The 56,570-nt window shown below is 73.1% G+C and carries 51 protein-coding genes and 2 pseudogenes (1 of these 53 running past the window's edge); 16 read left to right on the top strand and 37 right to left on the bottom strand.

The genetic code is table 11. The features are described 5' to 3' along the window. The 4 genes and pseudogenes from GEV43_RS19215 to guaB form a co-directional block, all read right to left on the bottom strand. On the bottom strand, positions 1–263 hold the beginning of the coding sequence (locus tag GEV43_RS19215) for a phospholipase D-like domain-containing protein (RefSeq protein ID WP_160821878.1). 1,084 nt of this gene lie to the left of the window's left edge; the window shows 263 of its 1,347 coding nt (coding positions 1–263); it begins with the start codon at positions 261–263; its stop codon lies off the left edge, out of view. A 206-nt stretch (positions 264–469) separates the two neighbouring features. Continuing rightward, positions 470–2,209, bottom strand: coding sequence for a glycerol-3-phosphate dehydrogenase/oxidase (locus GEV43_RS19210; RefSeq protein WP_160821877.1), 1,740 nt, complete (start codon positions 2,207–2,209; stop codon positions 470–472). A 175-nt stretch (positions 2,210–2,384) separates the two neighbouring features. Further along, positions 2,385–3,494, bottom strand: coding sequence for a GuaB3 family IMP dehydrogenase-related protein (locus tag GEV43_RS19205; RefSeq protein ID WP_160824626.1), 1,110 nt, complete (start codon positions 3,492–3,494; stop codon positions 2,385–2,387). Between the two features lie 439 nt (positions 3,495–3,933). Continuing rightward, a pseudogene (gene guaB / locus GEV43_RS19200) lies at positions 3,934–5,429 on the bottom strand (IMP dehydrogenase). A gap of 241 nt (positions 5,430–5,670) precedes the next feature. Here guaB and GEV43_RS19195 point away from each other — a divergent pair. Beyond that, positions 5,671–6,060, top strand: coding sequence for a DUF5319 domain-containing protein (locus GEV43_RS19195; protein ID WP_160821876.1), 390 nt, complete (start codon positions 5,671–5,673; stop codon positions 6,058–6,060). A 26-nt stretch (positions 6,061–6,086) separates the two neighbouring features. Here the strand turns inward: GEV43_RS19195 and GEV43_RS19190 are convergent, their stop codons facing one another. From GEV43_RS19190 to groES, 4 genes are all read right to left on the bottom strand, one after another. Further along, on the bottom strand, positions 6,087–6,758 hold the full coding sequence (locus GEV43_RS19190) for a hypothetical protein (protein ID WP_160821875.1): 672 nt from the start codon (positions 6,756–6,758) through the stop codon (positions 6,087–6,089). A gap of 146 nt (positions 6,759–6,904) precedes the next feature. Then, the gene (locus GEV43_RS19185) at positions 6,905–7,597 is read right to left on the bottom strand and encodes a sigma-70 family RNA polymerase sigma factor (protein WP_375539050.1); all 693 of its coding nucleotides are present in this window, start codon (positions 7,595–7,597) and stop codon (positions 6,905–6,907) included. A gap of 847 nt (positions 7,598–8,444) precedes the next feature. Beyond that, positions 8,445–10,073, bottom strand: coding sequence for a chaperonin GroEL (gene groL / locus GEV43_RS19180; RefSeq protein WP_160821874.1), 1,629 nt, complete (start codon positions 10,071–10,073; stop codon positions 8,445–8,447). A gap of 83 nt (positions 10,074–10,156) precedes the next feature. Continuing rightward, the gene (gene groES / locus GEV43_RS19175) at positions 10,157–10,468 is read right to left on the bottom strand and encodes a co-chaperone GroES (RefSeq protein WP_309240020.1); all 312 of its coding nucleotides are present in this window, start codon (positions 10,466–10,468) and stop codon (positions 10,157–10,159) included. 262 nt (positions 10,469–10,730) lie between these two features. Here groES and GEV43_RS19170 point away from each other — a divergent pair, with 262 nt between their 5' ends. The 3 genes from GEV43_RS19170 to GEV43_RS19160 all read left to right on the top strand — a co-directional run bounded on the left by GEV43_RS19170 (position 10,731) and on the right by GEV43_RS19160 (position 16,435). Next, positions 10,731–11,954, top strand: coding sequence for an SAM-dependent methyltransferase (locus GEV43_RS19170; RefSeq protein ID WP_160821872.1), 1,224 nt, complete (start codon positions 10,731–10,733; stop codon positions 11,952–11,954). Between the two features lie 882 nt (positions 11,955–12,836). Further along, the gene (locus tag GEV43_RS19165; RefSeq protein WP_160821871.1) at positions 12,837–14,486 is read left to right on the top strand and encodes a hypothetical protein; all 1,650 of its coding nucleotides are present in this window, start codon (positions 12,837–12,839) and stop codon (positions 14,484–14,486) included. A gap of 1,067 nt (positions 14,487–15,553) precedes the next feature. After that, the gene (locus GEV43_RS19160; RefSeq protein ID WP_309239712.1) at positions 15,554–16,435 is read left to right on the top strand and encodes an aminoglycoside phosphotransferase family protein; all 882 of its coding nucleotides are present in this window, start codon (positions 15,554–15,556) and stop codon (positions 16,433–16,435) included. 78 nt (positions 16,436–16,513) lie between these two features. On the opposite strand, the gene tsaD is transcribed toward GEV43_RS19160, so the two are convergent. The 8 genes from tsaD to GEV43_RS19120 all read right to left on the bottom strand — a co-directional run bounded on the left by tsaD (position 16,514) and on the right by GEV43_RS19120 (position 24,838). Next, complete coding sequence (tsaD, locus tag GEV43_RS19155; protein ID WP_160821869.1) at positions 16,514–17,551, bottom strand: tRNA (adenosine(37)-N6)-threonylcarbamoyltransferase complex transferase subunit TsaD; 1,038 nt, start codon at positions 17,549–17,551, stop codon at positions 16,514–16,516. After that, positions 17,548–18,042: a ribosomal protein S18-alanine N-acetyltransferase gene (rimI, locus tag GEV43_RS19150; protein ID WP_160821868.1), complete on the bottom strand. Its 495-nt coding sequence runs from the start codon at positions 18,040–18,042 to the stop codon at positions 17,548–17,550. The genes tsaD and rimI overlap by 4 nt, the downstream gene beginning before the upstream one ends. Further along, complete coding sequence (gene tsaB / locus GEV43_RS19145; protein WP_160821867.1) at positions 18,039–18,725, bottom strand: tRNA (adenosine(37)-N6)-threonylcarbamoyltransferase complex dimerization subunit type 1 TsaB; 687 nt, start codon at positions 18,723–18,725, stop codon at positions 18,039–18,041. The genes rimI and tsaB overlap by 4 nt, the downstream gene beginning before the upstream one ends. 414 nt (positions 18,726–19,139) lie before the next feature. Beyond that, positions 19,140–20,312: a hypothetical protein gene (locus tag GEV43_RS19140; protein WP_160821866.1), complete on the bottom strand. Its 1,173-nt coding sequence runs from the start codon at positions 20,310–20,312 to the stop codon at positions 19,140–19,142. Positions 20,313–20,443: 131 nt separating this feature from the next. Next, positions 20,444–20,875, bottom strand: coding sequence for a tRNA (adenosine(37)-N6)-threonylcarbamoyltransferase complex ATPase subunit type 1 TsaE (gene tsaE, locus GEV43_RS19135; RefSeq protein ID WP_160824624.1), 432 nt, complete (start codon positions 20,873–20,875; stop codon positions 20,444–20,446). A gap of 65 nt (positions 20,876–20,940) precedes the next feature. Then, positions 20,941–22,038, bottom strand: a complete 1,098-nt coding sequence (locus tag GEV43_RS19130) for an alpha/beta fold hydrolase (protein WP_160821865.1) — start codon at positions 22,036–22,038, stop codon at positions 20,941–20,943. Next, positions 22,028–23,179, bottom strand: coding sequence for an alanine racemase (gene alr / locus GEV43_RS19125; RefSeq protein WP_160821864.1), 1,152 nt, complete (start codon positions 23,177–23,179; stop codon positions 22,028–22,030). The genes GEV43_RS19130 and alr overlap by 11 nt, the downstream gene beginning before the upstream one ends. 183 nt (positions 23,180–23,362) lie before the next feature. Next, positions 23,363–24,838, bottom strand: coding sequence for an NAD(P)H-hydrate dehydratase (locus GEV43_RS19120; RefSeq protein WP_160821863.1), 1,476 nt, complete (start codon positions 24,836–24,838; stop codon positions 23,363–23,365). 237 nt (positions 24,839–25,075) lie between these two features. On the opposite strand from GEV43_RS19120, the gene GEV43_RS19115 reads away from it, so the two are divergent. The 3 genes from GEV43_RS19115 to GEV43_RS56165 all read left to right on the top strand — a co-directional run bounded on the left by GEV43_RS19115 (position 25,076) and on the right by GEV43_RS56165 (position 26,798). Further along, positions 25,076–25,939, top strand: coding sequence for a helix-turn-helix transcriptional regulator (locus GEV43_RS19115; protein WP_160821862.1), 864 nt, complete (start codon positions 25,076–25,078; stop codon positions 25,937–25,939). Between the two features lie 40 nt (positions 25,940–25,979). Further along, the gene (locus GEV43_RS19110) at positions 25,980–26,195 is read left to right on the top strand and encodes a DUF397 domain-containing protein (protein WP_309239711.1); all 216 of its coding nucleotides are present in this window, start codon (positions 25,980–25,982) and stop codon (positions 26,193–26,195) included. 396 nt (positions 26,196–26,591) lie between these two features. Continuing rightward, entirely contained in the window at positions 26,592–26,798 is a 207-nt protein-coding gene (locus GEV43_RS56165) for a DUF397 domain-containing protein (protein WP_160821860.1), read from the top strand. A gap of 14 nt (positions 26,799–26,812) precedes the next feature. Here GEV43_RS56165 and glmS read toward each other — a convergent pair whose 3' ends face one another. Beyond that, positions 26,813–28,657, bottom strand: a complete 1,845-nt coding sequence (gene glmS, locus GEV43_RS19100; protein WP_160821859.1) for a glutamine--fructose-6-phosphate transaminase (isomerizing) — start codon at positions 28,655–28,657, stop codon at positions 26,813–26,815. Between the two features lie 168 nt (positions 28,658–28,825). Here glmS and coaA point away from each other — a divergent pair, with 168 nt between their 5' ends. The 3 genes from coaA to GEV43_RS19085 all read left to right on the top strand — a co-directional run bounded on the left by coaA (position 28,826) and on the right by GEV43_RS19085 (position 31,677). Then, on the top strand, positions 28,826–29,767 hold the full coding sequence (gene coaA / locus GEV43_RS19095) for a type I pantothenate kinase (RefSeq protein WP_164717203.1): 942 nt from the start codon (positions 28,826–28,828) through the stop codon (positions 29,765–29,767). A 222-nt stretch (positions 29,768–29,989) separates the two neighbouring features. Next, the gene (locus tag GEV43_RS19090; protein WP_160821858.1) at positions 29,990–30,202 is read left to right on the top strand and encodes a hypothetical protein; all 213 of its coding nucleotides are present in this window, start codon (positions 29,990–29,992) and stop codon (positions 30,200–30,202) included. After that, positions 30,199–31,677, top strand: coding sequence for an RNA polymerase sigma factor (locus tag GEV43_RS19085; protein ID WP_160821857.1), 1,479 nt, complete (start codon positions 30,199–30,201; stop codon positions 31,675–31,677). The genes GEV43_RS19090 and GEV43_RS19085 overlap by 4 nt, the downstream gene beginning before the upstream one ends. 48 nt (positions 31,678–31,725) lie before the next feature. On the opposite strand, the gene GEV43_RS19080 is transcribed toward GEV43_RS19085, so the two are convergent. The 8 genes from GEV43_RS19080 to GEV43_RS19045 form a co-directional block, all read right to left on the bottom strand. After that, on the bottom strand, positions 31,726–32,481 hold the full coding sequence (locus tag GEV43_RS19080) for a DUF4328 domain-containing protein (RefSeq protein ID WP_160821856.1): 756 nt from the start codon (positions 32,479–32,481) through the stop codon (positions 31,726–31,728). Further along, entirely contained in the window at positions 32,478–33,431 is a 954-nt protein-coding gene (locus GEV43_RS19075; protein WP_160821855.1) for a hypothetical protein, read from the bottom strand. Before GEV43_RS19075 ends, GEV43_RS19080 begins: the two co-directional genes overlap by 4 nt. Then, on the bottom strand, positions 33,424–35,178 hold the full coding sequence (locus GEV43_RS19070) for a M48 family metallopeptidase (protein WP_160821854.1): 1,755 nt from the start codon (positions 35,176–35,178) through the stop codon (positions 33,424–33,426). Before GEV43_RS19070 ends, GEV43_RS19075 begins: the two co-directional genes overlap by 8 nt. A gap of 470 nt (positions 35,179–35,648) precedes the next feature. Then, on the bottom strand, positions 35,649–36,368 hold the full coding sequence (locus GEV43_RS19065; protein WP_160821853.1) for an ABC transporter permease: 720 nt from the start codon (positions 36,366–36,368) through the stop codon (positions 35,649–35,651). Further along, a complete protein-coding gene (locus GEV43_RS19060; protein ID WP_160821852.1) occupies positions 36,369–37,280 on the bottom strand; it encodes an ABC transporter ATP-binding protein in 912 nt (303 codons plus the stop codon). Next, the gene (locus GEV43_RS19055) at positions 37,277–38,155 is read right to left on the bottom strand and encodes an ABC transporter permease (RefSeq protein WP_160821851.1); all 879 of its coding nucleotides are present in this window, start codon (positions 38,153–38,155) and stop codon (positions 37,277–37,279) included. Before GEV43_RS19055 ends, GEV43_RS19060 begins: the two co-directional genes overlap by 4 nt. Further along, positions 38,152–39,219: an ABC transporter ATP-binding protein gene (locus GEV43_RS19050; RefSeq protein WP_175250088.1), complete on the bottom strand. Its 1,068-nt coding sequence runs from the start codon at positions 39,217–39,219 to the stop codon at positions 38,152–38,154. The genes GEV43_RS19055 and GEV43_RS19050 overlap by 4 nt, the downstream gene beginning before the upstream one ends. A 41-nt stretch (positions 39,220–39,260) precedes the next feature. Next, a complete protein-coding gene (locus GEV43_RS19045) occupies positions 39,261–40,217 on the bottom strand; it encodes a DUF389 domain-containing protein (RefSeq protein ID WP_160821850.1) in 957 nt (318 codons plus the stop codon). 267 nt (positions 40,218–40,484) lie between these two features. Here GEV43_RS19045 and GEV43_RS19040 point away from each other — a divergent pair, with 267 nt between their 5' ends. Both GEV43_RS19040 and GEV43_RS19035 read left to right on the top strand, forming a co-directional pair. Next, complete coding sequence (locus tag GEV43_RS19040) at positions 40,485–41,153, top strand: HNH endonuclease family protein (RefSeq protein ID WP_309239710.1); 669 nt, start codon at positions 40,485–40,487, stop codon at positions 41,151–41,153. A gap of 100 nt (positions 41,154–41,253) precedes the next feature. Beyond that, on the top strand, positions 41,254–41,604 hold the full coding sequence (locus tag GEV43_RS19035) for a hypothetical protein (RefSeq protein ID WP_175250087.1): 351 nt from the start codon (positions 41,254–41,256) through the stop codon (positions 41,602–41,604). Positions 41,605–41,731: 127 nt separating this feature from the next. Here the strand turns inward: GEV43_RS19035 and glmM are convergent, their stop codons facing one another. The 3 genes from glmM to rplM form a co-directional block, all read right to left on the bottom strand. Beyond that, the gene (glmM, locus tag GEV43_RS19030) at positions 41,732–43,075 is read right to left on the bottom strand and encodes a phosphoglucosamine mutase (RefSeq protein WP_160821848.1); all 1,344 of its coding nucleotides are present in this window, start codon (positions 43,073–43,075) and stop codon (positions 41,732–41,734) included. 255 nt (positions 43,076–43,330) lie between these two features. Beyond that, positions 43,331–43,849 (bottom strand): 30S ribosomal protein S9, encoded by a 519-nt coding sequence (rpsI, locus tag GEV43_RS19025; RefSeq protein ID WP_160821847.1) that lies wholly within the window; start codon positions 43,847–43,849, stop codon positions 43,331–43,333. A gap of 135 nt (positions 43,850–43,984) precedes the next feature. After that, positions 43,985–44,437 (bottom strand): 50S ribosomal protein L13, encoded by a 453-nt coding sequence (gene rplM / locus GEV43_RS19020; protein ID WP_160821846.1) that lies wholly within the window; start codon positions 44,435–44,437, stop codon positions 43,985–43,987. Positions 44,438–44,987: 550 nt separating this feature from the next. On the opposite strand from rplM, the gene GEV43_RS19015 reads away from it, so the two are divergent. The 3 genes from GEV43_RS19015 (at position 44,988) to GEV43_RS19005 (ending at position 49,464) form a co-directional block, all read left to right on the top strand. After that, positions 44,988–45,809, top strand: a complete 822-nt coding sequence (locus tag GEV43_RS19015) for a CAP domain-containing protein (protein ID WP_160821845.1) — start codon at positions 44,988–44,990, stop codon at positions 45,807–45,809. A 119-nt stretch (positions 45,810–45,928) separates the two neighbouring features. Continuing rightward, a complete protein-coding gene (locus tag GEV43_RS19010; RefSeq protein ID WP_160821844.1) occupies positions 45,929–47,266 on the top strand; it encodes a hypothetical protein in 1,338 nt (445 codons plus the stop codon). Positions 47,267–47,928: 662 nt separating this feature from the next. Further along, complete coding sequence (locus tag GEV43_RS19005) at positions 47,929–49,464, top strand: hypothetical protein (protein WP_160821843.1); 1,536 nt, start codon at positions 47,929–47,931, stop codon at positions 49,462–49,464. 327 nt (positions 49,465–49,791) lie between these two features. Here GEV43_RS19005 and truA read toward each other — a convergent pair. From truA to infA, 8 genes and pseudogenes are all read right to left on the bottom strand, one after another. Then, positions 49,792–50,616 (bottom strand): annotated as a pseudogene (gene truA, locus GEV43_RS19000) (tRNA pseudouridine(38-40) synthase TruA); the annotation flags it as partial. Between the two features lie 217 nt (positions 50,617–50,833). Continuing rightward, positions 50,834–51,355: a 50S ribosomal protein L17 gene (gene rplQ / locus GEV43_RS18995; protein ID WP_160821841.1), complete on the bottom strand. Its 522-nt coding sequence runs from the start codon at positions 51,353–51,355 to the stop codon at positions 50,834–50,836. A 240-nt stretch (positions 51,356–51,595) separates the two neighbouring features. Next, positions 51,596–52,609, bottom strand: a complete 1,014-nt coding sequence (locus GEV43_RS18990; RefSeq protein ID WP_131758573.1) for a DNA-directed RNA polymerase subunit alpha — start codon at positions 52,607–52,609, stop codon at positions 51,596–51,598. 176 nt (positions 52,610–52,785) lie between these two features. Beyond that, positions 52,786–53,412 carry a 30S ribosomal protein S4 gene (gene rpsD, locus GEV43_RS18985; protein WP_160821840.1) on the bottom strand — a complete coding sequence of 209 codons (627 nt, stop codon included), beginning with the start codon at positions 53,410–53,412 and terminating at the stop codon, positions 52,786–52,788. Positions 53,413–53,432: 20 nt separating this feature from the next. Then, entirely contained in the window at positions 53,433–53,834 is a 402-nt protein-coding gene (gene rpsK / locus GEV43_RS18980) for a 30S ribosomal protein S11 (protein ID WP_021596710.1), read from the bottom strand. A 56-nt stretch (positions 53,835–53,890) separates the two neighbouring features. Further along, positions 53,891–54,271, bottom strand: coding sequence for a 30S ribosomal protein S13 (gene rpsM, locus GEV43_RS18975; protein WP_160821839.1), 381 nt, complete (start codon positions 54,269–54,271; stop codon positions 53,891–53,893). Positions 54,272–54,617: 346 nt separating this feature from the next. After that, entirely contained in the window at positions 54,618–54,731 is a 114-nt protein-coding gene (rpmJ, locus tag GEV43_RS18970) for a 50S ribosomal protein L36 (protein WP_021596712.1), read from the bottom strand. A gap of 66 nt (positions 54,732–54,797) precedes the next feature. After that, positions 54,798–55,019: a translation initiation factor IF-1 gene (gene infA / locus GEV43_RS18965; protein WP_018657567.1), complete on the bottom strand. Its 222-nt coding sequence runs from the start codon at positions 55,017–55,019 to the stop codon at positions 54,798–54,800. A gap of 265 nt (positions 55,020–55,284) precedes the next feature. Between infA and GEV43_RS18960 the strand changes: the two genes are divergently transcribed. After that, complete coding sequence (locus GEV43_RS18960) at positions 55,285–55,842, top strand: hypothetical protein (RefSeq protein ID WP_160821838.1); 558 nt, start codon at positions 55,285–55,287, stop codon at positions 55,840–55,842. Between the two features lie 97 nt (positions 55,843–55,939). Here the strand turns inward: GEV43_RS18960 and GEV43_RS18955 are convergent, their stop codons facing one another. After that, entirely contained in the window at positions 55,940–56,542 is a 603-nt protein-coding gene (locus tag GEV43_RS18955) for a sortase domain-bontaining protein (protein ID WP_160821837.1), read from the bottom strand. Positions 56,543–56,570: the final 28 nt, after the last annotated feature.

Raw genomic sequence — 56,570 nt, 5'->3', positions numbered from 1 at the left:
ACGTAGGTGTCGATCGCGCCCTGCTGGTACGCGTTCCCGGTCGGCAGGTTGAACCTCGGCCCCTGCGCCACGTAGTACTTCTTGCGCTTCGCGGCCTTGCCCTTGGCGCCCTTGGCGGTCTTCGCGGCCTTGGCGGGCGTCGCGGGCCTCGCCGGGGACGCCGCCGGAGTGGCCGGGACGGCCGCCGAGGCCGTTCCCACGTCCGTGACCACCAGAGCCGCCGCGATGGCGACTCCCCCGGACGCGATCGCGATCCGCCGCATGTGCCCTCCAGCCCCGCTGACCCCCATGATCAGAGCAGGGCAGGAGATTAGCACCTATTTACGTATTCGCGCCTTACACCTCAAAGCTCCCGAATTGCCACATCCGGACACCGTGCCGTCCCCGCCCCTGACGACGGCGGGGACGGGGCGGGCCTTCGGCGGTCAGAGCGGGAACGACGCGAACAGCGCTCGGGGCGTGGCCGGCGTCACGGGGTGGCGGTCGGGACGATGTCGGGGGCGCCGCGTCGGCGGGCGTCGGCCTCCTGGTCGCCGTCCTGCGCCTGGGAGGCGCGCTCGGCCTCGATCCGCTTGCGGTAGTACTCGATCTCGCGGTCGCGCTGCTTCTTGGACCAGCCGAGCACCGGCTGGAGCAGGTCCGCGGCCTCCTGCGCGACGCCGATCCCCCGGTCCCACGTCTCGATCGAGATGCGGGTACGCCGGGCCAGCACGTCGTTCAAATGCCGGGCGCCCTCGTGCGACGCCGCGTACACGATCTCGGCGCGCAGGTAGTCGTCGGCGCCGGTCAGCGGCCTGCCGAGCCCGGGGTCGTCGGCGATCAGCTTCAGCAGGTCGTCGACCAGCGTCCCGTACCGGCGCAGCAGGTGCTCGATGCGGGCCACGTGCAGGCCCGAACGCGCGGCGAGGCGGTGCCGCGCGTTCCACATCGCCTGGTAGCCCTCGCCGCCGACGAGCGCGAGGCTGTCGGTGCACGACTCGGCGACCTTGCCGTCCAGGCCGTGCGCGACGGCGTCGATGGCGTCCTTGGCCATCACCCGGTACGTCGTGTACTTCCCGCCCGCGACGAGCACCAGGCCCGGCACCGGGTGCGCCACGACGTGCTCGCGCGACAGCTTGGACGTCTCCTCGGTCTCGCCCGTCAGCAGCGGCCGGAGCCCCGCGTACACGCCCTCGACGTCGTCGTGCGTGAGCGGGGTGTTCAGCACCGAGTTGACGTGCTCCAGCACGTAGTCGATGTCGGCGCGCGACGCCGCCGGGTGCACCTTGTCGAGGTCCCAGGCGGTGTCGGTGGTGCCGATGATCCAGTGCCGTCCCCACGGGATGACGAACAGCACCGACTTCTCGGTGCGCAGCAGGATGCCGGTCGCCGAGTGGATGCGGTCCTTCGGGACGACCAGGTGGATGCCCTTGGACGCCTTGACGTGGATCTGGCCGCGCCCGCCGACGAGCTCCTGGATGTCGTCGGTCCACACGCCCGTCGCGTTCACGACCTGCTTGGCGCGGACCTCGCTGGTGGTGTTGCCCTCAAGGTCGCGGATGCGCAGGCCCGTGACCCGTTCGCCCTCGCGCAGGAAGCCCACGCACTGGGTGCGGGACGCGATGCGCGCGCCGTACTCGGCGGCCGTGCGCAGCGCCATCATCACGAACCGGGCGTCGTCCACCTGCGCGTCCCAGAGCTGGATCGCGCCGGTGAACGCGTCCTTCTTCAGCGACGGCGCCAGCCGCAGCGCGCCGCGCCGCGACAGGTGCCGGTGGTGGGGGACGCCTCGGGTGCTGCCCATCTGGAATGCCAGCGCGTCGTACAGCGCGACGCCCGCGCCGAAGTAGCCGCGCTCCCACACGTGGTGGGTGGTCGGCAGCAGGAACGGCACCGGGCGCACCAGGTGCGGGGCGATGCGCTGGAGCAGCAGCCCGCGCTCGGTCAGCGCCTCCCGGACGAGGTCGAAGTTGTACTGCTCCAGGTACCGCAGCCCGCCGTGGATCAGCTTGGACGAGCGCGACGACGTCCCGGAGGCGAAGTCGCGCGCCTCCACCACCGCCACCGACAGCCCGCGCGTCGCGGCGTCCAGGGCCGCGCCCGCGCCGACGATCCCGGCGCCGACCACCACGACGTCGAACTCCTCGCGGGACATCCGGTCCAGTGCGGCGGTCCGTTCGGCCGGTCCGAGCCGCGAGCTCCCCAAGCCGGTCACCGGTGATCCCGTCATCGCGCTTCCCCCCTGTGCTCTCGGGTCGACGACCTCTACCTACCCAACAGTAAGGACCGGTCCACACCGGAATCACCCATTCGCGCCCGTGGCACCCCGCCCACGGGCGTGGCTCTTCCCACAGGCGCGAACGGGAATGCGCGGCCGTCCCGGGGCACGCGCGGGCGCGCGGCGCTCAGCGGGCCTGCGGCGCCACCACGACCTGCACCCGCTGGAACTCCTTCAGCTCGGTGTAGCCGGAGGTCGCCATCGCCCGGCGCAGCGCGCCGATGAGGTTCATCGACCCGTCCGCCACGTGGGAGGGGCCGAACAGGATCTGCTCCATCGTGCCGATCGTGCCGAGGTCGAGCCGGGCGCCGCGCGGCACGTCGCCGTGGTGCGCCTCGCTGCCCCAGTGGTAGCCGCGGCCCGGCGCCTCGGTGGAACGGGCGAACGGCGAGCCGATCATCACCGCGTCCGACCCGCAGGCGAACGCCTTGGCGATGTCGCCGCTGTTGACCATGCCGCCGTCGGCGATCACGTGCACGTACCGTCCGCCGGACTCGTCCATGTAGTCGCGGCGCGCGGCGGCCACGTCGGCGACCGCCGTCGCCATCGGCACCGCCACGCCGAGGACGGTCCGCGTGGTGTGCCCGGACCCGCCGCCGAACCCGACCAGCACCCCCGCCGCGCCGGTGCGCATCAGGTGCAGCGCCGCGGTGTACGTCGAGCAGCCGCCGACGATCACCGGCACGTCCAGGTCGTAGATGAACTGCTTGAGGTTGAGCGGCTCGGCCCGTCCCGACACGTGCTCGGCCGAGACCGTGGTGCCGCGGATCACGAACAGGTCCACCCCGGCGTCGATCACGGCCTTGTGGAACTGCGCGGTGCGCTGCGGCGACAGCCGCGCCGCGACCGTCACGCCCGCCTCCCGGATCTCCTCGATCCGGCGGCCGATCAGCTCCTCCTTGATCGGCTCGCCGTAGATCTCCTGGAGCCGCTGGGTGGCGCGCACGTCGTCCAGCGAGGCGATCTCGGCCAGCAGCGGCTCGGGGTTCTCGTACCGCGTCCACAGCCCTTCGAGGTCGAGCACCGCGAGCCCGCCGAGCCGCCCGACCGCGATCGCGGTCGCCGGGCTGACCACGCTGTCCATCGGCGCGACCACCAGCGGCATCTCGAACCGGTAGGCGTCGATCTGCCAGGCGACGCTGACCTCCTCCGGGTCGCGCGTACGCCGCGACGGCACGATCCCGATGTCGTCGAACGCGTACGCCCGGCGGCCGCTCTTGCCCCGGCCGATCTCCACCTCAGCAGCCACTGCCCCAGTCCTCTCGCCCACCCCGCAACGGCGGTCGCCCCGCCGCAGGAGAAAATATGACTTTCGTCCAATTCTTCCCGTGATCACACGGTTGATATCCGCATCGGGAGTCTAAGGGCCCCCGCCTCCGGGCCACCCGTCCCCACACCTCCACAGCGTCCCGCCGTCCCAGACCTCGGACCACGGCGCGCGGCGGACCCTACCGAACGCGGTCCAGACCTACCCGGCAACGACCCGCACCACCACGCCAACGCGTTGGATCCACCCCGCAACAACCCCGACCCCCGCGCGAGTGCGTTAACTGGCCGGGGAGGCAAGGCCGAAGGCGAGCCTCCCCGGGCAGATCGCGAAGCGATGCAGCACTCGCAAAGGCACGGTCAGGGAGCGAGCCGCTAGGCGAGAGGACTGGGCCGGGACTTCGATGAACTCAGCGGCCCTGGTAGTTGGGGGCCTCGACGGTCATCTGGATGTCGTGCGGGTGGCTCTCGCGGAGTCCGGCGGCGCTGATGCGCATGAGCTGGCCGCGCTGCTGGAGCTCGGGGATCGTACGGGCGCCCGCGTACCACATGGACTGGTGCAGCCCGCCGACGAGCTGGTGCGCGACGTTCGCGAGGGGGCCGCGGTAGGGCACCTGGCCCTCGACGCCCTCGGGGATCAGCTTCTCCTCGGCGGACACGTCGGCCTGCGCGTACCGGTCCTTGGAGAACGATCCGCCGCGCTCGCGGTTGCGCATGGCGCCGAGCGACCCCATCCCCCGGTACGACTTGTACTGCTTGCCGTGCACGAAGATCAGCTCGCCGGGCGACTCCTCCACTCCGGCGAGCAGGCTGCCGAGCATGACGGTGTCGGCGCCCGCGACGATCGCCTTGGCGATGTCGCCGGAGTACTGGAGCCCGCCGTCGCCGATGACCGGGACCCCGGCCTCGCGGGCGGCCCGGGTGGCCTCGAAGATCGCGGTGATCTGCGGCACGCCGACGCCCGCGACGACCCGCGTGGTGCAGATCGAGCCCGGTCCGACGCCGACCTTGACGCCGTCGGCGCCCGCCTCGATCAGCGCCTTCGCGCCCGCGTACGTGGCGATGTTGCCGCCGACCACCTCGACCCGCGCGTTCGCCTTGATCTTGGCGATGGTGTCGGCGACGCCCTTGGAGTGGCCGTGCGCGGTGTCCACGATGATCACGTCGGTGCCCGCCTCGACGAGGGCCTGGGCCCGGCGGATCCCGTCCTCCCCGACGCCGACGGCCGCCGCGACGAGCAGCCGCCCGTCGGCGTCCTTGGTGGAGTCGGGGTACTGCTCGCTCTTGGTGAAGTCCTTGACCGTGATCAGGCCGCGCAGCCGGCCCTCGCCGTCGATCAGCGGCAGCTTCTCGACCTTGTGCCCCGCCAGCAGAGCGAACGCGTCGTCCTTGGAGACGTCCACCGGCGCGGTGATCAGCGGCATCGGGGTCATGACCTCGCGCACCGTACGGGACGGGTCGGTCTCGAACCGCATGTCGCGGTTGGTGACGATGCCGACCAGCACGCCGCGCACGTCGGTGACCGGGACGCCGGAGATCCGGTAGCGGGCGCACAGCTCCTCGACGTCGGCGAGGGTCGCGTCCGGCATGCAGGTCACGGGGTTGGTGACCATCCCGGCCTCGGACCGCTTGACCCGGTCGGCCTGGTCGGCCTGCTCCTCGGGGGCATGTTGCGGTGCAGCACGCCGATCCCGCCCTGGCGCGCCATCGCGACCGCCGTACGGGCCTCGGTGACGGTGTCCATGGCCGCCGACACCAGCGGCATCCGCAGCGACACGCGGCGGGTCAGCCGCGTCGAGGTGTCGGCCTCGCCCGGCTGGAGGTCGGAGTAGCCCGGCAGCAGCAGCACATCATCGAAGGTCAGGCCCTCGGGGAGGAACTTTGCGGGCTCGGCTGCGGGGTTCATCGATTGCCTTCCCAGGGGTCGTGGCGGCGTCCGGCCAGGTCACGGCGGCCTCTCCCATGGTAGGGCGTCCGCTGCGGGACGGGCGGCGCCTTCGCCGCGGCCTGGGGGTGGTCTTGGTGACATCGGCAACGCGTGCATATCCCGCCGAATTCCCCGGATCCGGGCACGGAATGTGATTGTTCGCGCACAGAGGAGACCGGGGGGTGCACCGGACGGGGGCCCTCGCAGTAGCGTGGGGTGTGTGCACGACGATGCCCCGCTCGACCCGTTCGCCGGCGATCCGGAGGATCCGGCGGCGTCGCTCGGCGACCCGGACGACGACACGGCTCCGCTCAGCGTGGCCGAGCGGGAGGACGTGCTGGCCGACCTCGCCGACCTGGAGGTGTTCCGGGCCCTGCTCGAACCCCTCGGCGTCCGCGGCCTGACGGTCGACTGCGGCGACTGCGGCAAGCTCCACTACATCGACTGGGAGCTGCTGCACGGCAACCTGCGGCACCTGCTCGACCAGGGCCTGCCCCGCGTGCACGAGCCCGCCCTGTCACCCGACCCCGTCGACTACGTGAGCTGGGAGTACGCCCGCGGCTACGTCGACGGCGTGATCGACAGCGAAGAGGGCCGCGAACCCGAGTGAGCCGGGCCGTTCGACGGCCGGACGGCTCAGCGGTGCCGGTCGTTGAAGTGCTTGTGCGCCCGCCTGCGGATGTCGTCGAGCGTGCGCTTGGTGTCGTCGTCGCCCCGTTCGGGCGGGCCGGAACGGGGCGAGAAGCCGTGCTCGGGCCCGTAGCCCGGACCGGAGCGGTCGGGCTTCCCCGCCCGCTTGCGGGGCCGCGGCTCCGACGGGAACTCGGGCGGCAGGAGGCTCTCCAGCCGGTTCTTGAGCCGTTCGATGCGCTCGGTGCGTTGGCGCGCCGGGTCGTTCGCCCGGGGCTCGTCCGCCGGAACGGACGGCTTGGGCTCGGGACGGCTCCTGGCAGGCGGCGGCTGTACGGGCTGCGGCGCGGGCGCGGTGCTCTCGCGCCGGGAGTCGGTGGACTCGGGGCCCGCCGGGCGCGCGTCCTCCCGTACGCCCGCGGCGCTCGGGGACTGCCCGGAATGGCCGGTGAGCCCGCTGCCCGCCGCCGCGACGCCCGTGCTGGCGAGGACGGCCCCCGCCACGCCGAGCGCCACGATCGTGCGCGGGCCGCGGCGGCGCGGGCCCGAACCGGGACCGGACGGCGTGCCCGTCGGGGCCTCCGCCGCGGCGGCGGGCTCGGCCGCGGCGGTGTCGTCCACATCGTCGATCAGGGCGCGCAGCAGGTGCACGGCCGGGTCGTCGCCGGGGTCAGGCACGCCCCCGGAGCGGCGTGCAGAGCTGGCAGCGCGCCGTGCCGCCAGGGCATCGAAGATCGCGTCCGTGCGGCGCACCGCACCCAGGTCCCGCGGGCCGGCGTACGGAGAAGGGCCGACCGGATCCGGGGCGCCGCGGCTCCGCTCCGTCAAGCGATCGACTCCTCTCTGGCCATCGCCCGAAGCCGGGCCAGAGCCCGGTGCTGCGCGACCCGTACGGCCCCCGCGGACATGCCCAGTACATTACCGGTCTCCTCCGCCGACAGACCCGCCACCACCCGCAGCAGCACCAGCTCCCGCTGGTGGTCGGGCAACCGCGTCAGCAGGTCGCGGGCGCGCTGCGCCTCGATGTAGCGCACCACCGTCTCCTCGGGCCCCGGCCGGTCGTCGGGGCCGTCGGGAAGGTCCTCGGTGGGCACGGCCGCGCGGACCGCGCTGCGCAGCGCGTCGGCGATCTTGTGCGCCGCGATGCCGAACACGAACGACGCGAACGGCCGTCCCATGTCGCGGTAGCGGGGCAGCGCCGACAGCACCGCGATGCAGACCTCCTGGGCCACGTCGTCGGCGATGTGGTACTGCCCGGAGATCCGGCCGAGCCGCGCCCGGCAGTACCGGACGACCATCGGACGGACCTCGGCGATGAGCACCTCGATGGCGCCCGGATCACCCTGGACGGCGAGTGTCGTCAGTTCCTTGAGGTCGCTTTCGTCGGCTTTCGCCGTGCGCAGCACCCGCACCCCGCGGCCGGTGTCGTGGGGTGGTGGAGGGGCGGACCCCCCCGAGGGTTCGGTTGCGCGCGCGGTCATGGTCCCGGCGTAGCATCCCTCGGTCACGTAGAGCATGATGCCCAGCGGGCCCCTGCCTGTCTCCACTGTGCACGACAACGGAATGGTCACAGTGCGAGGACGAGCCGCCTGATATGACACAACGCGGTCAGCCGGGCGCGGAGCGTTCCGAGAATGTCACAAGTTGCACTGCAACTACCTACAAACGACCCATCGCCCTACTCGCCCCCACAATCCGGAACTCCTTGGCGAACGGAACACCCCCCACCGAAAGCCAACCGCCCCACCCCGCCTCCCGCCCCCACCCCGGTAAACCCCTCCAGTCAAGTCCCACCCCACCCCCACCGAGCCCCCGACCGCCCCCCATCCCAGGACACGACAACCCCCACCCCCTAGGGCACAACAGACGTCCGACCTCACGACGCGGCAGGCTCCCGCTCGTCGACACGGCAGACTCCACCTGTGGACGCACGGAGGCCCCGGCCCTCCAGGGCGCGGCCAATTCCGTGCCTCAGGACGCGACAGGCCCCCGTCCCTAGAACACGACAGGTCCTCACCCTGGGACGCAGCGTTCGTACCTCGGGGCACAGCAATCTCCGCCCCTGGCTGGACGCGGCGGACTCCGCCGTCAGGGCGTGACAAGCCGGTCCGGGACGCAGCGTCCTTGCCGTTGGGTGTGGCAGACCCGCACCCGGGGCACAGCCGATGGGCCTCGGGCATGGTGGTCCGCCGCTCCTGTGGCGCGGCAGGCTTTCGGCGCGGGGGCGGCAGGGGTCTCGGCTCTGGACGTGACAAGGCCCCCGCCTTGGGCGGGGCCTTGGGGTGGTGCTGGACGGGCCGTGGGGAGGGAGCCGAGCCGCACGCCTCCCTCGGGCGGGCCGTCCGTCAGCGACGGGCGCGTCGGTCAGTGGCCGTGGCCGTGACCGTGGCCGTGGCCTCCGGCGGCGCCCTCCTCGGGCTCCTCCGGCTTCTCGACGACGAGCGCCTCGGTGGTCAGCAGCATGCCCGCGATGGAGGCGGCGTTGGTGACCGCCGAACGGGTGACCTTGACCGGGTCGATGACGCCCTGCGCGATGAGGTCGCCGTACTCGGCGGTGGCGGCGTTGTAGCCGTGCCCCTCGTCCAGCTCCTGGACCTTGGAGACCACGACGTAGCCCTCCTGGCCGGCGTTCTCGGCGATCCAGCGCAGCGGCTCGACCAGCGCGCGGCGGACCGCCTCGGCGCCGGTGGCCTCGTCGCCGGACAGGCCGAGGGCGTCGAAGCCGCGCTTGGCCACGTGCACCAGCGCGCTGCCGCCGCCCGAGACCATGCCCTCCTCGATGCCCGCGCGGCTGGACGAGATCGCGTCCTCCAGGCGGTGCTTCTTCTCCTTGAGCTCCACCTCGGTGGCGGCGCCGACGCGCAGCACGCACACGCCGCCGGCCAGCTTGGCGAGGCGCTCCTGGAGCTTCTCGCGGTCCCAGTCGGAGTCGCTGTTGTCGATCTCGACCTTGATCTCGTTGATCCGGCCGGAGATGTCGTCCTGCGAGCCCTCACCGTCGACGATGGTGGTGGCGTCCTTGGTGACCGTGATGCGGCGGGCCTTGCCGAGGTCCTCAAGGCCGATGCTGTCGAGCTTGAGGCCGATGGCCTCGCTGACGACCTGGCCGCCGGTGAGGACGGCCATGTCGCCGAGCATCGCCTTGCGGCGGTCGCCGAAGCCGGGGGCCTTGACGGCCACCGACAGGAACGTGCCGCGGATCTTGTTGGCGACCAGCAGCGCGAGGGCCTCGCCCTCGACGTCCTCGGCCACGACCAGCAGCGGCTTCTTGGTCTGGGCGACCTTCTCGGCCAGCGGCAGGAACTCCTGCACGTTGGAGATCTTGCCGTCCACGATGAGCACGTAGGCGTCCTCCAGGACGGCCTCCATGCGCTCGGGGTCGGTGACCATGTGCGGCGACAGGTAGCCCTTGTCGAACTGGAGGCCCTCGGTGAACTCCAGTTCGAGGCCCATCGTGTGGGCCTCCTCGACGGTGATGACGCCGTCCTTGCCGACCTTCTCGAACGCCTCGGCGATCAGCTCGCCGATCTGCGGGTCCTGGGCGGAGATGGTCGCGACGTGCGCGATCTCGTCCTTGTCCTGGACCTCGCGGGCGCTCTTGAGGAGCTGCTCGGAGACGTACTGGGCGGCGGCGTCGATGCCCCGCTTGAGGCTCAGCGGGGAGGCCCCGGCGGCCACGTTGCGGATGCCCTCGCGCACCAGCGCCTGGGCGAGCACCGTCGCGGTGGTGGTGCCGTCGCCGGCGATGTCGTTGGTCTTGGTCGCCACCTCCTTGGCGAGCTGGGCCCCGAGGTTCTCGTAGGGGTCCTCCAGCTCCACCTCGCGGGCGATGGTGACGCCGTCGTTGGTGATGGTCGGCGCACCGAACTTCTTGTCGATGACGACGTTGCGGCCGCGCGGGCCGATCGTCACCTTGACGGCGTCAGCGAGAGCGTTGACGCCGCGCTCAAGAGCCCGGCGAGCGTCCTCGTCGAACTCCAGGATCTTCGCCATGAGATGAACTCCTTTGTCACGCGATCCGCCCCGGCCGCCCCACGAAGCGGGCCGGACCGGGGCGGTGCATCACGTCTCGGTGATTACTTCTCGATGACCGCGAGCACGTCGCGGGCCGAGAGGACGAGGTACTCCTCGCCGTTGTACTTGACCTCGGTGCCGCCGTACTTGCTGTAGAGCACGACCTCGCCGACCTTGACGTCGACGGGGACGCGGTCGCCCTTGTCGTCGACGCGGCCCGGTCCGACGGCCAGGACGGTGCCCTCCTGGGGCTTCTCCTTGGCGGTGTCGGGAATCACCAGGCCCGACGCGGTGGTGGTCTCGGCCTCAAGCGGCTGGACGACGATGCGGTCCTCAAGCGGCTTGAGAACAACCTTGGTGGCGGTCGTCACGATCTGACCTCCCCTTCGATTGATCCTCGGCCGGCCTCGGCGGGCCGACCGGCACATGTGACAGAGAGGCGACCCTGGACCGGCCTGTCGTCGCGGGTGCCAGACCGACCTTGTCGCTGTGTTGGCACTCTCCCTCGGAGAGTGCCAGTCGTGAGACTATTCCGTGCCCGGTGGCCCGTCAACACGGACACGGGCGAGCGGACGGCCCGTTCGCGCGGACGGGCGACCGTCCGGGGCGCGCTCGCGCGGCGCTACGGTCCAGCCTATGGACATCGAGGCGTTCCGCGGCCTGCTCACCCCGTCCGGCCAGGCTCTTCTCGCGGAGGCCGGAGCGGCGGACGTGAGCGAGGACGGGCTGATCGGCACCGCCTCCCGGCTCCGCCGCGGGCATCCGGCCGACCTCGTCGCCGCCGCCCTGACGCAGGTCCGGCTGAGGGGGCGGGCGGTGGCCAAGTTCGGCGCCGACGCGTCCCGGATGTACTTCACCCAGGCCGGTCTGGAGCAGTCCACGCGCGCCTGCGTGGCCGAGCACCGCGCCCGCCGCTTCGCCTCCTGCCTGCGGCCGGGTGAACGGGTCCTCGACCTCGGGTGCGGGATCGGCGCGGACCTCCTCGCGCGAGCGCGCGCGGGCATCGGCGGCGAGGGCGTCGAGCTGGACCCCCTGACGGCCGAGGTCGCGCGGGCCAATGTCGTGTCGTTCGGGCTGGACGGCATCGTCACCGTCAGGGAAGGCGACGCCAGGGAGGAGGACCCGTCGGGCTACGCGGCGGTGTTCGCCGACCCTGGCCGCCGTACGGCGCGGGGCCGCGTCTTCGATCCCCGGTCGTACGAGCCGCCGCTGGACACCGTGCTCGGCCTGGCCGGACGCGTGCCGTCCGGGTGCGTGAAGGTCGCGCCCGGCATCCCGCACGATGCGGTGCCGGACGGCGCGGAGGCCGAGTGGATCTCGGTCGGCGGCGAGGTGAAGGAGGCCGCGCTGTGGCTCGGCGGCCTGGCGGGCGACGTTCGCCGCCGCGCGACCCTGATCTCCCCGAACGTTCACACGCTCGTCCCCGACGAGGGGCTCGGCGGCCCGGAGGTCCGGGGGTGGGGCCGCTACCTGTACGAGCCGGACGGCGCGGTGATCCGGGCGGGACTCGTCGCCGAGGTCGCCGCGCTCGTCGGGGGCGGGCTCGCGGACCGGCACATCGCGTACGTGACGTCCGACGCGCTGCGGCCGACGCCGTTCGCCTCGGCCTACGAGATCGACGACGTGATGCCGTTCTCGGTGAAGCGCCTGCGGGCCGAGCTGCGCCGCCGCGAGGCCGGGGTGCTGACGATCAAGAAGCGCGGCTCGGCGGTGGACGTCGACCGGCTCCGCCGCGACCTCGGCTTCGGCGGCCGGCGCCCGAAGGGCGGGACCGCGGTCACCCTCGTCCTGACCCGCGTGGGCGAGGCCCCGGTGGCCCTCCTGACCCGCCCCGTCCCCGGCACGGGCGCCGCCGCCTGACCGTCCCGCCGCGCGCGCCTGGCCCGCCCGGTCCGGCCGTCCCGCCGCGCGCGCCTGGCCCGCCCGGTCCGGCCGTCCCGCCGCGCGCGGCCGGCCCGCCCGGTCCTGCCGTCCCGCCGCGCGCGCCCGGCCCGCCCGGTCCTACCGTCCCGCCGCGCGCGGCCGGTCCGCCGAGTCCGGCCGGCCCGCCACGGTCCGATCGGCGCGTTCGGCGGGGTTGACCCGCCCGGCGCGGCGCGCGTCCGCCAATCGATCCCAAAGATCTCCGCCGGGCCCGACAACCCCAAGCGAGCACGGGGAACGCGCCACGCCCGTGCAAATCATGAGCGCTTTCCGGCATTGCGTTCACTAAGGATTCAGGGTGGCGGCAAGGTCGATAGGCGAGAGCCGAAACGGCGCCGGACGATCACCGTCCCGGGAAAGACCAAGGAAAGTTCGGCGGCCATGACCTTACGCGGAGGAGTCGCTGACCTCGCACTGCCCGAATGCGGAACCGGAATGGCCGGCGCCGGAATCGGAGATCGTCCGCGCGGCGGAACGGCGCGCGGCGATACGTCCGCGATGGACGATCACCACGTGCCGATGTCGGCGGACATGTGCCCATCCGTGCGGGCGATCGCGCGCCCGCGCGGGCGCCGCCACCGCCGGGCGCATGCCGGACTCAGCCCCCGCATTCGCTCGGATCGCCATCGAAACCGGGAAATCCCCCTACGCCGGTAGATCGGTCGCGTTCCACTCCACTGGGATAACAGGCGCATTCCACAGAACTCGCAATGTTCCCTGCTCCCTCTTATAGCGATGCTCTGAACGCACTACAGTGAGCCGTTCACAAGATTCATTGCCGCGCGTATTTCGTCGCGTCGGCACACGAAGGAGCATCGGGTGGAAACGAATCACAACTTCCTGCAGACGGGGGGTCAACCGGTCTCGGACCGGATGCGGGAGTTGCTCGCCCGTGCGGCGCAGGACCACGTCTATGAACAGCGCTCACAGGGTCAGGTCCTCGACGAGATACGCCAGCGGCTGGAAGGCATGGAGTGGCTGCTGCGGGAGGTCCGGGAGCGCGAGCTCAACGGGCTGACCGGGCAGCTCGACAGCGTGCGCGGCCAGGTGGACGACCTGTCCAGCAAGCCTCCCGAATGGGCCGAGGGGCTGGCCGAGCACATCGAGGCCGTCGGCGAGCGGGTCAAGCCCGTCGCCGAGCTGCCCGCGCTGTGGGCCGACGTCGGCGTCGTCGCCGAGAACGTCGACGAGGGCCTCACCCGCATCCAGGCCGTGATCGACTCCGCGCAGCACATCACCGACGCGACGCGCCAGGCGACGCAGCGCATGGAGGAGATGTCCAAGCGGCTGGACAAGCTCCAGGGCAGCATGGAGTCGGCCTCGGTCCGCTTCAACCGGCTCGACAAGTCGCTCGCCGAGCTGGGCCACCGGTCCGAGCGGCTGGAGCACGCCATCAACGGCGTGACGACGCGGGTCGACCAGTCCCTCGGCGAGATGGCCGAACGGGTCGAGCAGGGGCTGGACGCGGTCAACGGCCGCGTCGAGGGCGTCGGCGGCAGGCTGGACGGCCTGGACGGGCGGCTCGACGGGCTCGACGGCCGGCTGGAAGGGCTGTCGGGCAAGCTGGACGGGCTCGACGGCCGGTTCGAGGGCGTCGACGACCGCATCGACGGGGTCAACGAGCGGATCGGACGGCTCCCGGCGGCGCTGGAGATCGGCGAGCTGCACCGCAAGATCGGCGAGCTGGCACAGCGCCCGCTGATCGACCACAGCGACCGCTTCGACGCGCTGGAGAAGCACCTCGCCGACGCCGTCGACCCGCTGATCGAGGAGCTGCGCGCCCGGCCCGACCGCGACGAGGTCAAGGCGACCATGTCGCAGATCGCGGAGACGGCCTACAGCGACGTGGCCAAGCGCATGGACGAGTTCTCCCGCCGGTTCGAGGACGTGCACGACGACGTCCGCAAGCGCATCGAGGGCATCCACGAGGAGGTCACCAGCAAGATCGACGGCGCGCTGGAGGAGTTCACCGCGCAGGTCGACATCGTGTCGCGGCGGGTGGAGTCGGTGCACACGGACGTGACCAAGCAGGTCGAGTCGGTGCACTACGAGGTCTCACGGCAGGTCACCGGTGTGCAGGAGGACGTCGGCAAGCGCATCGACGGCATCCACGACGACGTCGCCAAGCAGGTGGGCGGCATCCACGAGACCGTCGCCAAGCAGGTCGGCGGCATCCACGACGACGTGGCGCGCCAGGTCGACGGCGTCCAGACCGAGTTCGCCAGGCGCGTCGACCTCGTCCAGGACGAGGTCAGCAAGCGCGCCGAGGCCGTCCAGGCCGAGGTCGGCAAGCGGTTCACCGGCGTGCAGGACGAGGTCGGCCGCAAGGTCGACACGGTGCACGACGACGTCACCAAGCAGGTGACCGCCGTGCACGAGGACGTCCTCAAGCGCCTGTCCACGCTGGAGGAGACGATGCTCGCACTCGCCGAGGCGCTCCTGCGCCCGCGGCGCGAAGGGAAGGACTGAACGGTCCGGTGGGGCGCTCCCGCTGACGGGACGCTTCCGGCTCTCCCATGGGGAGCGTCCCACCCGACCGCACCCCCGGCCGCGCCAGGCACCCGCTCAGCCCCGCCCCGCGCACCCCGGTCACACCACCGGAAGCCTCCACCAGCACCAGCCTGCACCTACAGCAGCCTGCACCAAGCGCCTCCACATGCCGGAAGCCTCCGCCCGCCGGACGCCCCCGTCCACGGCAAGCCCGCACCCGCCGGAAGCGTCCACCCGCAGGAAGCCTCCGCCGCAGGAAGCCCGCGCCACCCGAACGACCCGCAACCTTCGCTGTCCCGACCCGTCCGCACCCTTCGCGCACCTGAACGCCCCGCAACCACCGCTCACCCGGCCGTCCGCACCCTTCGCCCACTCGAACGCCCCACAACCACCGCTCACCCAACGACCGCAACGACCGCTCACCCGAGCCGTCCGCATCCCTTGCTCACCCCAGCCATCCGCAACCTCGCTCACCCCAGCCGTCCGCAACCTCGCTCACCCCAGCCATCCGTGACCATTGCCCACCCGCCGCCGTTCGCGACGCTCGGGCTCTGGTCCAGCAGTCCATCGGTCCATCGGCATACCGCCTGAGGCCACGAACGCGATCGTGAACGTGAACCTTGTCCCCTCTTGCGCCCGTATCCCTTCAGTCCGACCCGTTGCCTTCGCTTCGGCCCGTCTCCACCGCTTTCGCCGTGCCCGTCGCGGCGCGGGCGGGCGGGCCGGCGCGGGTCGGGCGGGGACCGCTCGCCGCGCCGGGCGGACCGCTCGCCGCAGCCCGTCCGACCGTCCGTCGCCGGGTCCGGAACGGCCACCGCACGCGTGGCCGGACCCGGCCGGAACTCGCGGTGGTTTGTCCGCCAATCCGACTGGACGACCGAAGTCGGTGGCCAAAGGCACGTCGATGACGTGCACTTTGTTACGTTCCGTCTTCGCCAAATCACTCCCAACACCCTTCGGAATCCGTTTTCATGGATCTCGTGACTCAGACTCCGGCAGCCTGCCTCCCGACGAGCGCCCCGCCCAGCCGCGCGACACTGCGGTGGGTGCAGGAGTGTCTCGGCCGGGGCGCGGAGGTCCGGATGGTCCGCCCGCTCGCCGGGGGCGCCGCCCACGCCAACCACGCGCTGCTCGTGGAGAGCCGTTCGGGAAGCCCGCACCGGCTCGTCCTGCGCCGCTGGACGGCCCGCGACGGCGACCGGCCGGGCTCGGGCGGCCGGCACTCCTTCGGCGACGTCGAGTTCTCGCCCGAACGGGAGATCGCCGCGCTGGCCCTGCTCGCCGGCTGCACGCTCCCGACGCCGTCGCTCGTCGCCGCCGACCCCGCCGGGGCCTACTGCGACGCCCCCGCGCTGCTCATCACCCGGCTGCCGGGGCATCCGCCGCGGCCCGCGCCGGACGACCTGCCCGAGTACCTGATCCAGCTCGCCGCCGCGCTGCTGTCGGTGCACGCGCTGAACGGCGCGGCCACGATGCCGCCGTACCTGCCGTACAACCGGCTCGACGTGCGGGTGCCGCCGAAGCACGCGCTGCGTCCCGGGCTGTGGGAGCGGGCGTTCGACATCGCCTCCGCGCCCGCCCCGCAGGCGCCCGCGCGGTTCGTGCACCGCGACTACCACCCCGACAACACGCTGTGGTCGTACGGCAAGCTGACCGGGGTGGTCGACTGGTCGGACGCCTCGTCCGGGCCCGTCGCGGTCGACATCGCGCACATGCGGCGCGGCCTGGCGCTGCGGTACGGGCCCGCGGCGGCCGACCGGTTCCTCGCCTCGTTCGACCAGGTGTCCGGCGGCTACGAGCACGACCCGTACTGGGACGTCCGCAGCCTGCTCGACCTGCTGCCCGAGGACGACGACCGCGTCATCGACGAGGCCGACGTCCCGCGCCATGAGGACTACCTGGCCGCCCTCCTCGCCGACCTCCGCTGACCCGCCGCACCGCACGAGCGGGGGCCCCGGACGGGCCGGGGCCGCGGGCTCCGGTGCGGGGCCGCGGGCTCGGGCGGGTCAGAGGGTCACGGCGTCGATGGGGAGGCTGGAGTCGGCCGGGAGGTCGAGGGCGGACGGCGCGTGGCCGTTCGCGACCAGTTCGGAGCCGAGGGCGGCGACCATCGCGCCGTTGTCGGTGCACAGCTTCGGGCGCGGGACCCTCAGCCTGACCCCGGCGGCGTCGCAGCGTTCCTGGGCGAGGGCGCGCAGCCGCGAGTTGGCCGCGACGCCGCCGCCGATCAGCAGGTCGTGCACGCCGTTGTCGCGGCAGACCTTCAGCGCCTTGCGCGTCAGCACGTCCACCACCGCCTCCTGGAACGAGGCGGCGACGTCGGCGACGGGCACCGGTTCGCCGGCCCGCTCCTTCGCCTCCACCCACCGCGCCACGGCGGTCTTCAGGCCGGAGAACGAGAAGTCGTAGGTGCCGTCGTTGTACTTGCCGCGCGGGAACGCGATCGCCGCGGGGTCGCCCTCCCGCGCCCGCCGGTCGATGACCGGGCCGCCGGGGAAGCCGAGGTCCAGCACCCGCGCGACCTTGTCGAACGCCTCGCCCGCCGCGTCGTCCACGGTCGAGCCGAGCGACCGCACGTCGGACGCCACGTCCGGCACCAGCAGCAGCGAGGAGTGCCCGCCCGACACCAGCAGCGCCACGCACGGCTTCGGGAGCGGCCCGTGTTCGAGCTGGTCGACGCAGACGTGCGCGGCGAGGTGGTTGACGCCGTACAGCGGCTTGCCGAGCGACAGCGCGTACGCCTTGGCCGCCGCGACCCCGACCATCAGCGCGCCCGGCAGGCCCGGACCGGCCGTCACCGCGAACGCGTCGACGTCGGCGAACGCCACGCCCGCGTCGGCGAGGGCCCGCTCGACCGTCGGCGCCATCGCCTCCAGGTGCGCGCGGGACGCGACCTCCGGCACCACGCCGCCGAACCGGGCGTGCTGCTCCACGCTGGAGGCGATCGCGTCGGCGAGCAGCGTGTGCCCGCGGACGACGCCGACGCCGGTCTCGTCGCAGGACGTCTCGATGCCCAGCACCAGCGGCTCGGAGTCCTTGATCATCCGTCCTCCCGGGTGAAGCCGACCGGCGCGCGGCGGCGCGGTTTCAGGCACATCACGATCGCGTCCACGCCCGACGGCTGGTAGTAGCCCCTGCGGAGCCCGACCCGCTCGAACCCGAACCGCTCGTACAGCCGTTGCGCGGAGGCGTTGTCGGCGCGGACCTCAAGGAACACCGCCTCGCAGCCGCGCCGCGCCGCCTCGTCCAGCAGCGCGGTCAGCAGCGCCGCCCCGATGCCCGACCCGCGCCGGTCGGCGCGGACGCCGATCGTCTGCACGTCGGCCTGCCCGCCCGCCGCCGCGAGGCCCGCATAGCCGACGAGTTCGCCGCCGGACTCCTCGGCGACCACGTAGTGGCGGGTGCGCGGCTGGTCGGCCAGCTCGCCGCGCAGCATCTCCCGCGTCCACGCGTCGTCGGGGAACAGCAGTTCCTCCAGCGCGTGCACGGCGGACAGGTCGTCGGACGTCATCGTGCGCAGCGCGACGTCGCTCATCGGGGGGTCACCTTCTTGCGGGGGCCGGGCTCCTTGGCGTCCGGCCGCCGCAGGTAGAGCGGCTCGGGCGGCAGCAGCTCGGGCCCCGGCCGCCCGGACAGCCGGGCGATCGCCAGCTCGGCGAGCGCCGCGGCGGACGGCAGCAGCGGCGCCGGGTCGCCGTCGCCGAGGACGTCGGCGTAGAGGGCCGCGCCCTCGCCGATCACCGGCGGCGGCGGCGCGCCGTCCGCGCCCTTCAGCACGTCCGAGGGCGGGCCCACGGCGGGCTCGGTCGCGCGGACGCCGGCCGAGTCGTACCGGGCCCAGTAGACCTCCCGGCGGCGCGCGTCGGTCGCCACGGCGAACGGCTCGTCGCGCCCGGACGCCCAGGCGATCACGTCGAGGGTGCACACGCCGTGCACGGGGATCCGCAGGGCCTCGCCCATCGCGCGCGCGGTGACCAGGCCCACCCGCAGCCCGGTGTAGGGCCCGGGGCCGACGCCCACGGCGATGGCGCTCAGGTCGTCCGGCGCGGCCCCGGCGTCGGCGAGGACGCCCACGACGGACGGGGTGAGCAGCTCGGTGTGCCTGCGCCGGTCGACGGCCTCCGCCGCGCCCCGGCGGCGGACGCCCTCACCCGGGATCCACTCGTACAGCGCCACGGTGATCGCGGCGGTAGCGGTGTCGAAAGCCAAGACCAGCACGGATTGAAAGCGTAGTGCAGAAGCGCGATGCTACCGCCGGGTCGGCGGCGGCCGGGGGCGGCCGGGGGGCGGCTTGGGGCAGGCCGGCGGCAGCCCAGGGGCGGCCCGGGGGCGGCCCAGGGGCGGCCGGGCGGCGGCCCGGCGGTGGCGAGGCGGCGGCCCGGCAGCGGTTGGGCGGCGGCCCGGCGGCGGCTTGGGGGCAGCCCGGCGGCGGCTTGGCGGTTGCCCGGCGGCGGCTTGGCGGTTGCCCGGCGGCGGCTTGGGGGCAGCCCGGCGGCGGCCCAGGGGCGGCCCGGGGGCGGCTTGGCGGTTGCCCGGCGGCGGCCCGGCGGTTGCCCGGGGGCGGCTTGGCGGTTGCCGGGGGGCGGGCCCGGCGGCGGCTAGGTGGCGGGCGGGGGCGGCGCGGGGGCGCGGTCAGTTCGCGTCGAGGGCCTTCACGACGCCGCGCGCGGCCTCGACGGCGCCGTCGGTCGCCTCGTTCGCGCTGAGCGGGTCGCTGTCGTTGGCGCCGGAGTAGTGGACGGTCACCAGGACGTTGACGACGCGGACGTTGGCGACCGCCTCCCCCGACCCCTGGCCCTTGTCGACGCTGTAGACGGCGTAGCCCTCGTCGCCGAGGTCGGTGAGGCGGGTCTTGTCGGTCAGCTCCTGCCCGGACAGCAGCGCCTTGCCCGACTCGTCGTCGCGCCGTTCGTTCTCGAACGAGCGCCGCGCGGCGTCCGTCGGGCTCTGCTGGGCCGCGCCCGCGACGGCGCGCAGCTCGACGGTGAGCTGCCGCCTGCGGTCGCTGCTGTAGGCGCCCCACACGCACTGGCTCTGCCGGTCGTTGCCCTGGTAGTTGTCGCCCACGTTGCGTTCGGCGCCCGGGGCGAGCTTGGCGGCGAGCTTGTCGGCCACCTCGCAGGCGTCCGGCACCATGGACCGTTCGGCCTTGGACATCGGCGAGCTCTCCGCCGCGCCGCCGACCACCTGCCCGGACCCGCGCCCGCCGCTCGCGCCGACCCCGCTCATGATCGCGAACGCGGCCAGCACGCACGCCCCGACCCCGGCGACCACGCCCCCGACCGCGACCGCCCAGCGGCGGCCCTTCCTGCGCTCCCGAACGATCCGATGGCTGCCGCTCCCGGACCGGTAGCCGCCGCTACCCGCCGACCGCCGCGACCCGCCCGCGCCACCACTTCCGCTTCCGCCCCCGCCCTCGTACGAGCCGCTGCGCAGGGCGTAGTCGCCGCTCTCGTACGAACCGGTCCCGTACGAGCCACTCCCCAAGCCGTACGGGTCACCGGGAGTCGAGTACGCGCCGCTGGTCTCGCTGGGAGAGGGGTATCCGCCGCTCGTGCCGCTGGGGGTGGGGTACGCGCCGCTGGGCGTGTTGTAGCCGCCGCTGCTTGGGCTGTACGCGCCCGTGCCGTACGAGCCGCTGCCGTACGGGCCCGTGCTGTACGGGGCGCTGCCGTACTCGTCGCCGGGCGTGCTTCCGGGCGCGCCGTCCGCCTGGTAGGGGGTGCCGCCCGTCTCCTCGGTGCCGCCGCCCGAACCGCGATAGCTTTCGGCGCGGTGACTCCCGCCGCGATGGCTACCACTCACCGGATCCCACTCCTGCCAGTAGGAAGTCTTGATCTTTAGCGAAAGGTGAGGTTCGTTCGGGCAAAGGGTACGACATCCGGCACCAAAGTGGTCCGGCCCCACTTACAGAAACATTCGCCGGATTTTCCTGATCATCGCAGCTCGCGGTCCAGGTCGGCCCAGCGTGCGCCGACCCCGATGATCTTTACCGCGCGCTCCTCGGAGTCGCCGTCGCCGCGGGAAATGATCACTTCCAGGCGGTCGTCCGCGAGGCCCTCGGCGAGGCCCTCGCCCCATTCCACGATCGTCACCGAATCCTCCACCGAGGCGTCCAGATCGAGGTCGTCGAGTTCGGCGAATCCGCCCAGCCGGTAGGCGTCCACGTGGACCAGCGACGGGCCGCCGCGCAGCGAGGGGTGCACCCGCGCGATGACGAACGTGGGGGAGGTGATCGGGCCGCGGACCTTCAGGCCCTCGCCGATGCCCTGCGTGAGCGTGGTCTTGCCCGCGCCGAGGTCGCCGGTGAGCACGAGCAGGTCGCCGGGCCCCAGCAGCCCGGCCAGGCGGACGCCGAGGGCCCGCATGTCCTCGGCGGCGGGGACGGCGAGGACGCGCGGGGCGGTGCGGGGGGCGGGGGTGGCGTGGTCGGTCACGCGGAACGCTCCTGTCGTTCGGGCCGGACGCGGTCGATCAGCCGGCGCAGCCCGCCGGTGACCACGCCGGGGTACTCCAGCGGCAGCACGTGCCCGGCGCCGTCCACCTCGACGAACTCGGCGTCCGGGAGCGCCTCGGCGATGCGGCGGCCGTGCGCGGCGGGCGTCAGCCGGTCCTGGCCGCCCGCGGCGACCAGCACCGGGACGCGGCCGAGGGCCTCCAGGCCGTCCAGCCCGTCGTGCGCGATCAGCGCCGGGTAGAACTCCGCGATCACGTCGATCGGGGTGGACCTGATCATCTCCTCCAGGAACGCCACGACGGTCGGGCTGACGTGCTTGTCGGCGAACGCCATCCGCTTGGTGACCATGAACGCCACGTCCGCGCCGAGGCCGCGGGCCCGGTCGACCAGGTCGGCGCGGCGGCCGAGACCGCGCAGCGCGCCGGGCGCGAGCGGCCGGACGAGCTTGGCGAGCGCCATCGGCAGCCCGAGGGTCATCTCCGCCAGGTCGCCGCAGGAGGTGTTGACCAGCGCGACCGCCACCACCTGGTCGCCGAACAGCTCGGGGTGCCGCTCCGCCAGCGCCATGATCGTCATGCCGCCCATCGAGTGCCCGGCCAGCACGACGGGCGAGCCGGGCGGGACCGTGGCGCGCAGCACCGCGTACAGGTCCTCGCCGGTCTGCCGGACGGTCGCGTGGTCCGGCCTGCCGCGGCCCGAACGGCCGTGGCTGCGCTGGTCCCAGAACACCAGCCGCGGCCCGTCCGGTCCCTGGCCCCGCAGGTCGCGGCGCTGGTAGTGCCAGGAGTCCTGGTTGAGGGTGTAGCCGTGCGAGAACACGATCGTCAGCGGGACGGCGCCGTCGGACGGGTCGGGGCCGTCCACCTCCACGTGCAGCGGGAGGCCGTCGTCCGCGAGGACGGTCATCGGCGTGCCCCGCAGCTCGCCGAACGGCTCGTCCGCGTCGGGGTCCTGCCGCAGCCGCACCCGCCCGACCGCGAGCCGCCGCAGCCCGACGGCCGCGCCGACGCCCGCGGCGCCGACGCCCGCCACGGCGCCGGCGATGCCGATCCGCCGCTTGTTCCTACTGACCATCCGCGCCCCCTGAAGCGCCGTGCCCCACGTACTCGCGGGGCACCCGGGAACCGATCCGGGTCACGATCTCGTACGAGATCGTCCCGAGCGCGTCGGCCCACTCCTGCGCGGTCGGCTCCCCCCGGTCGCCCGGCCCGAACAGGACGACCTCGTCGCCCGCCGCGATGCGGTCGTCGCCGACGTCGATGACGAACTGGTCCATGCAGACGCGCCCGGCGATCCGGCGCCTCCGGCCGGCCGCGAACACCTCCAGCAGGTTGGAGCCGTGCCGGGGCACCCCGTCCCCGTACCCGGCGGGCACGACGGCCAGCGTGGTCTCCCGCTCGGTGAAGTAGGTGTGCCCGTACGACACGCCGCTGCCCGCCGGGACCCGCTTGACCAGCGCGGCGTCGGCCAGCAGCGTCATCGCGGGCCGCAGCCCGAACGTCCCGGCCTCCGGGATCGGCGTCAGGCCGTACGTGGCGATGCCCGGCCTGACCAGGTCGAACCTGGCCTCGGGCAGGGCGAGCGCGGCGGGCGAGTTGGCGAGGTGCCGCACCTCGGGCCGCACGCCCGCCTGCTCGGCGTGCCCGACCATCTCGGTGAACGCCCGGAGCTGGGCGGCGACGGAGGGGTGGCCGAGCTCGTCGGCGCACGCGAAGTGCGACATCAGCCCGACCGTCCGGACCAGGCCCGCCGCCTCCGCCTTCAGGGCCGCGTCCACCAGCAGCGGCCAGTCGCGCGGGCTCGCGCCGCCCCGGGACATGCCGGTGTCGGCCTTGAGGTGGATCCGGGCGGGGCGCCCGGCCCGTTCCGCCGCCTCGGCGATCTCCTCGACCAGCCACGGCGCGCCCGCGGCGAGGTCGACGTCCAGCGCGACGGCCTTGTCGTACGGCTCGCCCGGCACGCCGAGGCACACCAGCACCCGCGCCCCGACGCCGGCCGCGCGCAGCCGGAACGCCTCGTCCAGCTTGGCGACGCCGAGCCAGGTCGCGCCGCCCGCGAGCGCGGCCCGCGAGGCGTCGACCAGGCCGTGCCCGTACGCGTCGGCCTTCACCATGGCCATGACCTCGGCGCCGCCCGCTCTGTCTCGCAGCAGGCGGGTGTTGTGGCCGATGGCGTCCAGATCGACGCGCGCCCGCGCCGGAAACGTACCTCTCATGGTCACCCAGTGTGCCGTCCCCGCGGCCATGGCCGGAGCATCCCGGACCAGCTCACGGCCTCGAAGCGCTCCCGCGCCGTCCCCGTGGGCGCCTTTCCGCGCCCGATGTCCGGTATGACGCCCGTGCCCGTTCCGGGGTTCGCCATGCGGGCGGGCGGGCCGCCGGGGCCGGGGCGCGGGCGGTCAGGCGATCGCGCGGAAGGCGGCCGGCAGGGCCGTGATCACGTCGAACGCGCTGATCGGCGACTCGCCGTCGCCGGCCGGGTCGGAGGCCAGCCGCGCCGCGAGGCCGTGCAGGTACGCTCCGGCCGCCGCCGCGTCGAGCGCGGCCATCCCCCCGGCCAGCAGCGCGCCGATCAGGCCGGACAGCACGTCGCCCGTGCCCGCCGTCGCGAGTCTGGGCGTCCCGGTCGGGTTGACCCGCACCGGACGGTCCTCCTCGGCGATCAGCGTCGTGGAGCCCTTGAGCAGCACCGTGGCCGACAGCTCGGCGGCGGCCCGCCGGACGTGCTCCAGCCGCCGCGCCTCGATCTCGTCCCGCGCGGCGCCGGTCAGCCGGGACAGCTCGCCCGCGTGCGGGGTCAGCACGGTCGGCGCGGCGCGGCGCAGCAGGTCGCGCCGGCGAGCGAGGACGGTCAGCCCGTCGGCGTCCACCAGCGCGGGCAGCTCCGACCCCAGCACCTCGGCCAGCAGCCGCTCGGCCGCCTCGCCCGTGCCGAGCCCCGGCCCGACCACCCACGCCTGGACGCGGCCGACGCCCTCCAGCGGCCGGTCCGCCCCCGGGTCGATCACGGTCGCGACCGCCTCGGGCCAGCGCTGCCGCACCAGCTCCACCGGGTGCGCGACGGACGCGAACCGCACCATCCCCGCGCCGCCGTGCACGGCCCCGCCCACGCTCAGCACGGCGGCGCCGGTGAACGCGTCGCCGCCGGCCACGATCCCCGCCACGCCCCGGCGGTACTTGTCGGACTCGGCCCCCGGCTCGGGCGGCTCGACGTCCACCGGCCGCGCCGCCACCACGTCCGGGTCCGGCAGGTCGCCGCCGAGCCCGATGTCGACCAGCTCGACGACCCCGGCGCGCGCCGCGCCCGGGTCGATCAGCAGCCCCGGCTTGTACGTGCCGAACGTCACGGTCACGTCCGCCCGCACCGCCGCGCCCTCGACCCGTCCCGACCCGGCGTCCACCCCGCTCGGCACGTCGCAGGCCACGACCGTGCCGGTCGCCTCGGAGGCCAGCCGCGCCAGCGTGGCGTGCGGCTCGCGCAGGCCGCCCGTCCCGCCGATCCCGGTCAGCCCGTCGATGATCAGGTCGGCGCCCGCGATCTCGTCCCCGACCGCCGCCGCGGAGGCGTTCAGGAGGCGGCCGCCGGCTGCTCTCAGGGCGGCGAGGCCGCCTTCGTGGAGCTTGGAGCCCGCCTGGACGGCCACGACGCGCGCGCCGCGGCCGGCGAGCCGGGCGCCCGCGTACAGCGCGTCCCCGCCGTTGTCGCCGCCGCCGGCCAGCAGGACGACGCGCGCCCCGTACACCGAGGGCAGCAGCCCGGCGCACACCGCCGCGAGCCCGGCGGCGGCGCGCTGCATGAGCGCTCCCTCCGGCAGCCTCGCCATCAGGGCGGCCTCCGCCGCCCGGACCTTCCCGACCTCGTGCGCGTACCTCATCGCAGCTCCCTGGTGACCGGCGCTCGTCCCCAGGTTTTCACGCCCGCCCCCCGCGTCACGCGAACAGCCCCGCTCGTACTTTGTGGCGCAAGTTACAGCGTTCGGCCGTAAGAGTGATCCCGCCGCCGCGCGCTCCGTAGAATCATGGCGACCGGGTCCGCATGTCCTGCGCGTGACCGCCCTCCGGTACGGCAGACTGCGCACTGAGCACTCCGTTGGGCTGGAGAGGCCGCTGCAATGAGCGCATCCCGAGGTCCCTCCGTCCGCCAGCGCCGGCTCGCCGCCGAGCTGCGGAGGCTGCGAGAGCAGAAGGGATACACCGGAGACGACGTCGCCGACAGTCTGTCCTGGTCCACGGCCAAGGTCAGCCGGATCGAGAACGCGCGCACCGGCGCGAAGATCACCGACGTGCACCGCCTCCTCGACCTGTACGACATCGGCGGCAGCCGCCGCGACGACCTCATCGCCCTGGCACACGATGCCGCCGAGAAGGGCTGGTGGGAGGACTACCGCGACCTGCCGGGGCCGTACTCGGACTTCATCGCGCTGGAGGCGGAGGCGACCGCGCTCCGGGAATGGGACAGCACGGTCCTCGCGGGCCTGCTCCAGACCGAGGGCTACGCGCGGCACGTGATCGGCGGCTGGAGCGATCTGGCCACCCTTCCGCCCCAGGAGCTCGAACGCCGGGTCGAGGTCCGGATGCGCCGCCAGGAACTGCTGACCGGACCGGATCCGCTGGAACTGTCGGTCGTTCTCGACGAGGCCGTGCTGATGCGCCGGGTCGGCGACCGCAAGGTGATGTACGGACAACTGGAGCATCTGTGCCGGCTGGCCGAGCTGCCGCACATAAACCTGCAGGTTCTGCCTTTGAGCGTCACACACTCAGTGTTGACGGAATCGTTTATCCTGCTGGAATTCTCTCCGGTGCATGACATCACATTTCCTGATATCGTGCACACGGAAAGCCTGACTATCAGTCATCTGGTGGACGAGGCTGTTACTTTCATGTACAGACTCGCTTACACCAGTCTCGCGAGCCAAGCCTTGAGCACCGTCGAATCGCGGCGGAGAATCGTCGAGCTCAGAGATGAGTGGCGGTAGCCGGGCGACGTCTCGTTTTATTCGGCATGAAAGGCACCTGGTGTCCCCTTTCGTCACCCCTGCCCCGCAGTGGAAGAGAAGCGCCCACTGCGGCGCCAGCAACACGTGCGTCGAGGTGGCCCCGCTGGCCGGCCCGTCGTACGTCGGGGCGCGCGACGCGAAGAACGGAGCCGACGGCCCCGTCCTGACGTTCTCCCAGGGCGAATGGCGCGGATTCATCGCACGAGTGAAGAGGGGCGACCACGACCTGGAATGACGCAGGCGGCGGGACACGCCGCACCAACGCGCCCGTGAGGGCACGCCGCCGACGCGCGGCGCACGCGAGCCGAGTACCGACTCAAGAGCAATTGACGTCGGACTCGGCTCGTTCATTTGAACGTCATCCCCCCGTCATATCCGGGCCGCCCGCGACCGTTCCGGAACGCCGCCCGCCTTTTCTTCCGGGCCGCGCCCGCGGTGAGATTCTCAAAGAAACTCCCTTTCTCACGGCCCACAGCCATCTCGCACCGAACGTGACGAACTACTTCCTCCCAGTGAGCGCACCGGCAACCGGCGCGCACGGGTAACTCACGCGTATCCGAGGATCTTGTTACCGTTAGGTAGACGGCGCGACGACGACATCACCTCAGGCACCCAAGAGGCAGGAGCCGGGATGAATTCCCAGTCGGCATCCACCATCCGCTGGAGGCGCAGCGCCAGGTGCGCCCACACGAGCGGATGCGTTGACATCGCCCCGTTCGGAGGAGGGCTAGTCGCGGTCAGGGACGACGGCCCCGAAGATGAGATTCTCATTTTCGCCGGCACCGAATGGAGGAGGTTCGCCGGCGACGTCAAGAAGGGCCGCTACGACCTTCCCTAAACGCTCGGACAGGGCTACTCGACGGTTACGGATTTGGCGAGGTTGCGGGGCTGGTCGACGTCATGGCCCTTGGCGGTGGCCAGCTCGCACGCGAACACCTGGAGCGGCACGGTGGTGACCAGCGGCTGGAGCAGGGTCGGCACGGCGGGCACGCTGATCAGCGTGTCGGCGTAGGGCTCGACGGAGGTGTCGCCCTCCTCGGCGATGACGATCGTGCGGGCGCCGCGGGCCCGGATCTCCTGGATGTTCGAGACGATCTTGTCGTGCAGGACGTCCCGGGCCCGCGGCGGCACCACCACCACGACCGGCAGCCCGTCCTCGATCAGCGCGATCGGCCCGTGCTTCAGCTCGCCCGCCGCGAAGCCCTCGGCGTGCATGTACGCCAGCTCCTTCAGCTTGAGGGCGCCCTCCAGCGCGACCGGGAAGCCCACGTGGCGGCCGAGGAACAGCACGCACCGCTCGCCCGCGAGGGACCGGGCCAGCTCGCGGACCGGCTCCATGGTCTCCAGCACCTTGTCCACCTTGTCCGGCATCTGCGCCAGGAGCTGGACCATCGCGAAGACCTCGTCGCCCCACTTGGTGCCCCGCACCTGCGCGAGGTAGAGCGCGATCAGGTAGACCGCGACGAGCTGGGTGAGGAACGCCTTGGTGGACGCGACCGCGATCTCCGGGCCCGCGTGGGTGTAGAGGACGCCGTCGCACTCGCGGGGCAGCGTCGAGCCGTTGACGTTGCAGATGCCGAGGAGCTTGGCGTGCTGCTCGCGCGCGTGCCGTACGGCCATCAGCGCGTCCATCGTCTCGCCCGACTGGGAGATCGCGATGACCAGGGTGGAACGCGACAGGATCGGGTCGCGGTAGCGGAACTCGCTCGCCAGCTCCACCTCGCAGGGCAGCCCGGCCCAGTGCTCGATGGCGTACTTGGCGATCAGGCCCGCGTGGTAGGACGTCCCGCAGGCCACGATGATGATCTTGTCGACCTCGCGCAGCTCCTGGTCCGGGATGCGCATCTCGTCCAGGGTGAGGCGGCCGTCGGCGCCGATCCGGCCGAGCAGGGTGTCGGCGACCGCGCGCGGCTGCTCGGCGATCTCCTTCAGCATGAAGTAGTCGAAGCCGCCCTTCTCGGCGGCCGAGACGTCCCAGTCGACGTGGTAGGCCGTGGTCTCGGCGGGGCGGCCGTCGAGGTCGGTGACCGTCACGCCGCCCGCGCGCAGCTCCACCACCTGGTCCTGGCCGAGCTCGATCGCGTCGCGGGTGTGCGCGATGAACGCCGCGACGTCGCTGGCGAGGAAGTTCTCGCCTTCGCCGACGCCGACGACCAGCGGCGAGTTGCGGCGCGCGCCGACCACCAGGTCGGGGTCGCCGGTGTGCACCGCGACCAGGGTGAACGCGCCCTCCAGGCGGCGGCAGACCCGCCGCATCGCCTCGGCGAGGTCGCCGGACGACCTCAGCTCGTTCTCCAGCAGGTGCGCGACGGCCTCGGTGTCGGTGTCGGAGGACAGCTTGTGGCCGCCCTCCTCCAGCTCCGAGCGCAGCGCCGCGAAGTTCTCGATGATCCCGTTGTGGATCACCGCGACGGCGCCGGTGCAGTCGGTGTGCGGGTGCGCGTTGCGGTCGTTCGGCGCGCCGTGCGTCGCCCACCGGGTGTGCCCCATGCCGAGGGTGCCCGCCGGCGGCGGTTCCTCCTCCAGGGCGTTGCGCAGGTTGACCAGCTTGCCCGCGCGCTTGGCCGTCGCGAGGCGGCCGTCCGCCAGCACCGCCACCCCGGCCGAGTCGTAGCCGCGGTACTCCAGCCGCGCCAGCCCCTCGACCACCACGTCCAGCGCCGGCCTCGCGCCGACGTACCCCACGATTCCGCACATGGCGGCAAGCCTATTCGGTACGCCCCCGTCGCTCACCCAGCCGGGCCGGGCGTGATCGACTCCACCCCGGAAACCGACCCGGCGCGCGGCCCCGCAGGTCGGTGGCTATAGCGTGGACGGCCGGTGAACCGCAGGGACCGCCCCTTGGCGGGTGGCTACTGTTCAGTCATGACGAGCGGATGGGACGGCGTGCCTAGCCCTTACGTGGAACTCTCGCGCGACGCCTGGCGGGCGCTGCGGGAGAACACCCCGCTGCCCCTGACCTCCGGCGAGCTGGAGGCGCTGCGCGGGCTGCGCGACCCGATCGACCTCACCGAGGTCGAGGAGGTCTACCTCCCGCTGTCGCGGCTGCTGAACCTGTTCGTCCAGTCCGACGGGGGCCTGCGCGACACCGTCAGCGGGTTCCTCGGCGAGCCGGTGCAGCCGACGCCGTTCATCATCGGGGTCGCCGGAAGCGTCGCGGTCGGCAAGTCGACCACCTCCCGGCTGCTGCGCACGCTCCTGGCGCGCTGGCCCGAGCACCCGAGCGTGGAGCTCGTCACCACCGACAGCTTCCTGTACCCGAACGCCGTTCTGAGCGAGCGCGGGATCATGGACCGCAAGGGCTTCCCCGAGTCGTACGACCGCCGGGCGCTGGTCCGCTTCGTCTCCTCGATCAAGGCGGGGGCGGCCGAGTACGACATCCCGGTCTACTCGCACCTGGAGTACGACGTCGTCCCGGGCGCGTCGCAGACCGTCCGGCGCCCCGACATCCTGATCGTCGAGGGCCTGAACGTGCTCCAGGCCCCGCCCGCCGGGCAGCTCGGCGTGTCCGACTTCTTCGACTTCTCGATCTACGTGGACGCCCGCGTCGAGGACATCCGGCAGTGGTACGTCGACCGGCTGTTCGCGCTGCGCCGCACCGCGTTCACCGACCCGCGCTCGTACTTCCACAAGTACGCGCACGAGCTGGACGAGGACGAGACCGCCGCGTTCGCCCAGCGGATCTGGCGCGACGTCAACGAGATCAACCTGGTCTCCAACATCCTGCCGACCCGCGCCCGCGCCACCCTCGTGCTCCACAAGGACCGCGACCACGCCGTCCAGCGCGTCCGCCTCCGCCGCATCTGACCGCCTTCCGCACCGCCCGGTCGCGGCGAGCCGCCCGTCTCGGCTTCCGCACCGTCCGGTCGCGGCGAGCCGTCCGTCTCGGCCTCCGGGCGGCCCGGTCGCGGCGAGCCGTCCGCGCCGTAGCGGCCCATGGCGGCCACGCGCCGCGTTCCGTCCCGGGCACGGCGGCGGACATGCCACCCATCGGGGGACAATGCGGGTGGTTCGGGAGGTGGTAGCCAGGTGCGAACGGCGGCCCGCAAGCGCTACACCGACCTGCTGCGCCTCGCCTACCTGGCCCTCGACGACGGCACGTCTCCGTCCACGGCCGACGGTTGGGCGGTGCTGGGGCGGGCGCGGGGAGCCGTGCGGCGGGCTCGGGGGCGTCGTACGGGGCCGTACGGCGGGGGCTGGTCGGGGTGCTCGCCACGGAACCGCCCGCGAGGCCGCGCGTGACCCGGCCGCGGCTGTTCGTGGAGCCGGCCGTCACCCCGCCGGGCCCGGCGCGCGCCGCGCTGCGGGAGCTGTCCCCGCACGAGCGCCTCGCCTTCGTGCTGTGCCGGGTGGAGGGCCTGACGCCGCCCGAGGCCGCCGCCGAGCTGGGCGACCGCCTCCTCGTGACCGCCGGGGACGTCGACCGCGCCCTGGCCGCCGTCGACCGGGCCTCCGGGCTCGGCGCGGAGGCGCAGCGCGCGGAACTGCTGGCGTTCGACCCGGCGCTCGTCCGCCTGCGCCCGCCGCCGCGCGCCTGGCCGGTCGCGGTCGTCCTCGCCGCGCTCCTCGCCGCCGGCGCGCTGACCGCCCGCGGCCTCTCCGGAACGGGCCGTACGGACGATCCCGTCCTCGTCGGGCCGGGCCGCTGGCGGGCGACCGGCACCCCGACGATGGACGACTGGCCCGCGCGGGGCGGCCTGACCGGCGACCGGGCCCTGCTGCGCCGCGCCGCCGCCGCGTGGCGCGCGGACCGCCGCGCGCCGCCCCTCGGCCGGGCCGCCGTGCTCTTCGCGGACCGGGTGGACGGCGCGTCCGTGGTCGTCCTGCGCGACTCCCCCGGGCTCGGCGACCCGCCGAGCGTGGCGCAGTACTTCGAACGGCCCCTGACGCGGGGCGTGGAGTCCGTCCGCCGCCTCGGCTCCCCCGCCGGGCAACTGATCATGGTGGGGACGACGTGGCGCTACCTCGTCCCCCCGTGGTTGTCGGACCCGCGCGTCGCCCTGCCGTCCGAGCGAACGCCCGGCTGGCGCCCGATCGGCGTCCGGAACGGCCTGACCAACCCGGTGCCGTGGCGCTGGTTCACGCCGCGCTGCCAGAACTACGTGGCGGTCCGCATGGTCCACCGGCCCGGCGCCGGCGGGTGGCCGCGCCGCCTCACCCAGCTCGTGTCCCACAACCCCGGGTCAACGGCTCCGCGCGTGTGGTTCCGCGACGCCGGCCCCGACGACGAGGGCTTCCAGTGGGCCGCCGTACGGGCGGCGACCTGCGCGGCGGCGGCGTCCCTCACCGAGTCCGGCGACCTGCGGATCGGCAGGCTGTGGCGCGGCTCGCTCCCCGACGGCGGCGGCCGGGCGACCCTCATGACCGTGGACGTCGCGTCGCCCTGGGGCGCCCCGGGCGCGGCGGTGCTGATCGGCGACGACGGCCGCGCCCTGTCCGGGCGCGGCGGCACCAACGGCGACTACGCCTCGCCCGCCGCCACCACGGCCGGGGCGGTCTGGTGGCCCTCGCGCCGCCGCTGGCACCTGGTGGCCGCCGCCGGTCCGTCGGTCACCCGCCTGAAGACGATCGGGGACGTCGGCGGCCACGAGGGCAACCCGCTCCTCGTCCCCGGCCCGCCCGTGCGCGGCGCGGCGCCCGCGACCGAGCCCCTCCCCGTCGTCCAGGTGGTGGCCTACGAGGCCGACGGCGACCGCACGGTCATCAGCCCGTCCTGACCCGCCCCTTCCCCATCCCCGGCCCCGGAACGGGCGCGGGCGGGGTGGTCAGGGCTGTGGGTTCGGGGGTGGGGCGGCGATGGCTTGGGCTATGCGGTCGGCGTGCTGTTCCTGATGGCGGGTGATACGCCAGACGACCAGGATCGCCAGGACGGCGGCGGCGATGCCGACCGGGGCGAGCAGGACGAACGCCTGGAGCTGCGCGCGCATGGCGTCCAGCGACGACTCGCCGTCCATCCGGCCCGCGACCTGGTCGCCGACGAGGTAGACCAGCCACAGCGTCCACCAGGCGTTGATCAGGGCGGTGCCCTTGGAGGGGGCGACGGCCTCCCAGACGTCACCGACGATCCGCCGGGGGACGAACAGGTTCAGGATCGGCACCACCCAGCCGAAGATGATCCACGGACGGCCCCAGTGCTGCGGCGAACCGCTGATGACCTCGGCGTTCGTCCGGGCCCGCCACAGCCAGACGATCACGGTGACGGCGGCGAGGACGAACCCGGCGCTGCCCTGGACGGCGAGCACGGTGATCACCGCGTCGTGCAGGTCCAGCAGCCCCTCGTCGATCTCGGCGGTGCCCAGCAGGTAGAGCGTCCACAGCGCCGCCCCGCCGAAGACGAGGAGGGTGAGCGCGTGCAGGCCGAGGGCGGTCATGGCGGCGTACGCGGCGCCGCGCACCGGCTTGACCGGGCTGCTCGGGTACGCGCCCGTCGCGTACGGGCTGAACCCGCCGTACGAGCCGTTCGGCGGGTTCGGCGGGCCGGTCGGCGGGTTCGGGGGGTTCGGCGGGGGTGTCGGATTCATGGGGGGTCCGTTCTCGGGAGCGCGGCGAACGCGCGGTCGCGGTGGAAGAGGTAGGCGTTCTCGATGCCCTCGCCGAGGTACAGCCAGGGCTCGCGGGAGACGTGCCCGCCGGTCGCCGCGAACCGGGCCGCGGCCGACGCGGCGTCCCCGCCGGACAGGAAGCAGAACGCGAAGATGTTGTCGGCGCGGGCGTCCTCCGGCCGGGGGTCCCAGTGCGGCGAACGGACCGACAGGTCGGCGGCGGCGTGCAGTTCCCGCTGGACGGAGGGCGAACGGAAGTAGGCGTCCATGGCGTCCTCGGTGTCGCGGTCCAGCCACATCTCGATGTGGGCTTCGGCGACGAGGCTCGCCAGGGGGCTTCCGGGCGGGGCGGCGAGGGCGCGGTCGCGGGCGAAGTCGAAGAGCAGCCCGACCGAGCCGCTCCACTTCGGCGCGAGGCCTTGGAGCATCTGCGCGTGCGCACGGCGGTGCCACGGATGCCGGACGATCACCTCCTTGAACCGGCGGCCGAGCTCCTCCAGCCCCACTTCGAGGCCGCGGGCGGACGTGACGAGGTGCGCCCACGGCTCGGGGTCGTCGGGGGCGAGCCCGATGGCGCGTTCGAGGTCCTCCTCGGCGGCGGCGAGCCGTTCCCAGAACGTGTGGAACCGCGACCTCTCGGTGTGCTCGGCCTCGGCGTGGCCGCGCGCCTGCCAGGCCCAGCCGACGCCGTGCGCGCCCCTGACCAGGTGCGCGTCGGGGTTGCGGGGCTCGGCGGCCACCCAGGCGTCCAGCCAGGCCGGACGGCCCGCCCGCTCGGTGGCGGCGGCGACGTGGAACGCGCGCGCGTCGGGGTCGGCGGTGCCGCGGAGCAGGTCGCGGAGGCCGCCGTACAGCCCGTTGTCCAGCTCCTCGCGAACGCGTCGGGCGTCCGGATCGCCGTAGGTGACGTCGTACGCGGCGTCAGGCATGCGCGGCCGCCTCGGCGTGCAGGGGTCCGAGGTCGCGGAACGGGCCGCCCGGGATGTCCAGTTCGTCGCGTACGGAGGCGATGTCGCCGGACAGGACGCGGGCGGCCAGCTCGTCCACGGGCGTGCCGTCCCAGACGGCGTCGGCGGGAGCGGACCAGGACGCGGTCCAGCGGCCCGCGTGCCGTTCGACGATCTCGGCGGCGAGGGCCGTGCGGAAGGCGTTGCGGAGCGCGGCGTCGGGGTCGGCGGCGTCCGGAGCGAGGGCGCGGGCCAGGTCGTGCGCGCGGCCGGTGGCGACGAGTTCGAGGGCCTGGTCGAGCCCGCCGCGGTCCCACTGGGCGCCGACGGCGACGGCCCGCGAGCGCAGCGCGTCGCCCGCCGCGGCGAGGCCGGGCCCGAGGATCTCGGCGGCGGCCTCGTCCCAGCCGATCGGCCGGAGCGTGGCGGAGCCGGTCGCGGCGCGGGCGACGATGAGCGCCATCTCGCGTTCGGTGCGCTCGGGGTCGGCGACGAGCCGCCACGCCGGAGCGGAAGGCGGCACGGAGGCGGAAGGCGGCACGGAGGCGGAAGGCGGCACGGAGGCGGAAGGCGGCACGGGGACGGACGGCGGCGCGGGGACGGACGGCGGCGCGGGGACGGGCGGCGGCGCGGAGGCGGACGGCGACGGCGGCGCAGGGGCGGGCGGCGGCGCGGAGGCGGACGGCGGCGCGGAGGCGGACGGCGACGGCGGCGCAGGGGCGGACGGCGGCGCGGGGTCCGTGTCGCCGAGCGCGGCGATCAGGCGGACGCGCTCGCCGATGGACGGGTGCGAGTCCCACCGGCCGGTCTCCTCGGCGAGGACGGCCTCGCGGACGCGCACCAGCTCGTCCTGCCGGGCGGGCTCGGTGCACAGGGCGCGGAACCCGGCGTACATCTCCTCGGGCCAGCGGCCGCAGCGCCACAGGGGCGTGACGTAGCGCTCGACGAAGTGGTCGAACGCGCTGTCGGCGATCCCGGTGCGCTCCAGCGCGCGGATGGCCGCGGGGCCGCCCGCGACGCGTACGGCGGCCCGGTCGGCGGCGCGTTCCTGGGCCCGGGAGACCGCCATCGTCGTCCGCCGGAACAGCAGGAAGTAGAGCCGGAACGGCCGGGCGATCAGCGCCTTGACCAGCCTGCCGTCCTCTTCCAGTACGCGCACCGTCTGCTGGATCTTGCGCTGCGCCCGGTGCACCAGCGGGCCGAGCCGGGTGTCGCCGCCGGTGATGTGCCCGAACTCGTGCGCGAGGACGGCGCGCAGCTCCGCCTCGTTCAGCACGCTGAGCAGGCCGAGCCCGACGCCGAGCACCACCTCGCCCTTGACGAGGCCGAGGAGCCTGGACTCCTGCGAGACGAACGCGGTCACGCCGGGCACCAGGTGGATCCGGTCGGGGGCGGGCGCGCCGAGCGCCGACGCCAGGTTCCGCGCCTCGGCCCACAGCACGGGCTGCGTCGCGGGCGAGGTCTCGATGCCGAGCGGCGGCCCGTCCTCGCCGCGGCGCGCGCCGGAGAGCATCCCCCTGGCCAGGCTGAAGGCGCCACCGAGCAGCGCGACCACGACGAACGCGAACCCGGCGGGCGGCACCCGGTCCTGGGCGACGACCAGGACCACCAGGCCCGCGACGGCGCCGAAGATCACCGCGATCAGCGCGAGCGCCAGGGCGTAGAAACCGAGCAGCAGCGCCAGCGCCAGACCCGCGCGGAGGCCGAGGAGAGAAGCGTGTGCTTTCACGGCGGAAGATTGTGGTGGAGATCGACTTGACTCGGAAGCGATTGAAGGGTCAAAGAATCGTGACCGTCCGCCTCAGGCCGTCCCGCCAACCGATGGAGGCCGAAGCGCGTCCGCGCGAGCCTCGTACACCCCCGGCGAGCCCCTCACCTGGGCGGGAACGGTCCGTCACCCTCGCCGAACACCTCGGAGCGCCCGCGACCGAGCCGAACGCCAACGTCACACACCGTGACGACTCAGGGGCATGATCAGGCTGACCCGGCGTTCAGCAAGGTGGCGGGCAGCGGGCGCCGGGAGGCATCTAGCCAGCGCTGAGTGGCACCGAGACGGCACCCGCGTACGTCGCGCGATCGGGGGGCCCAGCACTCCACAAGCCCGTCCCGCCGCCTCAGCCGCCTCGCCTGTCTCAGCCGCCGCGTTCGCCTCAGCCGCCGCGCCCGCCCCAGCCGCCTCGCCCGCTTCGCCCGTCGCGGCTACTCCGCGCTGGCCACCGACAGGCTCCGCAGTCGGACGGCCGCGAGAAGCGTCCCCGCCACGGTCACTGCGACCAGCAGCGGGACCGCGACGGCCAGGTCGACCGTGGACTTGACCGCCGTGGCCCCGGTCAGCGTGTCCGTCACCGACAGCGCCCACTGCTGGATCGACGCCGACTTAGCGCCGGGCGCGAAGTTGCCGAGCAGCGTCTCCCACACCAGCGCGTACAGCAGGCCGATCGTGACCGCGTTGCGGCTCACCACCGCCAGGGCCACGAACACCGCGCTGTACGCGACGCCGCCGACCAGCACGCCCACGGTGAACGCGGGCCCCATCCCCTCGGTGCCGCCGGCGCTCAGGATCATCCCGGACAGCAGCGTCGGAACGGCCGCGAACGCCCACACCAGCACGATCGCCACCGCGAGCTTCGTCAGCACGATCACCGGCCGCGGGATCGGCTTGGTCAGCACGTACATGATCTGCCCGTCGTCGATCTCCGGGCCGATCACGCCCGTCCCGGCGATCAGCGCGAGCAGCGGCAGCAGCGTCGCCAGCCCGAACCGCTGGAGCACGTTCGCCGACACGTCCAGGTCGTCGTTCCCCGTGATCCGCAACGCGACGGCCATGACGACCAGCATCAGCGGCAGCGCGAGGAGCAGCAGCGCGCGCCGCCGCCCCAGCATCGCCCGGAACGTGATCACCGCGATCGTGGAGTTCATTCAGCGTGCCACCAAATACGAGAAGACGCTTTCGAGGGACTCGTCGGACGGCGAGACCTCCCACAGCCGCACGTCGGCGTCCCGCGCGACCTGCGGCAGCAGCCACGTGAAGCGCTGGAAGTCGACCGCCTCCACCTGGAGGCCCTTGTCGGTGAGCTGGACGCTGCGAGCCGAGCCGTCCGCGATGATCGCGGCGGCGAGCCGGCGGTCGTCGCCCGACCGGACGAGGAACAGGTGCGGCCGGTCGGTCATCAGCCGCCGGATCTTGCGGAAGTCGCCGGACGCCGCGTGCCGTCCCGCCACGACGACCTCGATGTGGGACGCGAGCCGTTCGACCTCTTCGAGGATGTGCGAGGAGAACAGGATCGTGCGGCCCTCGGCGGCCATCCGCTGGATGAGGTCCATGAGCTGGAGCCGCTGCCGCGGGTCCATCCCGTTGAACGGCTCGTCCAGCAGCAGCACCGGCGGGTCGTGCACGAGCGCCGAGGCCATCTTGATGCGCTGCTTCATGCCCTTGGAGTAGTTGCCGATCTGCCGGTCGGCGGCGTACTCCATCTCGACCCGGTCGATCGCGTGCTGCGCGGCGGCGCCCGGCTCGGCGAGCTTGTGCAGCTTCGCCATCGCCAGGATGAACTGGCGCCCGGTGAGGAAGTCGTAGGCGCTCTCGCGTTCGGGGACGAGCCCGAGGGAGCGGTAGACGTCCGGGTTGCGCCAGACGGGCGCGCCGTCCAGCGCGACCGTCCCCGAGGACGGCGGCAGGAACCCGCCCATCATGTGGATCAGGGTGGACTTGCCCGCGCCGTTCGGGCCGAGCAGCCCGGTCACGCCGGGCCCGATGGTCATGGAGATCCCGTTGACGGCGACGACGTTGCCGTACCAGCGCGAGACGTTCTCCAGGACGAGCTGGCTCACGAGAGGCCCGCCTTCCGGTACCTGCGGTACAGCACCGCGACCGAGCCCGCCACGATGGCGGCGCACAGGGCGAGGGCGACGATGCCGCCCTGGATCCCGGGCGCGATGCCGACCGAGGAGCTCTGCGCGCCGAGCAGCCGCACCTGCACGATGTCGACCAGGTTGAACGGCGCGAACAGGCCCGCCCAGCCCTGGAGGGTGAAGTTGGTCTGCGTCTCGGCGATGCCCTGCACGATCGTCACGACGGTCGTGCTCAGCATGAACACCGCGATGACCGCGGCGACGCCGAACCCGCGCCGCGGCGTGAACGCCGACACCACCATCCCGATCGCGCCGAGCACGAAGGCGAACACCACGCATCCGGCCATCGCCCCGAGATAGCGCAGGAGCTGCTCGGACGAGTCGGGCATCTTGGTGACCAGCCCGCCCGCGTACAGCACGGTCACCGGCACCCCGATCAGCGCGAACAGCGCCGTGGTCATCGCGCCCACCTTGGCGAGCACGAAGTCCAGGTGCCCGACCGGGCGGGAGAAGTACAGCGGGACGACATGGAAGCGCAGTTCCCGCGACGCCAGCACCGGCGCCTGCGTCGCCACGAAGATCGCGATGATGACCGACAGGGTCGGCGCGTACGAGGAGTACCGGATCAGCGTGTCGGGCTCCTTGGAGATCCCGAACGCCGCGACCGAGCCGGCCGCGGGCAGCAGCATGATCGCCGCCAGCAGGAACGGCATCACCTTGGCGCGGGCCGGCCGTCCGAGCCCGAACGCGGCGCGCAGGTTGTGGACGTACAGCGACCGCAGCACGTAGCCGCGGCCGAGCCGCTTGCCGTCGTAGTGCCGGTAGCCGATGTCGTGGATCGTGCTCGTGCTCATCGCGGCGCTCCCTGCGACGGCGGCTGGACCGGCTGCCCCGGCTGCCCCGGCTGCCCCGGCGTGCCGGGCACCGGACCGCCCTGCCCGCCGGGCGCGGGCCCTCCAGGCGCCGGAGCGCCGGGCGCCGGACCGCCCGGCCCCACGGGGCTCGGCGGCGCGGCCGCGGCGGGCTCGGCGGCGAAGACCTCTTCGATGCGGTGGCGGCGCTGCTCCATCCGGATCAGCCGCAGCCCGAGCTCGGCGACGCCGTCGCGGACCTGGTCGTAGGTGCTCTCGCCCGCGATGTCGATCAGCAGGAACCGGCCCTCCGGGCGGACGGCCACGCCCTGGTCGTACAGCCTGTGCCCGAGCAGGTCGCGGCCCTCGTCCACCTCGACGGTCAGCACGCCGCTCGCCTCGGTGTACGCCTCGACCGCCTGCGAGCGCAGCAGCCTGCCGCCGTCGATGATCACGACGTGGTCGCAGACCCGTTCGAGCTCGCCGAGCAGGTGCGAGGTGACCAGCACGCTGATGCCGAACTCCGACCCGACGCGGTGGATCAGCTCCAGCATCTCGTCGCGTCCGGCGGGGTCGAGGCCGTTGGTCGGCTCGTCGAGGAAGACCAGCTGCGGGTCGTGGACGAGCGCCTGCGCGAGCTTGACCCGCTGGCGCATCCCGGTCGAGTAGCCGCCGATGGGCCGGTAGCGCTCCTCGTACAGCCCCACGTGGCGCAGGGTGTCGGCGGCGCGTTCGCGGGCGGCCGTGGGCGGCAGCCCGCACATCCGGGCCATGTGCACGACCAGCTCGGTCGCGGAGATGTCGGGCGGCAGGGCCTCGTACTCGGGCATGAACCCGACCCGCTCGCGGATCCGCAGCCCGTCGCGGGCGATGTCGAGCCCGAGGACGGTCGCGGTGCCCGCGCTGGGCGGCAGCAGGCCGAGCAGGATCTTGATGAGCGTCGACTTCCCGGCGCCGTTGGCGCCGACCAGGCCCACGACGCCGGGCTCCACGGACAGCGTGAGGTCGTTCAGGGCGGTCACCCCGGAGAACCTCATCGTCAGCCCTTGGATGGCGATGATCGGCATACTTCCGAACCTAGTGCTTACCGGACGTCCCCGCGTCCCCCTTACGGCCGAGGCCAGGGGTCCCGCCTCCCCCTCCTGCGGAGTACGACGTGCCACACCGCGCGCTGGAGGACCAGGGTCAGGGTCCCAGCGATGATCATCCCGGCGAAGTTCACGCCGAGCTGCGCGAGCGACCCGTCGATCTCGCTGCCGTGCTTGAGCGCGAGCGCCACCGCGAGGTTGCCCGCCGCCGGAACGGTGGTCACCGAGATGAACACCCCGACCAGCGCCGACGACTTGCCCGCCGTCATCGACAGCACGCCCGCCGCGCCCGCGAGCAGCGCCACGATGAACGACCACCGGTCCGGGCTGTAGATGAACGCGGTGAGCGGCCGCGACTCGGGCAGCCGCCCCACCTCGATCACCCCGATCCACCGGCTGACCAGGGCGCACACGTACGTGACGGCGATCGCCACCACGAACCCGATGACCAGGCTGCGCGTCGCGACGCCGATCCGGCGCCAGTCGTTGCGCAGCAGCCCGTAGCAGATCGCGGCGACCGCGCCGAACTCCGGCCCGAGCACCATCGCGCCGACCACCAGCACCGGCGAGTCGGTGAGCGCGGCGATCGCCGCGAGCTGCGTGGCGAGCGCGAGGAACGCCACGAACGACCAGGTCAGCGTGGCGCCCTCGGCGGTCTGCCGGTCCAGCTCCTCCCACACCACCGCGTCGTCGCCGAAGCCGGGGGCGCGCTCCTCGGCGCGTTCGGCGGCCTCCGACAGCGACAGGTCGATCTTCTCCAGCGCGATCGAGCCCTCCCGCTCGACCCCGAGGTCCTGGAGCTCGGCCAGCACCTCGTTGACCGCCTCGCGCGCCACGTCCGCCGTCACCAGGTCCCCCCGCGGCGAACGGGCCGCGCCGGGCACGACCACCACGTTCGTCGCCCCCGGGTTCCCGGCGAGGGCCGAGCAGACCCGGTCCGTACGGTCCTCGGGGACGATCGCTCTCAGATGCAGCACCCGCCCCATGCTGCCGTAACGGCCCCGCGAGCGTGGCGGGTCGGCCACACCCTAATCTGTGATCGTTTATTCGCCAGGAATCGGGCAAACGTCCACAGGGGGTCGGGCTGGTGCGTGGGTGAGGTCATGACACGACGGCACAGAACGGCACGAACGACAGAACCGGCACGACGGACCGCATCACGACCGGCCGGTCCACCGCGCGAAGCACGGACGGCGCGTCCGCCCGGTCCCTCCCGTCCGCCCGGTCCGCCCCGCCCGAGGCGGGTGGCCGCGGCGGCGCTGGCCGCGCTCGCGGCCGGTTCCCTGGCGGCGGGATGCGGCGCCGACGAGGGCCGCACCGACGCGTCCTCGGGACGGTCCTCCGGCGCCGCGAACTCGCACCCGCCGGGCCGCGACGCGGAACGGGCCCGCTCCGACCTCGCGTCCCTGCGGACCGCGTCCGAGTCGCACGGCGACGGCTACAGCCGCAAGAAGTTCGGCGTGCGCTGGAAGGACACCGACCACAACGGCTGCGACCAGCGCAACGACGTCCTGGCCCGCGACCTGCGCGACGTTCACAAGAACGGCCGCTGCGTCGTGGTCTCCGGCAAGCTCGCCGACCCGTACAGCGGGAAGGCCATCACGTTCGCCAAGTCCGACGCCGCCGAGGTGCAGATCGACCACGTCTACCCGCTCGCGCTGGCCTGGCGGATGGGCGCGTCCGGGTGGCCGGCCGACCGCCGCGAGCGGTTCGCGAACGACCACGCCAACCTGCTGGCGGTCTGGGGCGTCCCGAACCGCCAGAAGAGCGACTCGGGCCCCGGCGAGTGGAAGCCGCAGAAGGGCTTCCAGTGCGCCTACGCCGTCAAGTACGTGGCGGTCGCCAAGGAGTACGGCCTCCCGGTCACCTCTCCCGACCGCTCGGCCCTGCGCGGCTTCCTCGACCGCTGCTGATCCCTGACCGTTCCGACACCCTCCGGGCCGCCGCCCGACGGCCCGGCAGGGCGGGAACGGCCCGGCGGGGCGGGCCGCGGACCCCGCATAGGGTGGCCGCATGAGCAGCGACGGCAACGGGCACGACGCCCGGATCAACGGACAGACGGCGAACGACGACGAGGCGGCGCGGGACGGCGCCGACCTTCCCCGCGTCCGCACCGAACGGGGCGTCGGCGCCCGCGCGACCGGGGCCGAGGTGACCGGCGCGTCCGCGACCGGCTTCACCCTCCGCCTCGGCAACGCCTTCGGCTCGCTCGCCCTCGGCTCCATGGCGCTCGGCGCGATCGCGATCGGCGCCGTCGGCATCGGCAAGCTCGTCGTCAAGAAGGCGATCGTCGACCACCTGGAGGCGGGCACGGTCGAGATCAAGCACCTCAAGGTCGGCCGCCTGGACATCACCGACTCCTGACGGCCCCGCCCGCCCCCGAAGGCCGCGCGATGAGCGGTGCCTCGGGGACGGCGGGTCGGGACGGGGCGGCGGGTCAGGACAGGACGGCGGGTCAGGACGGGACGGCGGGTCAGGACAGGGCGGCGGGTCAGGACAGGGCGGTGCGGACGGTCTCGGCGAGGCGTTCGGCCACCTGCCGGGCCTGGTCCTCCGACGCGGCCTCCACCATGACGCGGACCATCGGCTCGGTGCCGCTCGGCCGGATCAGGACGCGGCCGGTGGCGCCCAGCTCCTCCTCGGCCGCCGCCACGGCGGCGGCCAGTTCGGGGGAGGTCTTGGCGCGCGCCTTGTCGACGCCCTTGACGTTGATCAGCACCTGCGGCAGCCGGGTCATCACCTTGGCCAGCTCGTCCAGCGGGCTGCCGCGGCGGGCCATCGCGGCGAGCAGGTGCAGGCCGGTGAGCACGCCGTCGCCGGTGCTGGCGTGGTCGAGCATGATCACGTGGCCGGACTGCTCGCCGCCGAAGCCGAAGCCGCCCTCCTTCATCGCCTCCAGCACGTACCGGTCGCCGACCGCGGTCTCGACCACGGTGACGCCCGCCTCGCGCATCGCGAGCTTGAACCCGAGGTTGGACATCACGGTCGCGACGACGGTGTCGGCTGTGAGGCGGCCCGTCTCGCGCAGCTCCAGCGCCAGGATCGCCATGATCTGGTCGCCGTCCACCACGTCCCCGGACGCGGTCACGGCGAGGCAGCGGTCGGCGTCGCCGTCGTTGGCGATGCCCGCGTCGGCGCCGTGCTCGCGCACGGCCGCCCGCAGCGCGTCCAGATGCGTCGAGCCGCAGCCGGAGTTGATGTTGAACCCGTCCGGCGCCGCCCCGATCGTGACCACCTCGGCGCCGGCCCGGCGCAGCGCCTCGGGGGCGACCTCGGAGGACGCGCCGTTCGCGCAGTCCACGACGACGCGCAGCCCGTCCAGCGAGGCGGGCAGGGTGGTCAGCAGGTGTGCCACGTACTGCTCGACGGCGCCGTGCGCCTCGCGGACGCGGCCGACGCCCGCGCCGGTCGGCGGCTCCCAGGCGCTGCCGAGGCCGGTCTCGATGCGGTCCTCGATCTCGTCGGCGAGCTTGTAGCCGCTGCGGTCGAAGAACTTGATCCCGTTGTCGGGCGCCGGGTTGTGCGACGCCGACAGCATCACGCCGAGATCGGCGGCCAGGGTGTGGGTGAGGTAGGCGACGGCGGGCGTCGGCAGCACCCCGAGCCGCAGCACGTCCACGCCGGCGCTCGCCAGCCCGGCCACCACCGCGGCCTCCAGGAACTCGCCGGACGCGCGCGGGTCGCGGCCGACCACCGCGAGGGGACGGTGGCCGCGGAAGGCGCCCTGCTCGCCCAGCACCCGCGCGGCGGCGACCGACAGGTCCATGGCCAGCGGCGCGGTCAGATCGCGGTTGGCGAGCCCGCGCACGCCATCGGTCCCGAACAGACGACCCACAGTTCAACTCCCGGAAAGACGGAAGACCGCACGGCCGCGCCCGGGGTCCCCTGCCCCGGTACGCCCCGCGCGGTCAAATCTAGTGCGCCCACCCGCCATGCCCCCAAACGTCGCGGCGCGCGTCGCGCGCCGCGCCGGCGGCCGTGCGTCCCTGGAAAGGTCCTGAAAAGCGGACGAGCCGCCGCACCCGGACGCGCCGACCATGCGGGGTCGGCCACGGAGAAGCTTTCGGGGTGCGACGGCTCGTACCGTCGATCAACGCTTGCTGTACTGCGGCGCCTTGCGGGCCTTCTTGAGACCGGCCTTCTTGCGCTCGGGCACCCGCGCGTCGCGGGTGAGGAACCCGGCCTTCTTCAGCGCCGGGCGGTGCTCGATGTTGGCGAACTGGAGCGCCCGGGAGATGCCGAGGCGCAGCGCGCCCGCCTGCCCGGTGGTGCCGCCGCCGTTGACGCGGGCGAGCACGTCGAACTGCCCCTCAAGGCCCAGCAGCACGAACGGCTCGTTCACGATCTGCTGGTGCACCTTGTTGGGGAAGTACTGGTCGAGCGTGCGGCCGTTGATGGTCCAGTTGCCCGTGCCGGGGACGATCCGCACCCGGGCGATGGCCTGCTTGCGGCGGCCGGTGCCCGCGGCGGGGCCGGTCGCGATCGGCTGGCCGAGCATGTCGGCGTCGGCGGCCTCGGGGCTCTCGGTGGTGTACTCCGACGGCGCGTCTTCGTACGAGTCGAACTCGGCGCCCTCCGCGGGCGCCTCGGTGCCGGTGGACTCGTCCACGGTTCTCCTTGGTCTTCTAGCCAGGGCGGCTGGCCCGCGCCACGCGTGTCGCGTCGGGTGCCCCGGCGGCCTCTGGACGGCCGGACGTCGTCGCCCGGCCGCTCTTGCGGTCGTTCTCGCGCTGCCCTGCTCGCGCTACTTCTGGACCTGGCTGATCTGCGTGATCTCGAACGGCACCGGCTTCTGGGCCTGGTGCGGGTGCTCCGGACCGGCGTAGACCTTCACCTTGCCGAACATCTTCCGGCCGAGGGAGTTCTTGGGCAGCATGCCCTTGATCGCCTTCTCGACGGCCCGCTCGGGGTGCTTGGCCAGCAGGTCGGCGTAGGTCACCGACCGCAGACCGCCCGGGTAGCCCGAGTGCCGGTAGGCGAGCTTGCGCTCGGCCTTGTTGCCGGACATGGTCACCTTGCCGGCGTTCACGATGACGACGAAGTCACCGGTGTCCAGGTGCGGGGCGTAGATCGGCTTGTGCTTACCCCGAAGCAGCTGTGCGACCTGACTGGCGAGCCGACCCAGCACGACATCGGTCGCGTCGATGACGTACCACTGACGCTGCACATCAGCGGGCTTAGGGGTGTACGTGCGCACGGTCGTTGGCCTTCGTTTCTCGTCGACTTCTCGGTGGCTCCTGTTCACGCCGATCAGAAACCAGGTCCGACTCGACGCTCCGGGAGGCCGGGGCCCGAACATGGGGATCACCAGATCCGCATTGAGGGCGCACCGACACATGGATGCGATCTCGACCGCCCGTTGCGGGCAGGCGTCGTCGCATACAACAAACCCGCAGGATACCCGGCCGCACGGGCAAGGGTCAAAACGGGCCGTCGTGACAGTCTCCCAGCCACTCTCCAGTATGCCCCATGCCGTCCGATGCCCGGACCCCGATCGCCGCCGGCGGCCCCGAACGGTCTCGTCCGGACGCGGGACCCGTACGCATATATAGGGATAAGGTGCCGCCGACCGGTCCACGCCGGCGCCGCCGGCCCGCACCCGGGAGCCCCCGCTGTCCCCTCCCCGCAGACAAGGCCCCGCCCCCGACGACGCTTTCCCGAGAGCCCGCGACACGTTGGCCTCCGGGCCTCCCGAACGTCCTACAGCGCACGCGTATCAGAACCGAGGCGACACCTCTCCCAGGCGCATGACCGCGTCCACCCGGCCGACGGCCGCCTCCCCTGGACGGCCGGGAGCCGGCTCCTCCGCCCGGCGTTCCGGCAGGCCCGGCGGACGGCGCCGTTCTGCGGTCGCGCTCGCGGCCGTGGTCACCGGATCGGGCCTCGCCATCGGGACGGGCGTCGCGATCGACCGGCTCGTCCTGCCCGAGCTGCGCACCGAGCCGAGCGCCGCGTCGGCCGCCGCGCGGCCCACGGCGCCCCGCGCGTCCGACGTGGCCGGCGACCGGCGTCCCGGAACGTCCGGCGGCGCACGCGGAGCCCCCGCGAACGGCGCGGCGCCCGCCGGGCCCGTGACGACCCCGCCGCTCAAGGAACTGCGCGTCCCGGCCCGTACGGACGCGCCGTCCCCGAAGACGACACCGTCCAAGAAGGCGTCGCCGCCCTCCGGGGACGCTCCGCCGCCGGGATCGGCCGGGCCGGAGACCGCCGTGGCGCTGCTGACCAACACCGAACGCGCGAAGGCGGGCTGCCCCGCGCTGCGCATCGACCAGCGCCTCGTGACGGCGGCGCGGCGGCACTCCGCCGACATGGCCGCGAACGGCTACTTCGACCACACCTCCCGCAACGGCGACAGCCCGTGGAAGCGGATGGAGGACGCGGGCTACCCCAGCCCCGGCGCGGAGAACATCGCCAAGGGCTACTCCACGGCGGCGGCCGTCGTCGCGGGCTGGATGAAGAGCCCGGGGCATCGCGCCAACATCCTCAACTGCAAGCTCCGGGCGATCGGCGTCGGCCGCGCGGGCGGCTCCGGCGGCCCCCTGTGGACGCAGGATTTCGGCTGGAAATAGCGCTGAACTGGGCCGCCGGGACGACCTTCGACAAACGCCCGGCGCCCGGTTCGCCCCCATGTCATGGTTGGTGTTCCGAAGGTCCAGAGCCATGAATGAGGAACGGTAAGGTCCAACGCATGGGTTATCCGGGCGATCAAGGCAAACCCGGTGGCTGGTCTCCGGACCAGCCGCCGCAAGCGCCGTACGGCCCCGGAGCGGAACGGCCCGAAGCGGCACCGTACGGCAACGACAAGGACGAGTCCCCCTTCACCCGGCGCGGCGGAGAAGCGTTCGGAGGCGAGGCGTTCGGAGGCGCCGAGCCGTTCGGAGGCTCGGACAGGTTCGGCGGGGCCGAGCAGTTCGGTCCGGCGTCATCGACCTCTTCGACCTCCTCGGCCTCCTCCGACTCTTCCGGCTTCTCGGGCTCCTCGTGGGGCGACGACCCCGCGGGCGCGACCCTCCAGGCCCCGGGCTCCTTCACCGGCCAGGACGCCGGCGGCTCCGGAACCGGTCCGTTCGGCGTTCCCCCTGGCGCGCAGTCGCACGGGCAGGGCGGTTTCGACGCCCCCGGCGGATTCGGTGGATTCGGCGGTTCAGGAGACCAGGGCGAGCAGGGAGGCTTCGGCTTCGACGCTCCGGGCGGCCCCGGAGAACCCGGTTACGGCTTCTCCGACGCTCCTCCCGGCGGCGGGCACGACTCGTTCGGCGGATCCGACCCGTCCGGCGGTCCAACGCCGCCGCAGCGGCGCCGCAACCTTCCCCTCATCATCGGCGGCGCGGCCGTCGCCGGGCTCGTCCTCATCGGCGGCGGCGTCGGGCTGTCGTCGATGATGAAGGACGACCCCAAACCCAAGGAGAAGGCTCCCGCCGCGGTGTCCAAGAGCCCCGCGCCGAAGCCCTCCCCCACCGTCCCGGCCCTGGAGCCGGTGAAACTGAAGAGCCGCAACACCGACCCCAAGCCGCTGACGCTGAGCGAGGTGTTCGGCAAGAAGACGTTCAAGTCGGGCGGCCAGAAGTACGTGCGGACCGCCGCCAGCGCCAAGCGCGGCTGCAAGGGCGTCGTCGGCGGCGTCAAGCTGACCGGCACCCTGAAGAAGGGCGGCTGCACGCAGACGCTCCGCGCCACGTACGCGCGCGGCGACGGCAAGCTCATCGGTACGGTCGGCGTCCTCAACCTCAAGACCGAGACCGCCGCCAAGCTCGCCGTGAAGGCCGCGGCCGCCAAGGACGCGTTCCTCCAGGCGCTGCCCGGCGCGGGCACCACCAAGAAGATCGGCAAGGGCGAGGCGCTCGGCACCGCCGAGGCGCGCGGCCACTACCTGGTGATGACCTGGGTGCAGCGCCCGGACGGCAAGAAGATCCCGCCCGCCTACCACAAGACCGTCTCCGCCTTCGGCACGCAGGTCGTGAAGGACAGCAACCTCAGTTTCGCGCTGGCCTACAGGGAAACCGAAGGTAAGCCCTACCGAGACTGACCAGTATGAATACTCTGTCTGCTTATGTCTGGACCTAGAGAGACCCGGGAGACCGCCGGGGAGCCGGGGGCGTCGAGCGTCCCCGGAACCCCGGCGCCGCCCAGTTTCGGCAGCGCGGGTCCCGCCGACGACAACGGCGTCCCCGCGCCCGCCGAAGCGGCCTCCACCGATACCGCTCCCGCCGGCCCGGGCTCCGGCTCCGCCGAGGAGCCGGAGCCGACGGCCACCGGCCCCCTGCGGCTCCGGCCGTTCGGCTTGCAGACCCCCTGGTGGGCGGCCGACGCCGAGGACGACGAGGCCCCGTCGCCCGCCGAACCCCAGGCTCCCCAGCCCCCCGCCACGCACACCCCCGACGAGCCGGAGCCCCCGCAGGCCCCGGCCGCCCCGTACACCCCCGCCACTCCGGACGCCTCGTCCGAGACCTCCGCCCCCATCCCGGCGGCCCCCGAAGCCCCCGCCCCTGAGCCCTTCACAGCGGCCCCGTCCCCCGACGCCGACATCCCGGAAACGGATGGCGGCACGAACGGCCCCGACGCCGACGAACCCGGCACCCTCGTCTTCGGCGCCCCCACGACCCCCGCCCCGCCCGCACCGCGAGCGCAGGCAGAGGACGCGACCGAGGCGCCGGAGCCGTCCAAGCCCATCAGCCCGAGGACTTCGAGATGCCGCCGGGGACGCTGGTCGCGGGCATCGGCGTTCCGAGCGTCGACAGCCGCCGCGCCGTCCCGGCCGAACCGATCGTCCAGCGCCCCACGCCCACGTTCGCCGACACCGATCCCGACGGCATCCCGGTCATCACCCCTGAGACCGAGCCCCGAACGAGCCCCCGAACGAGCCGACGAACGACTCCGCGACCACCCGCGCCGACGGCATCCCCATCGTCGTCGACCTCCCCAAGCCCCCGCGCCACCCCAGGACGCCCCGGCCCCCAGAACGACGCCCCGCGCCCTTGGGCCGTCCCGCCCCCGCAGACCAGTTCGTCAACCCCTGACGACAAAGCCCCTCAGAACAAGGACGTTCGCCCCGACGAGGACAAGCCAGAGGACGCCTCCCCTCCGAAGGACGCCTCCCCTCCGAAGGACGACACTCCTCAGAAGCACGACGCCGACCAGACCGCGGACGACGGCTCCGAGCACGACGACTCCGAAGACGCCTCCGGCGGCGGGGCGCTGGCACCGGTACTGGTACCGGACGCGATCCTGCCGCCGGGCGTGACACCGCCCGCCGACGATTCCGTGCCGATCGCCCAGGCGGCCGTCGGCCAGGCGCTCGGCGGCCACGGGGACTCGGCCGCGACCGGGGCGACCGTGATCACGCCCATCTACCACGCCGAGGGCGGGATCCCGATCGGGGACGGGGCGCACGGCTACGACGCGACCGGCGCGACGGCGGCGTTCAGCAGTACGACCGGGACGTTCGGCGGCGGCATCTTCGAGCCGGGAACGGCCGCGCCCAAGCCGCAGTCCGAGCCGGTGCCCAGCATCCGCAAGCCGCTGCTGATCGGCAGCGGAGTGGCGGTGGCGATCGTGGGCGCGGTGACCGTGTTCTCCCTGGTCGCCGCCGGTTCCGGAGGCGACGGCAAGGCCCGCGGGGCCGCCGACCCCGCGCCCGGTTCGCGGCCCGCGACGAGTGCCGCGCCGTCCGTCCCGCCGTCGCCGCCACCGCCGAAGCCGGTGGACATCACCAGCGAGAAGACCGACACCAAGCCGCTCGCGCTCGCCGAGGCGTACCCGCTGAGCGCGCTCGACCTCGGCGGACGCTCGTACGTGCGCGACCGCTCGTCCGTCAACCACCGCTGCTCGCTCGCGGCGCGCGGCGTGATGGCGCAGGCCCTCAAGCGGGAGGGCTGCCGCAGCGTCGTCCGCGTGACGTACCTCGACAAGGAGAAGGCCCTCGCGGTCACCTCCGGCATCGCGTCGATGCCGGACCGGCCCGTCGCCCTCAAGGTCAGCAAGGCGGGCGATCCGAGCAGGTACGAGTGGTTCCGAGGCATGGCCGGGAAGAACTCACAGCAGATCGACCAGGCCGGCGGGTACGCGGTCAGCACGGTCCGCGGCCGCTACATCATCTACTCGTACGCCACGTACGCGGGCGGGAAGCGGCCGAAGCCCGGCGACAAGACCCTCAAGAGAGTCGCGCAGCAGTTCCTGGACTACAGCGTCCGCCCGATCGACGCCCGCGCGCACGGCCGCGCCTGAGCCTGGGCACCACCGCCCCGTCCACGGCGGGCCCGGGTCGTACCTCCCGCGCCCCTGGCCCGCCGAGCCCTTTCACACGGCCCGGACGCCCGATGCCCGCTAGGCCGTCCGCCCAGGCCCGACACCGTTGACGCCGCCCGACCCGTTGACACGGGGACCTTCGGCGGGACGCCAAGCAACGCTGTACGCAGACAGTGCGGTGCTGCCCTTCTCAGGGGCACCGTCGCCGCCCGTCCCGCTCTCTCCCCCGCCCTCGACACGGTCGGTCCCCTCAGAGCCCTCCGCGCCGTCGGCGTCGTCCCTCGCCTCTGCGCCCGCGGTGCCGTGGGCGGCGTTCAGGGTGCGGACGCGGCGCGTCTGCTGTGCCCGCAGGGCGAGGCCCTCGTCGTCCGGGTAGCGGATCTCCTCCAGCGACAGGCCGTGCGCGGGCGCCACGTTCACCCCGGAGTCGCGGACACGGGCGGCGAGCACCTGCGCGGGCCACTCGACGTCGCGGCGGCCGTCGCCGACCATCAGCAGCGCGCCGACGAGCGCGCGGACCATGGAGTGGCAGAACGCGTCGGCCTCGACGGTCGCGACCGCGATGTGCCGCTCCTCCCGGTGCCACTCGTACCGCTGGAGCTCCCGGATCGTCGTCGCGCCCTCGCGCTTGCGGCAGTACGCGGCGAAGTCGTGCTCGCCGGTGAGCAGCACGGCGGCCTCGTTCATCCGGTCGAGGTTGAGGGGCCGCGGGTGCCAGAGGACGTCGCGGCGCCGCAGCGGCGCGACGCCGACCGGGTTGTCGCACACCCGGTACTCGTAGCGGCGCGACAGCGCGGAGAAGCGGGCGTCGAAGCCCTCGGGCGCGACCGTCACCGACCACACCCGCACGTCGGCGGGGAGCATCCCGGCGAGGCGGCGCGGCATGGTCCCGTTGACCTGGGAGTACGCGGCGACCGGCAGGACGACGTGGGCGACCTGGCGGCTGGCGTGCACGCCCGCGTCGGTACGGCCCGCGACGGTGAGCACCGGCCCCGGGTCCAGCCGCAGCAGCTTGGCGAGCGCGTCCTCGATGACGCCCTGGACGGTGCGCTGGCCGGGCTGGCGGGCCCAGCCCGCGAAGTCCGACCCGTCGTAGCCGATCTCAAGCCGGAGCCGTACGAGTGCGGTCATGTCAGCCGGAGTGTCCCTGTCCAAAATCGCCTGCCCAACGTCCTGCCCGTGCGCACCGCCGTCCGTCGGGCACACCCTCGACACGTCCCCCCGCGAACCGTCGCCCCCCTGCCGTGACCATGGGGTCAAGTCTGGCAAAGATCAGGCCCGCCGTCCCGTAGCGGAACGGCGGGCCCTCACGAAAATCGAGCAAACGCTCGCAGGGGACGCGTGACCCCTACTTGCCGTCCGCCTTCTCGTCCTGCTCCGCGCCCTCGGCCGCGGTGTCCTCCGCGGCGTCGGCCTTGGCCTCGGCCGGGGTGTCCTCGGCGGTGTCGGCGGCCGTCGGGGCCTCCTCCCGCGCCGGGGCGGCGGCCGGAGCCGCGCCGGTGGAGGCCGACATCTGCTCCTGCACCAGCTCGATCACGGCCATCGGGGCGTTGTCGCCCTTGCGCGGCCCGATCTTGGTGATGCGGGTGTAGCCGCCGGGACGGGTCTCGAAGCGCGGCGCGATCTCGGTGAAGAGCTCGTGCACGACGCCCTTGTCCCGGATCACCCTGGCCACCTGGCGACGGTTGTGCAGGTCGCCCTTCTTGGCCTTGGTGATCAGCTTCTCCGCCAGCGGACGCACCCGCCGGGCCTTGGCCTCGGTGGTGGTGATGCGGCCGTGCTCGAACAGCGCCGTCGCCAGGTTGGCCAGGATCAGGCGCTGGTGCGCGGCGCTCCCGCCGAGGCGGGCGCCCTTGGTGGGCTGGGGCATGGTCGTTCCTTCCTGCGCCGGCCGTATCAGGTACCGACGTCAGCCGATGTCCGGCGGCGAACCATCGCCACCACCGGACGGGACGTTCTGAGCCCCCGGTCAAAGGGCCCGCGGTCACGCGAGTGCGTTAACCGTCCGGGGAGGCGAGCCTCCCCGGACAGATCGCGAAGCGATGCAGCACTCGCAAAGTCCCGGTCAGGGTACGAGCCGCCAGGCGAGTGCCCTGGGCCGGGACTTCGATCAATACTGCTCGGTCTCGGCGTAGCCCGCGTCGTCGTCGCCGTAGTTGTCGGCCGCCGCGCTCGGGTCGAACCCGGGCGGGGAGTCCTTCAGCGAGAGGCCCATGTCGTTGAGCTTCTGCTTGACCTCTTCGATCGACTTGGCGCCGAAATTCCTTATATCCAGAAGGTCCTGCTCGCTGCGGGCGACCAGCTCGCCCACAGAGTGGATGCCCTCGCGCTTGAGGCAGTTGTAGGAGCGGACCGTGAGGTTGAGCTCCTCGATCGGCAGGGCCAGGTCCGCGGCGAGCGCGGCGTCCGTGGGGGACGGGCCCATGTCGATGCCCTCGGCCTCGACGTTGAGCTCCCGGGCGAGGCCGAACAGCTCGACGAGGGTCTTGCCGGCGGACGCGACCGCGTCGCGCGGCAGCATCGCCTGCTTGGTCTCCACGTCCAGGATGAGGCGGTCGAAGTCGGTGCGCTGCTCGACTCGGGTCGCCTCGACCTTGTAGGTGACCTTGAGGACGGGCGAGTAGATCGAGTCGATCGGGATCCGGCCGATCTCCTGGCCCGGCTGCTTGTTCTGCGCGGCCGAGACGTAGCCGCGGCCGCGCTCGACCGTCAGCTCCATCTCCAGCTTGGCCTTGTTGTTGAGCGTCGCGATGTGCAGGTCCGGGTTGTGGACCTCCACGCCCGCGGGCGGCGCGATGTCGGCCGCCGTGACCTCTCCGGGGCCCTGCTTGCGCAGGTACATCACCACGGGCTCGTCGTGCTCGGACGAGACGACGAGCTCCTTGAGGTTGAGGATGATGTCGGTGACATCCTCCTTCACGCCCGGCACGGTGGAGAACTCGTGCAGGACGCCCTCGATGCGGATGCTGGTGACGGCGGCGCCGGGGATCGAGGAGAGCAGGGTACGACGCAGCGAGTTGCCGATCGTGTAGCCGAAGCCCGGCTCCAGCGGCTCGATGGTGAACCGGGACCGGTACTCGTCGACCTGCTCTTCGGTGAGAGTCGGACGCTGAGCGATGAGCATGGTTGATGCCTTCTTTCCGCGGTGCCCGCTATTTGACTACCGCGTTCTCTATTCTGCCCTGTTCCGCCGGGAATCCACCCCGCTCGGACGGACGGGCCGTCGGAACGGGGCGGACCCCGGCGAGGGTGGCCGCCGCGGCGGCGCGGCGAGGCGTCGCCGCGGCGGCCGGTGAGCCCCTACTTGGAGTAGAGCTCGACGATCAGCTGCTCCTGGACGGGAGCGTCGATCTGCTGCCGGACGGGCAGCGAGTGGACGAGGATCCGCATCTTCTCGGAGTCGACGCCCAGCCACGCCGGGACGGGCCGGTCGCCGGCCTCGGCCTTGGCGACCTGGAACGGCGTCATCTCCAGCGACTTGGACTTGACGTCCACGATGTCGGCCTCGCCGACCAGGGCCGACGGGATGTCGACCTTCTTGCCGTTGACCCGGATGTGCCCGTGGCGGATCAGCTGGCGGGCCATGTCGCGCGACTTGGCGAAGCCCGCGCGGTAGACCACGTTGTCGAGGCGGCGCTCCAGCAGGGTGAGCAGGTTCTCACCCGTCTTGCCGCCCTGCCGGTTGGCCTCGACGTAGTAGTTGCTGAACTGCCGCTCCAGCACGCCGTAGATGCGCTTGGCCTTCTGCTTCTCACGGAGCTGAAGCAGGTACTCGGTCTCCTTGGGGCGACCGCGGCCGTGCTCACCCGGCGGGTAGGGGCGGATCTCGATCGGGCACTTCGGGCCCTCGCACTTGCTGCCCTTGAGGAACAGCTTCATCTTCTCGCGGCGGCAAAGCTTGCAGTCCGCGCCGGTGTAACGAGCCATTGTTCTAGTTCTCCCCTGCCTCAGACCCGGCGACGCTTGGGCGGGCGGCAGCCATTGTGCGGAACGGGCGTGACGTCCTGGATCGAGCCGACCTCGAGGCCGGTCGCCTGGAGCGACCGGATCGCGGTCTCGCGGCCCGAGCCCGGGCCCTTCACGAAGACGTCGACCTTGCGCATGCCGTGCTCCATCGCGCGCCGGGCGGCGGCCTCGGCGGCCTGCTGCGCGGCGAACGGGGTCGACTTGCGGGAGCCCTTGAAGCCCACGTGGCCGGAGGAGGCCCAGGAGATCACGTTCCCGTTGGGGTCGGTGATCGAAACGATCGTGTTGTTGAACGTGCTCTTGATGTGGGCGTGCCCGTGAGCGACGTTCTTCTTCTCCTTGCGGCGCACCTTCTTGGCGCCGACACGGCTCTTGGGAGGCATCTGCTCTCTCTACTCCTGAGGTCATCGATCCGGACGGACCGAGAGGTCCGGACGGACTACTTCTTGCCGGCCTTCTTCTTGCCGGCCACGGTCTTCTTCTTGCCCTTGCGGGTGCGCGCGTTGGTCTGGGTGCGCTGGCCGTGCACGGGCAGCCCGCGGCGGTGCCGGACACCCTGGTAGCAGCCGATCTCGATCTTGCGGCGAATGTCGGCCTGCACCTCGCGGCGCAGGTCGCCCTCGATCTTGTAGTTCGCCTCGATCCAGTCGCGGAGCTTGACCAGTTCGTCGTCGCCCATCTGGTGGACCCGCAGGTCCCCGCTCACGCCGGTGCCCGCGAGGGTCTCCAGCGCGCGCGTCCTTCCGATGCCGAAGATGTAGGTGAGAGCGACCTCAAGGCGCTTTTCGCGCGGGAGGTCGACGCCGAGGAGGCGTGCCATCTTTGGGCAGTTCCCTTCATTGCGCGGAGGTATGGACACATCGCGCCCGCACACACCCTGCCCGGGTGGCGGCCCCGGCCTCCGACGGTCCGAGGGTCCCTCCACATGCCGGTGCCGTACGACCTGATCAAGGCCCCCGGAGGACCGGGGGTCCCTCACGCGAAAACCGCCGCGAGGGTGGAAGCGGCGCCGTTCCCCGAGGGGAGCGGCCGTGCCTCCGGCCAGGAAGTCGTACGGCCCGTATGTGAAGACTTGCGATGCGCTTCGAGTTGTCAGACTGCGCGTTGCCGGGCGGCCCGCTCTCGCGGGCCCTCCGGTACCGCCGGGCGCGCGCCCGGCGCGCCGGTCAGCCCTGGCGCTGCTTGTGGCGCGGGTCGGAGCAGATGACCATGACCCGGCCGTGCCGGCGGATGACGCGGCACTTGTTGCAGATCTTCTTGACGCTCGGCTTGACCTTCACTGGGTCTCCTAAGGGACAGGGTCACCCCCGCGCCGCCACACGCGGGGAAGGCAACCCCAGTGGGTGTTACTTGTAGCGGTAGACGATCCGACCGCGCGTGAGGTCGTAGGGGCTCAACTCCACAACGACGCGGTCGTCCGGCAGGATTCGGATGTAGTGCATCCGCATCTTGCCGCTGATGTGGGCGAGCACCTTGTGCCCGTTGTCGAGCTCCACCCGGAACATGGCGTTCGGGAGGGACTCGATGACGGTGCCCTCGATCTCGATGGCCCCTTCTTTCTTGGGCATGTCCTCCGCGCTTCGCTGATCGGCTCATTGGACTGCGGCCCGGAGCCCCGGGAAACGGGGGACCGACCGCACCCGTGCGACAGCGCCGAAAGCGCCGGAACAGAGAAGGGGCGGTCAACAGCGGACCGACATAGGAGTCTACGTCACCGGGCCGCCGAATGCGAAATTGTCGCACGATCCGGCTCCGGAGACTGCTCCCGACACAAGCATACCTCGGCTCCGCGTTGTACCTTTCCAGGAGGAAGGACGTCCAGGGAGGATCAGCATGCCGAGCTATGACTTCGCGCTGATCCTCAGCCGTCCCCTCTACGAGGACGAGCTGGACCCGCTGTTCGACCGCACGCACGGGGCCGTCACGGTCTCGATCATCAGCGAGCCGCAGCACGCCGAGCGCCCCGGCAACGCGTCCTGCTCGTGGCAGGGCGGCACCCTCGCCGCCGCGATCATGGAAGTGGTCGCGCACGTCGAGACGAGCGCCCCCGGGCTGCACGTGCTGCGCGTGGAGGCCGACCCGCTGCTGACCATCCGCGACATCGCCGAACGCGTCGGGCGCTCGGTCGACTCGGTCCGCCTGTCGATCACCGGCGCGCGCGGGCCCGGCGGCTTCCCCGCCTCGGAGATGTCCACCGCGGGGCACCGGCTGTGGCGCTGGTCCAAGGTCGCCGCCTGGTACGGCCTGGAGGACCCCCAGCTCGTCGAGGCCCGTCCGACGGCCCAGGCCATCAACGGCTGGCTGGCCCTCAGGGACGTCGTCCCGGACGTGGCGCCCGCGCCCGAGGAGATCACCTCGGCCCTCTCCGCGGTGATCCCGCACGTCGCTTGAAGGCCACGGGCCCCGGACGCGTGACCCCGCGCGCCGCGGCCGCGCGCCGTCCGCCACGGCGCGACACGCCGGAAAGCAGCAGGATTTTCGTCACCGTTCACGCCCCCACCAGGTCGGCGAGGGTGTAGGCGGCGGCGAACGTCGCGTAGACGATCAGATCGTCCGCGTACGCACCGCGCGCCTCGTCGTAGCGGCCCGCGCACGTGATCAGCCGCAGCTCCGGCCGCTCCCCCTCGGCGGGCGAGCGCGCGGCGGTGAACGCGGCCTTCGGCACCTGCCTGGCCGAGGCCACCCGGAACACCGCCACCGTGCCGTCCGCCCGTACGACTCCGACGACCGCGCCGACGCGCAGCTCGGCCAGGCGGGCGAACACCCCGGGGCCCGAGGGCGGGCCCGCCGGGTCGTGCCGGTTGCCGACGAGCACGGCCACGCCGGGCTCGCCGGGGGCGGGCCCCGGCACGCGCCAGCCCGCCACGCCCTCCCCCGCCGGAGCGGGCGCGGGGCCGTCCGCGCCGTCGCGGACGTGCGCGACGGCGGCGTTCACCTTGATCGCGGGGATCACCACGGCGGTGGGCAGCGACCAGCCGAGCAGCCCCGGCAGCGGGACCGGCCCGGTCGCGCGCGCGGGCTCGGCGGGACGCGGCGGCCGTCCGCGCGTGTAGGCGCACCGCCCGGAACGGCGGCGGCACGGGTCAGCCATCGCGCCCCGATCCGCGCCACCGGGCGAG

The organism is Actinomadura sp. J1-007, from assembly GCF_009793335.1.
Classification (GTDB): Bacteria; Actinomycetota; Actinomycetes; order Streptosporangiales; family Streptosporangiaceae; genus Spirillospora; species Spirillospora yumaensis.
This window is presented reverse-complemented; position numbering and strand designations above follow the sequence as displayed.

Bases quoted from the DNA above. Each gene is read 5' to 3' on its own strand.
- GEV43_RS19065 (WP_160821853.1), bottom strand. From the start codon at position 36,368: ATGAACTCCACGATCGCGGTGATCACGTTCCGGGCGATGCTGGGGCGG.
- rpsM (WP_160821839.1), bottom strand. From the start codon at position 54,271: ATGGCACGCCTCCTCGGCGTCGACCTCCCGCGCGAAAAGCGCCTTGAG.
- alr (WP_160821864.1), bottom strand. From the start codon at position 23,179: ATGAGAGGTACGTTTCCGGCGCGGGCGCGCGTCGATCTGGACGCCATC.
- GEV43_RS19010 (WP_160821844.1), top strand. From the start codon at position 45,929: ATGGGTTATCCGGGCGATCAAGGCAAACCCGGTGGCTGGTCTCCGGAC.
- GEV43_RS19005 (WP_160821843.1), top strand. From the start codon at position 47,929: ATGCCGCCGGGGACGCTGGTCGCGGGCATCGGCGTTCCGAGCGTCGAC.
- rimI (WP_160821868.1), bottom strand. From the start codon at position 18,042: ATGAGCGACGTCGCGCTGCGCACGATGACGTCCGACGACCTGTCCGCC.
- GEV43_RS19055 (WP_160821851.1), bottom strand. From the start codon at position 38,155: ATGAGCACGAGCACGATCCACGACATCGGCTACCGGCACTACGACGGC.
- infA (WP_018657567.1), bottom strand. From the start codon at position 55,019: ATGCCCAAGAAAGAAGGGGCCATCGAGATCGAGGGCACCGTCATCGAG.
- GEV43_RS19120 (WP_160821863.1), bottom strand. From the start codon at position 24,838: ATGAGGTACGCGCACGAGGTCGGGAAGGTCCGGGCGGCGGAGGCCGCC.
- GEV43_RS19130 (WP_160821865.1), bottom strand. From the start codon at position 22,038: ATGGTCAGTAGGAACAAGCGGCGGATCGGCATCGCCGGCGCCGTGGCG.
- GEV43_RS18955 (WP_160821837.1), bottom strand. From the start codon at position 56,542: ATGGCTGACCCGTGCCGCCGCCGTTCCGGGCGGTGCGCCTACACGCGC.
- GEV43_RS19035 (WP_175250087.1), top strand. From the start codon at position 41,254: ATGAGCAGCGACGGCAACGGGCACGACGCCCGGATCAACGGACAGACG.
- groL (WP_160821874.1), bottom strand. From the start codon at position 10,073: ATGGCGAAGATCCTGGAGTTCGACGAGGACGCTCGCCGGGCTCTTGAG.
- GEV43_RS19050 (WP_175250088.1), bottom strand. From the start codon at position 39,219: ATGCCGATCATCGCCATCCAAGGGCTGACGATGAGGTTCTCCGGGGTG.
- GEV43_RS18960 (WP_160821838.1), top strand. From the start codon at position 55,285: ATGCCGAGCTATGACTTCGCGCTGATCCTCAGCCGTCCCCTCTACGAG.
- tsaD (WP_160821869.1), bottom strand. From the start codon at position 17,551: ATGATCAAGGACTCCGAGCCGCTGGTGCTGGGCATCGAGACGTCCTGC.
- GEV43_RS19080 (WP_160821856.1), bottom strand. From the start codon at position 32,481: ATGAATCCGACACCCCCGCCGAACCCCCCGAACCCGCCGACCGGCCCG.
- coaA (WP_164717203.1), top strand. From the start codon at position 28,826: ATGACGAGCGGATGGGACGGCGTGCCTAGCCCTTACGTGGAACTCTCG.
- GEV43_RS19115 (WP_160821862.1), top strand. From the start codon at position 25,076: ATGAGCGCATCCCGAGGTCCCTCCGTCCGCCAGCGCCGGCTCGCCGCC.
- rpsK (WP_021596710.1), bottom strand. From the start codon at position 53,834: ATGCCTCCCAAGAGCCGTGTCGGCGCCAAGAAGGTGCGCCGCAAGGAG.
- GEV43_RS19170 (WP_160821872.1), top strand. From the start codon at position 10,731: ATGGACATCGAGGCGTTCCGCGGCCTGCTCACCCCGTCCGGCCAGGCT.
- GEV43_RS56165 (WP_160821860.1), top strand. From the start codon at position 26,592: ATGAATTCCCAGTCGGCATCCACCATCCGCTGGAGGCGCAGCGCCAGG.
- glmS (WP_160821859.1), bottom strand. From the start codon at position 28,657: ATGTGCGGAATCGTGGGGTACGTCGGCGCGAGGCCGGCGCTGGACGTG.
- tsaE (WP_160824624.1), bottom strand. From the start codon at position 20,875: ATGCGGGCCCTCGGCGTCCGCCTGGCCGGGCTGCTGGGGCCCGGCGAC.
- GEV43_RS19185 (WP_375539050.1), bottom strand. From the start codon at position 7,597: ATGCTCTACGTGACCGAGGGATGCTACGCCGGGACCATGACCGCGCGC.
- rpsD (WP_160821840.1), bottom strand. From the start codon at position 53,412: ATGGCTCGTTACACCGGCGCGGACTGCAAGCTTTGCCGCCGCGAGAAG.
- GEV43_RS19015 (WP_160821845.1), top strand. From the start codon at position 44,988: ATGACCGCGTCCACCCGGCCGACGGCCGCCTCCCCTGGACGGCCGGGA.
- GEV43_RS18990 (WP_131758573.1), bottom strand. From the start codon at position 52,609: ATGCTCATCGCTCAGCGTCCGACTCTCACCGAAGAGCAGGTCGACGAG.
- GEV43_RS19075 (WP_160821855.1), bottom strand. From the start codon at position 33,431: ATGCCTGACGCCGCGTACGACGTCACCTACGGCGATCCGGACGCCCGA.
- GEV43_RS19210 (WP_160821877.1), bottom strand. From the start codon at position 2,209: ATGACGGGATCACCGGTGACCGGCTTGGGGAGCTCGCGGCTCGGACCG.
- rplQ (WP_160821841.1), bottom strand. From the start codon at position 51,355: ATGCCCCAGCCCACCAAGGGCGCCCGCCTCGGCGGGAGCGCCGCGCAC.